The 56,087-nt window shown below is 68.2% G+C and carries 53 protein-coding genes and 1 tRNA gene (1 of these 54 running past the window's edge); 18 read left to right on the forward strand and 36 right to left on the reverse strand.

Annotated features, from left to right (window positions below; translation table 11 throughout):
- Window positions 1–358: 358 nt before the first annotated feature.
- The 9 genes from ACU6RU_RS08650 to ACU6RU_RS08690 form a co-directional block, all read right to left on the reverse strand.
- Window positions 359–1,138 (reverse strand): ABC transporter ATP-binding protein, encoded by a 780-nt coding sequence (locus tag ACU6RU_RS08650; protein WP_446726323.1) that lies wholly within the window; start codon window positions 1,136–1,138, stop codon window positions 359–361.
- Window positions 1,135–1,950: an ATP-binding cassette domain-containing protein gene (locus ACU6RU_RS08655; protein WP_120265141.1), complete on the reverse strand. Its 816-nt coding sequence runs from the start codon at window positions 1,948–1,950 to the stop codon at window positions 1,135–1,137. The genes ACU6RU_RS08650 and ACU6RU_RS08655 overlap by 4 nt, the downstream gene beginning before the upstream one ends.
- Entirely contained in the window at window positions 1,947–2,822 is an 876-nt protein-coding gene (locus tag ACU6RU_RS08660) for an ABC transporter permease (protein ID WP_446726324.1), read from the reverse strand. The genes ACU6RU_RS08655 and ACU6RU_RS08660 overlap by 4 nt, the downstream gene beginning before the upstream one ends.
- Window positions 2,819–3,805, reverse strand: coding sequence for an ABC transporter permease (locus ACU6RU_RS08665; RefSeq protein WP_446726629.1), 987 nt, complete (start codon window positions 3,803–3,805; stop codon window positions 2,819–2,821). The genes ACU6RU_RS08660 and ACU6RU_RS08665 overlap by 4 nt, the downstream gene beginning before the upstream one ends.
- Window positions 3,802–5,316, reverse strand: a complete 1,515-nt coding sequence (locus tag ACU6RU_RS08670) for an ABC transporter substrate-binding protein (RefSeq protein WP_446726325.1) — start codon at window positions 5,314–5,316, stop codon at window positions 3,802–3,804. The genes ACU6RU_RS08665 and ACU6RU_RS08670 overlap by 4 nt, the downstream gene beginning before the upstream one ends.
- Window positions 5,317–5,394: 78 nt before the next feature.
- Window positions 5,395–6,156 carry a DUF1684 domain-containing protein gene (locus ACU6RU_RS08675; protein ID WP_446726326.1) on the reverse strand — a complete coding sequence of 254 codons (762 nt, stop codon included), beginning with the start codon at window positions 6,154–6,156 and terminating at the stop codon, window positions 5,395–5,397.
- A gap of 60 nt (window positions 6,157–6,216) precedes the next feature.
- Window positions 6,217–6,627, reverse strand: a complete 411-nt coding sequence (locus tag ACU6RU_RS08680; protein WP_120265137.1) for a DoxX family protein — start codon at window positions 6,625–6,627, stop codon at window positions 6,217–6,219.
- Window positions 6,628–6,636: 9 nt separating this feature from the next.
- Window positions 6,637–7,098 (reverse strand): DUF3817 domain-containing protein, encoded by a 462-nt coding sequence (locus tag ACU6RU_RS08685; RefSeq protein WP_120265136.1) that lies wholly within the window; start codon window positions 7,096–7,098, stop codon window positions 6,637–6,639.
- A 22-nt stretch (window positions 7,099–7,120) separates the two neighbouring features.
- Window positions 7,121–7,546, reverse strand: coding sequence for a MarR family winged helix-turn-helix transcriptional regulator (locus ACU6RU_RS08690; RefSeq protein ID WP_112617533.1), 426 nt, complete (start codon window positions 7,544–7,546; stop codon window positions 7,121–7,123).
- 384 nt (window positions 7,547–7,930) lie between these two features.
- Between ACU6RU_RS08690 and ACU6RU_RS08695 the strand changes: the two genes are divergently transcribed.
- Entirely contained in the window at window positions 7,931–8,359 is a 429-nt protein-coding gene (locus ACU6RU_RS08695; RefSeq protein ID WP_446726327.1) for a MarR family winged helix-turn-helix transcriptional regulator, read from the forward strand.
- Between the two features lie 44 nt (window positions 8,360–8,403).
- Window positions 8,404–9,711 (forward strand): MFS transporter, encoded by a 1,308-nt coding sequence (locus ACU6RU_RS08700; protein ID WP_446726630.1) that lies wholly within the window; start codon window positions 8,404–8,406, stop codon window positions 9,709–9,711.
- A 317-nt stretch (window positions 9,712–10,028) separates the two neighbouring features.
- On the opposite strand, the gene ACU6RU_RS08705 is transcribed toward ACU6RU_RS08700, so the two are convergent.
- From ACU6RU_RS08705 to nrdH, 8 genes are all read right to left on the reverse strand, one after another.
- Window positions 10,029–10,406 (reverse strand): hypothetical protein, encoded by a 378-nt coding sequence (locus ACU6RU_RS08705; protein WP_446726328.1) that lies wholly within the window; start codon window positions 10,404–10,406, stop codon window positions 10,029–10,031.
- Window positions 10,407–10,527: 121 nt separating this feature from the next.
- Entirely contained in the window at window positions 10,528–11,697 is a 1,170-nt protein-coding gene (locus ACU6RU_RS08710) for an RtcB family protein (protein ID WP_446726329.1), read from the reverse strand.
- A gap of 418 nt (window positions 11,698–12,115) precedes the next feature.
- On the reverse strand, window positions 12,116–14,155 hold the full coding sequence (gene drt3b / locus ACU6RU_RS08715; RefSeq protein ID WP_446726330.1) for an antiviral reverse transcriptase Drt3b: 2,040 nt from the start codon (window positions 14,153–14,155) through the stop codon (window positions 12,116–12,118).
- Window positions 14,152–15,522, reverse strand: coding sequence for an antiviral reverse transcriptase Drt3a (gene drt3a / locus ACU6RU_RS08720; RefSeq protein ID WP_446726331.1), 1,371 nt, complete (start codon window positions 15,520–15,522; stop codon window positions 14,152–14,154). Before drt3a ends, drt3b begins: the two co-directional genes overlap by 4 nt.
- 145 nt (window positions 15,523–15,667) lie before the next feature.
- The gene (gene nrdF, locus ACU6RU_RS08725) at window positions 15,668–16,645 is read right to left on the reverse strand and encodes a class 1b ribonucleoside-diphosphate reductase subunit beta (RefSeq protein ID WP_120265132.1); all 978 of its coding nucleotides are present in this window, start codon (window positions 16,643–16,645) and stop codon (window positions 15,668–15,670) included.
- 35 nt (window positions 16,646–16,680) lie between these two features.
- Window positions 16,681–18,849 carry a class 1b ribonucleoside-diphosphate reductase subunit alpha gene (gene nrdE, locus ACU6RU_RS08730; RefSeq protein WP_289329736.1) on the reverse strand — a complete coding sequence of 723 codons (2,169 nt, stop codon included), beginning with the start codon at window positions 18,847–18,849 and terminating at the stop codon, window positions 16,681–16,683.
- On the reverse strand, window positions 18,819–19,268 hold the full coding sequence (gene nrdI / locus ACU6RU_RS08735) for a class Ib ribonucleoside-diphosphate reductase assembly flavoprotein NrdI (RefSeq protein WP_023954602.1): 450 nt from the start codon (window positions 19,266–19,268) through the stop codon (window positions 18,819–18,821). The genes nrdE and nrdI overlap by 31 nt, the downstream gene beginning before the upstream one ends.
- A 3-nt stretch (window positions 19,269–19,271) precedes the next feature.
- Window positions 19,272–19,505, reverse strand: coding sequence for a glutaredoxin-like protein NrdH (gene nrdH, locus ACU6RU_RS08740; RefSeq protein ID WP_023954603.1), 234 nt, complete (start codon window positions 19,503–19,505; stop codon window positions 19,272–19,274).
- Between the two features lie 383 nt (window positions 19,506–19,888).
- Here nrdH and ACU6RU_RS08745 point away from each other — a divergent pair, with 383 nt between their 5' ends.
- On the forward strand, window positions 19,889–21,094 hold the full coding sequence (locus ACU6RU_RS08745; protein WP_446726332.1) for an MFS transporter: 1,206 nt from the start codon (window positions 19,889–19,891) through the stop codon (window positions 21,092–21,094).
- A gap of 24 nt (window positions 21,095–21,118) precedes the next feature.
- Here ACU6RU_RS08745 and ACU6RU_RS08750 read toward each other — a convergent pair whose 3' ends face one another.
- Window positions 21,119–21,526: a pilus assembly protein CpaE gene (locus tag ACU6RU_RS08750; protein WP_289329738.1), complete on the reverse strand. Its 408-nt coding sequence runs from the start codon at window positions 21,524–21,526 to the stop codon at window positions 21,119–21,121.
- Between the two features lie 47 nt (window positions 21,527–21,573).
- Between ACU6RU_RS08750 and ACU6RU_RS08755 the strand changes: the two genes are divergently transcribed.
- A complete protein-coding gene (locus ACU6RU_RS08755; protein ID WP_446726333.1) occupies window positions 21,574–22,743 on the forward strand; it encodes an acyl-CoA dehydrogenase family protein in 1,170 nt (389 codons plus the stop codon).
- A gap of 123 nt (window positions 22,744–22,866) precedes the next feature.
- Here the strand turns inward: ACU6RU_RS08755 and ACU6RU_RS08760 are convergent, their stop codons facing one another.
- Window positions 22,867–23,139, reverse strand: a complete 273-nt coding sequence (locus ACU6RU_RS08760; RefSeq protein ID WP_120265194.1) for a metal-sensitive transcriptional regulator — start codon at window positions 23,137–23,139, stop codon at window positions 22,867–22,869.
- 59 nt (window positions 23,140–23,198) lie between these two features.
- On the opposite strand from ACU6RU_RS08760, the gene ACU6RU_RS08765 reads away from it, so the two are divergent.
- Together ACU6RU_RS08765 and ACU6RU_RS08770 are read left to right on the forward strand one after the other, a co-directional pair.
- Window positions 23,199–24,479, forward strand: a complete 1,281-nt coding sequence (locus ACU6RU_RS08765) for a DUF445 domain-containing protein (protein WP_289329740.1) — start codon at window positions 23,199–23,201, stop codon at window positions 24,477–24,479.
- 4 nt (window positions 24,480–24,483) lie between these two features.
- Entirely contained in the window at window positions 24,484–24,957 is a 474-nt protein-coding gene (locus tag ACU6RU_RS08770; protein ID WP_289329741.1) for a SixA phosphatase family protein, read from the forward strand.
- 35 nt (window positions 24,958–24,992) lie between these two features.
- Here the strand turns inward: ACU6RU_RS08770 and ACU6RU_RS08775 are convergent, their stop codons facing one another.
- Window positions 24,993–25,469 carry a YbaK/EbsC family protein gene (locus ACU6RU_RS08775; protein WP_289329742.1) on the reverse strand — a complete coding sequence of 159 codons (477 nt, stop codon included), beginning with the start codon at window positions 25,467–25,469 and terminating at the stop codon, window positions 24,993–24,995.
- Window positions 25,470–25,563: 94 nt separating this feature from the next.
- Here ACU6RU_RS08775 and ACU6RU_RS08780 point away from each other — a divergent pair, with 94 nt between their 5' ends.
- Complete coding sequence (locus ACU6RU_RS08780) at window positions 25,564–26,634, forward strand: Glu/Leu/Phe/Val dehydrogenase family protein (RefSeq protein ID WP_120265124.1); 1,071 nt, start codon at window positions 25,564–25,566, stop codon at window positions 26,632–26,634.
- 398 nt (window positions 26,635–27,032) lie between these two features.
- On the opposite strand, the gene mgtE is transcribed toward ACU6RU_RS08780, so the two are convergent.
- Both mgtE and ACU6RU_RS08790 read right to left on the reverse strand, forming a co-directional pair.
- A complete protein-coding gene (gene mgtE, locus ACU6RU_RS08785) occupies window positions 27,033–28,391 on the reverse strand; it encodes a magnesium transporter (protein ID WP_120265123.1) in 1,359 nt (452 codons plus the stop codon).
- 411 nt (window positions 28,392–28,802) lie between these two features.
- Window positions 28,803–29,369 carry an NADPH-dependent FMN reductase gene (locus tag ACU6RU_RS08790; RefSeq protein WP_289329744.1) on the reverse strand — a complete coding sequence of 189 codons (567 nt, stop codon included), beginning with the start codon at window positions 29,367–29,369 and terminating at the stop codon, window positions 28,803–28,805.
- A 158-nt stretch (window positions 29,370–29,527) separates the two neighbouring features.
- Between ACU6RU_RS08790 and secA2 the strand changes: the two genes are divergently transcribed.
- Window positions 29,528–31,897, forward strand: a complete 2,370-nt coding sequence (gene secA2 / locus ACU6RU_RS08795) for an accessory Sec system translocase SecA2 (RefSeq protein WP_446726334.1) — start codon at window positions 29,528–29,530, stop codon at window positions 31,895–31,897.
- 54 nt (window positions 31,898–31,951) lie between these two features.
- Here secA2 and ACU6RU_RS08800 read toward each other — a convergent pair whose 3' ends face one another.
- Both ACU6RU_RS08800 and ACU6RU_RS08805 read right to left on the reverse strand, forming a co-directional pair.
- Window positions 31,952–33,310: an SLC13 family permease gene (locus ACU6RU_RS08800; RefSeq protein ID WP_120265120.1), complete on the reverse strand. Its 1,359-nt coding sequence runs from the start codon at window positions 33,308–33,310 to the stop codon at window positions 31,952–31,954.
- A 65-nt stretch (window positions 33,311–33,375) separates the two neighbouring features.
- Window positions 33,376–34,488: a PrpF domain-containing protein gene (locus ACU6RU_RS08805; protein ID WP_446726335.1), complete on the reverse strand. Its 1,113-nt coding sequence runs from the start codon at window positions 34,486–34,488 to the stop codon at window positions 33,376–33,378.
- Window positions 34,489–34,726: 238 nt separating this feature from the next.
- Between ACU6RU_RS08805 and ACU6RU_RS08810 the strand changes: the two genes are divergently transcribed.
- Window positions 34,727–35,638, forward strand: a complete 912-nt coding sequence (locus ACU6RU_RS08810; RefSeq protein WP_446726336.1) for a LysR family transcriptional regulator — start codon at window positions 34,727–34,729, stop codon at window positions 35,636–35,638.
- A gap of 53 nt (window positions 35,639–35,691) precedes the next feature.
- On the opposite strand, the gene ACU6RU_RS08815 is transcribed toward ACU6RU_RS08810, so the two are convergent.
- Window positions 35,692–35,764 (reverse strand) — tRNA-Ala (locus ACU6RU_RS08815).
- 57 nt (window positions 35,765–35,821) lie between these two features.
- On the opposite strand from ACU6RU_RS08815, the gene ACU6RU_RS08820 reads away from it, so the two are divergent.
- Entirely contained in the window at window positions 35,822–37,021 is a 1,200-nt protein-coding gene (locus ACU6RU_RS08820) for an amidohydrolase family protein (protein WP_446726337.1), read from the forward strand.
- Window positions 37,022–37,029: 8 nt separating this feature from the next.
- On the opposite strand, the gene ACU6RU_RS08825 is transcribed toward ACU6RU_RS08820, so the two are convergent.
- From ACU6RU_RS08825 to galU, 3 genes are all read right to left on the reverse strand, one after another.
- On the reverse strand, window positions 37,030–37,932 hold the full coding sequence (locus ACU6RU_RS08825; RefSeq protein WP_446726338.1) for a large exoprotein: 903 nt from the start codon (window positions 37,930–37,932) through the stop codon (window positions 37,030–37,032).
- A 72-nt stretch (window positions 37,933–38,004) separates the two neighbouring features.
- Window positions 38,005–38,646 carry a GNAT family N-acetyltransferase gene (locus ACU6RU_RS08830; protein ID WP_120265115.1) on the reverse strand — a complete coding sequence of 214 codons (642 nt, stop codon included), beginning with the start codon at window positions 38,644–38,646 and terminating at the stop codon, window positions 38,005–38,007.
- Window positions 38,647–38,665: 19 nt separating this feature from the next.
- Window positions 38,666–39,544, reverse strand: a complete 879-nt coding sequence (galU, locus tag ACU6RU_RS08835; protein WP_289329751.1) for a UTP--glucose-1-phosphate uridylyltransferase GalU — start codon at window positions 39,542–39,544, stop codon at window positions 38,666–38,668.
- Between the two features lie 65 nt (window positions 39,545–39,609).
- Between galU and ACU6RU_RS08840 the strand changes: the two genes are divergently transcribed.
- The 3 genes from ACU6RU_RS08840 to mscL are packed head-to-tail and all read left to right on the forward strand — an operon-like array spanning window position 39,610 to window position 41,042.
- Complete coding sequence (locus ACU6RU_RS08840) at window positions 39,610–40,206, forward strand: 5-formyltetrahydrofolate cyclo-ligase (protein ID WP_289329752.1); 597 nt, start codon at window positions 39,610–39,612, stop codon at window positions 40,204–40,206.
- 13 nt (window positions 40,207–40,219) lie between these two features.
- Window positions 40,220–40,510, forward strand: a complete 291-nt coding sequence (locus ACU6RU_RS08845) for an FmdB family zinc ribbon protein (protein WP_289329753.1) — start codon at window positions 40,220–40,222, stop codon at window positions 40,508–40,510.
- Window positions 40,511–40,541: 31 nt separating this feature from the next.
- Entirely contained in the window at window positions 40,542–41,042 is a 501-nt protein-coding gene (gene mscL / locus ACU6RU_RS08850) for a large conductance mechanosensitive channel protein MscL (protein ID WP_446726339.1), read from the forward strand.
- Between the two features lie 186 nt (window positions 41,043–41,228).
- Here mscL and ACU6RU_RS08855 read toward each other — a convergent pair whose 3' ends face one another.
- Complete coding sequence (locus ACU6RU_RS08855; RefSeq protein ID WP_446726340.1) at window positions 41,229–44,948, reverse strand: AAA family ATPase; 3,720 nt, start codon at window positions 44,946–44,948, stop codon at window positions 41,229–41,231.
- A 174-nt stretch (window positions 44,949–45,122) separates the two neighbouring features.
- On the opposite strand from ACU6RU_RS08855, the gene ACU6RU_RS08860 reads away from it, so the two are divergent.
- On the forward strand, window positions 45,123–45,644 hold the full coding sequence (locus ACU6RU_RS08860) for a methylated-DNA--[protein]-cysteine S-methyltransferase (RefSeq protein WP_120265108.1): 522 nt from the start codon (window positions 45,123–45,125) through the stop codon (window positions 45,642–45,644).
- Window positions 45,645–45,718: 74 nt separating this feature from the next.
- Here ACU6RU_RS08860 and ACU6RU_RS08865 read toward each other — a convergent pair whose 3' ends face one another.
- On the reverse strand, window positions 45,719–47,335 hold the full coding sequence (locus ACU6RU_RS08865; protein WP_446726631.1) for a solute symporter family protein: 1,617 nt from the start codon (window positions 47,333–47,335) through the stop codon (window positions 45,719–45,721).
- Between the two features lie 17 nt (window positions 47,336–47,352).
- On the reverse strand, window positions 47,353–47,703 hold the full coding sequence (locus ACU6RU_RS08870; RefSeq protein WP_289329756.1) for a DUF485 domain-containing protein: 351 nt from the start codon (window positions 47,701–47,703) through the stop codon (window positions 47,353–47,355).
- A gap of 122 nt (window positions 47,704–47,825) precedes the next feature.
- Between ACU6RU_RS08870 and ACU6RU_RS08875 the strand changes: the two genes are divergently transcribed.
- Window positions 47,826–48,683 carry a LuxR C-terminal-related transcriptional regulator gene (locus tag ACU6RU_RS08875; protein WP_446726341.1) on the forward strand — a complete coding sequence of 286 codons (858 nt, stop codon included), beginning with the start codon at window positions 47,826–47,828 and terminating at the stop codon, window positions 48,681–48,683.
- Between the two features lie 58 nt (window positions 48,684–48,741).
- Here the strand turns inward: ACU6RU_RS08875 and ACU6RU_RS08880 are convergent, their stop codons facing one another.
- From ACU6RU_RS08880 to ACU6RU_RS08890, 3 genes are all read right to left on the reverse strand, one after another.
- On the reverse strand, window positions 48,742–49,926 hold the full coding sequence (locus ACU6RU_RS08880) for a glycosyltransferase (protein ID WP_289329757.1): 1,185 nt from the start codon (window positions 49,924–49,926) through the stop codon (window positions 48,742–48,744).
- Between the two features lie 125 nt (window positions 49,927–50,051).
- On the reverse strand, window positions 50,052–50,891 hold the full coding sequence (locus ACU6RU_RS08885; RefSeq protein ID WP_446726342.1) for an SDR family oxidoreductase: 840 nt from the start codon (window positions 50,889–50,891) through the stop codon (window positions 50,052–50,054).
- Window positions 50,892–50,980: 89 nt separating this feature from the next.
- Window positions 50,981–51,742: an MBL fold metallo-hydrolase gene (locus tag ACU6RU_RS08890; protein WP_289329759.1), complete on the reverse strand. Its 762-nt coding sequence runs from the start codon at window positions 51,740–51,742 to the stop codon at window positions 50,981–50,983.
- Window positions 51,743–51,948: 206 nt separating this feature from the next.
- On the opposite strand from ACU6RU_RS08890, the gene ACU6RU_RS08895 reads away from it, so the two are divergent.
- The 3 genes from ACU6RU_RS08895 (at window position 51,949) to ACU6RU_RS08905 (ending at window position 54,732) form a co-directional block, all read left to right on the forward strand.
- Entirely contained in the window at window positions 51,949–52,821 is an 873-nt protein-coding gene (locus ACU6RU_RS08895) for a manganese catalase family protein (RefSeq protein ID WP_289329760.1), read from the forward strand.
- A gap of 168 nt (window positions 52,822–52,989) precedes the next feature.
- A complete protein-coding gene (locus ACU6RU_RS08900) occupies window positions 52,990–54,138 on the forward strand; it encodes a zinc-dependent alcohol dehydrogenase (RefSeq protein WP_446726343.1) in 1,149 nt (382 codons plus the stop codon).
- 3 nt (window positions 54,139–54,141) lie between these two features.
- Complete coding sequence (locus ACU6RU_RS08905) at window positions 54,142–54,732, forward strand: hypothetical protein (RefSeq protein ID WP_446726344.1); 591 nt, start codon at window positions 54,142–54,144, stop codon at window positions 54,730–54,732.
- On the opposite strand, the gene ACU6RU_RS08910 is transcribed toward ACU6RU_RS08905, so the two are convergent.
- Both ACU6RU_RS08910 and ACU6RU_RS08915 read right to left on the reverse strand, forming a co-directional pair.
- Window positions 54,729–55,643, reverse strand: a complete 915-nt coding sequence (locus ACU6RU_RS08910; protein WP_446726345.1) for an SDR family NAD(P)-dependent oxidoreductase — start codon at window positions 55,641–55,643, stop codon at window positions 54,729–54,731. The two genes, ACU6RU_RS08905 and ACU6RU_RS08910, sit on opposite strands and share 4 nt — an antisense overlap.
- Before the next feature lie 81 nt (window positions 55,644–55,724).
- On the reverse strand, window positions 55,725–56,087 hold the 3' portion of the coding sequence (locus ACU6RU_RS08915) for a DUF1349 domain-containing protein (RefSeq protein ID WP_446726346.1). 264 nt of this gene lie beyond the right edge of the window; 363 of the gene's 627 nt are visible here — the last part of the coding sequence; its start codon lies off the right edge, out of view; it ends in the stop codon at window positions 55,725–55,727.

Raw genomic sequence — 56,087 nt, forward strand, 5'->3', positions numbered from 1 at the left:
GAGGTTATTTGGCATTTGACAAGTGCACGCTGTTGAGTTCTCAAGGATCGGACGCTCCCCCAACTGACCTCACAGCCAGCCCAGAGGGCAACTTCACAACCATACCCCACCACGGCCTGTTCCAGAACCAGACCCGGAGACCGAGTGTGGTGTGGAGGTGTGATGGGGACCCTGTGGCAGGTCATCGACCTGCGACGCTCGGAAGCGTCTGTTTCGGGTTGTTCTCCGCTTGAGGGAGGCGGGACCTTCCGGCCCTCTCGCTCTTCCCTGTGGGGCGAACAAGTAATAAGTTACGCGGCTCCCGGCATCGTGGCAAAGCGGCGCGACATCCCGGGCGTGTCGCGGCCGCGGATCCGCGTCATTCCGGGGGTAGACGCGGCACGGCGTCGACGAGCTGCGCGGTGTAGCGGTCGGCCGGTGCGGTGAGCAGTCGCGATGTCGGGCCCTCTTCGACGACGCGACCGGCCCGGAGAACCGTCATCCGCTCGCACAGCGCCGACACGATCGTGAGGTCGTGCGAGACCAGCAGCATGCCGATGCCCTGCTCTGCCGCGAGGCGCTGGAACAGTTCGATGACGTGCATGCGCACCGACGTGTCGAGAGCACTCACCGGCTCATCGGCGAGGAGCAACCGTGGTCGCGGCGCGAGCGCGCGGGCGATCGCGATCCGCTGGCGCTGTCCACCGGAGAACGCGTCGGGGTAGCGGCCGGCGGCGTCATCGTCGAGGTCCACGGCCGCGAGCAGCTCGGCGACCCGCGCGTCGATCCGACGCCGATCTCGCGTGATGCCCAGCGAGCGCAGCGGCTCGGCGATCGACTGCCCCACCGTCATCCGAGGATCGAGAGACGAGAACGGGTCCTGGTACACCGGCTGCACCGCCCGGCGCAGCGAGCGCATCTGGGCCCGGTCGCCCGGCCGGATCGGAGCTCCCTCGAACAGCGCGCGCCCCGCCGTCGGCGAGGCCAGACCCAACAGCACCCGCAGCACGGAGGTCTTGCCTGCACCCGACTCCCCCACGAGACCGACCGTCTGGCCGGGAGCGAGTGACAGCGAAACGTCATGGAGGACCGCGTCTCGACGCCCGTAGGCGAAGTCGACGTTCTCGAGCGCGAGCGTCGCGTTGCCCTCGGCGGTCATCGGTCCTCCTTCGCCGGCAGGAAATCGTCGAGTGCGCGCGAGGCGGCGACCAGCTGCGCGGTGTACTCGTGCTGGGGAGACCGCAGCAACTGCGCAGTCTCACCGAGCTCGACCTGACGCCCGTGGCGCATCACGAGCACGCGATCGGCGATCCGTGAGACGACCGGCAGGTCGTGACTGATGAAGATCAGGGTCATCCCCCGCTCGGTGACCTCGCGCTGGAGCAGGTCGAGGATGCCGGCCTGGACCGTCACGTCGAGCGCAGTCGTCGGCTCGTCCGCGATGAGGATGTTCGGTCCCGCCGCCAGCGCCAGCGCGATCGCGACCCGCTGCCGCTGACCACCCGAGATCTCGTGGATGAACGACCGCGCGATGCGCTCCGGATCGGGCAGCTGTACATCCGCGAGGGCGTCGAGCACTCCGCGCCGGAGCTCGTCGCCCGACAGGCCGCGGTGCTTCGCCAGAGGCCACGCCAGCTGCTTGCCCACCCGCATGAGCGGATCGAGCGAGGCGAGCGGCTCTTGGAAGACGGCAGAGATGGTGCGACCGCGGACGCGGTCGAGCCGGCGCGACGGGGTTCCGACGACCTCGACGGTGCCGTCGGCGCTCGCGATCGTCGCCGAACCGAACGAGGTGAGCGGATAGGCGAGCAAGCCGAGCATCGCGAGCGCGGTCAGCGACTTGCCCGAGCCGGACTCGCCGATGATGCCGAGGCGCTCACCGGGCTCGAGCGCCACGTCGACGCCGTGCACGAGCGTGCGATCATCGCCGATCCGGATGCCGAGGCCCGATGCGGTCAGCGCGGCGGTCATCCGATGCTCCTCGTCGTCGGGTCGGCGATGTCGCGGAGGCCGTCGGCCAGCAGGTTCGCGCCGATGATGAAGGCGACCAGCAGAACCCCCGGAAGGATCGCCGCCGTGGGCGAGACGAGCACCGTGCTCTGGGCCTCCTCGAGCATCCGACCCCACGAGGCGTTGGGCGGCGGCGAGCCGAGCCCGAGGTACGACAACGACGCCTCGGCGCCGACCGCTCCGCCGAACTGCAGGGCGAGCGGCACGATGAGGGTGGGCCAGACGTTGCGCAGCACGTGCCGGAACACGATTCCGGCCCTTCCCGTTCCCGATGTCCGCGCCGCCGTGACGTAGTCCATCGCGAGAACGCGCGTCGCCGCGATGCGGGTGAGCCGTGCGATCACCGCGGAGCCCGCCAGGCCGATCGCGAGGATCGCCGACTCGACCGACGCGCCGCGCCAGGCGACGATCAGCATCGCCAGCAACAGGGTCGGGAACGCGATCGCGATGTCGAGCAGGCTCGTCAGGGCGTCGTCCACCCATCGGCGGGCGACTGCCGCGGTGAGCCCCACAGCGATGCCGATGATCGCCGCGATCAGCACCGACCCGAAGCCGACGGTCAGGGCGAGCCGCGCCCCGATCATGAGCTGCGTGAAAAGATCGCGCCCCAGCCGGTCGGTTCCGGCCCAGTGCTCGGCGGACGGCGGCTGCAGCCGGCCGCCGCTGGTGTCGTCGAAGGTGAACGGGGTCCAGAACAACGAGATCAGGCCGATCACGGCGATGGCACCGAACAGGATGCCGCCGACGGCCAGGTTCACCGAGCGCCGGCGTCGAGGGCGTCTGCGCTCGGGAACCGCGACGGTACCCGTATCGGGAAGGGTCGTCGCCGTCACGCCGCAGCCCTCGCTCTGCGATTGCCCGAGATCGTGTCGCGCAGCCGCGGGTCGATGAGGCGCTGCGCGATGTCGGCCGCGAACCCGAGCAGCAGCACCAGGGCGGTCGAGAACAGCAGCACCCCCTGCACGCTCGGGAAGTCCTGCTCCTTGATGCCGACGAGCAGCATGTCGCCGAGACCAGGGAGGGCGAAGACCCGCTCGATGATGACGGCGCCGACGAACGTCGTCGACAACTGGATCGCCAGGATCGAGATCAGCGGAACGACCCCGTTGCGCACGCCGTGGCGCCAGATCGCGGTGGCGAAACTCTGTCCCGTCGCGCGCGCCGCGCGCAGGTACTGCTGGCCGAGCACGTCGAGCGTCGCGCTTCGGACGTAGCGTGCCAGGTCGCTGCCCGCCACGAGCGCGATGGTCAGCACCGGGAGTGTCAGCGATACGAGCGCGGCACCGGGGTCTTCCCAGTCGCGGCGCGGGAAGCCACCGGCCGGCAACAGCCGCCAGTTCAGCGCGAAGACCGCGACCAGCAGGATGCCGACCCAGAACACCGGAACGGCTCCGCCCAATTGCGACACGGCCGAGAAGGCGGTTCCGTACCAGGTGCGCGCCTTCCACGCGGCGATGAAGCCCACGGGGACCGCGATGAGCACCGACAGCGTGAAGGCGATGAGCGTCAGTGGCAGGGTGACGTTCAGCCGCCGCAGGATCTCGTCGCCCACCGGCAGGTTGTTGGTGAACGACCGCCCCAGGTCGAAGCTCGCGAGCTGACCGAGATATGCCAGGAACTGCTCCGGGATCGGCCGGTCGACGCCGAGTCGCGCCGCAGCGGCCGCGATCTCGGCATCCGTCGCCCCGACCGAGATCAGGGCGAACACCGGGTTTCCCAGCACACGCAGCACGACGAACAGGATCACCACCGCCAGCGCGAACGCCAGCAGCAGCAATCCTGTCCGTCGGATCAGATACCGGGTGATGGAGATCAGGCCTTCGTGATGTCGGAGACGTAGAACAGCGAGTTCAGTCCATTCTTGGGCACACCCGACACTCCCTCGGCCGCGATGCGCAGCTGCGGGTTGAGGTAGAGCCAGACGCTCGCGGCGTCGTCCGAGATCTGCTGGTTCGCCTTCTTGATCAGCTCGGTCTGCTCATCGACCGAGGCCGCGGCCTCAGAATCGGCGAGCCAGGTCTGCACGTCGGCGTTGTCGTAGCCCCAGTAGAAGTCGGGGTTCCCGTAGAAGTTGATGTCACGGTCATTGACGTGGCCCTGCAGCGTCGCCTCGAAGTTCTTCTCGGTGTAGACCTTCTGGTGCCACTCGTCATCGGTGATGATGTTGATGTTCAGCGTGATGCCGACCTTCGCCAGCTCCGACTTCAGGAACTCCGCGACCGTCGAGTGGACGCCCGAGTCGGGGGTGTCGACCGTGAAGGTGAAGCCGCCCGCCTGGCCGGCCTCCGCGAGGAGTTTCTCCGACAATGCCGGGTCGTACGGGTTGTTGTCGGCGAGGTCGATGAACCAGGGCTCGGAGGGCGGAACCATCGATCCGATGAGTTCGCCGCGGCCGTCCCAGATGGCGTCGAGCAGCTTCTCGCGGTCGATCGCCGAGTAGATCGCCTTGCGCACGCGCGCGTCATCGAACGGAGCGATGCGGTCGTTGAACGCCAGCAGCTCCTTCGTCGTCGAGGTGCCCTCGATGATCTGGAAGCCGGCAGCCTCGAACTCCGCGATGCTGTCGGGGTTCGACTGGCTCGTCACCAGGTCGACCGCCCCGGTCGTCAGCGCGTTGTTCAGCGCCGTCGGATCGGCGTAGTACTGGTACACCACGCCGCCGTTGGCCGGCGCGTCGCCCCAGTAGGCGTCGTTGACGTCGAGGGTGATCGAGTCGCCCTTGCGGTAATCGCCGAGCTCGTAGGGTCCGGTGCCGTCGGCGGTGGCCGTGAGGTCACCGGCATCCTCGTTGACGATCCAGACGTACCCGAGGTTGTAGGTGAAGCTGATCGACGGCTGCGAGAGGGTCACTTCGACGGTCTTGTCGTCGACCGCGGTGACGGTGTCGATCACGCTCAGCTGGCGCTTGCGCGCCGCGATCGACTCGTCGCCCACGAAGCGCTCGAGGCTGTACTTCACGTCATCGGCGGTCAGTTCCTTGCCCGAGTGGAACGTGGCGTCCTCGAGGGTGAAGGTGTAGACGAGGCCGTCGGGCGACACCGTGGTCTCGGCCGCCAGCAGCGGCTCGACCTGCGCGTCGTCGGTGATGCGGAACAGACCCTCGTAGACGTTGCCCGTGAAGACCTCGGTCACCCCCGACGATCCACCGAAGATCTGGTCGAGGTTGGTCGGCTCGTTCTGCGATCCGACGACGATCTGAGCGCTCGGGTCGGCGGCGCCGGCGGAACCGGCGGGGTCAGCTGATCCGGAGCATCCGGCCAGGACGAGAAGACCGGCCGTCGCTGCCGCGGTGGCGGCGACGATCCGGGAGAAGCCGCGTGAAGTCACGGGTGTTCCTTTGCTGTGTGGAGGGGCGGCGGAGCGAGGTGCGGGCGCTCCGCCGTATCGGGATGGTGCAGGGGGAACTCAGAGGGAGAAGTCGCCGGCGAACCGGACCTTCTTCTCGCCGGCGCGAACCGGGAAGGGCAGGCGGTTCTGAAGCGGCGGGAGGGGGCAGTTCATCTGGTTCGAGAACCCGCACGGCGGCACGACAGCCCGGTTGAAGTCGACCGTCACCGGAATGCTGTCCCCGGGAGCGAGGTCGCCCGTCGCGCCGGGGTGGTCGAGGAAGAGGAACCGGCCGGCTCCATAGGACTCAGCGCCGTTGGTCTGGTCACCGAAGACGAGGTGCAGCTTCGGGCCGCCATAGTTGGTGTCGAACGCGGCGAGTCGGTACTCGGCGCCGCCGATCTCGAAGACGAGGTCGCCCGAGACCGGGAGGCCGCGCGTCGCGCCACCGTCCTTGATGTGCTCGAACGGCACGACGCGGTCTTCGTCGACCAGCTCGAAGCGGCCCTCGATGACCCAGGCCGGGTCGTAGTCCCAGCGCTCGATGTCTTCGAACGCCTCGTTGGCGGGCGAGTCCTGACGCCAGATGCGGTAGCCCTCCTGCGGAAGGCCGGTCTCGATGTCGGTGCGCTGGAGGCGCGTGAGCAGCGCATCGACCGGATGGCCCGCGCGGGCGGCCTCGTCGTCGACGGCGGGCTCGCCCGGAGCCGACCAGTGCGTGAGCACGAGAGCGAGCGATCCCTGCGGAGCCGCGACGGACTCACGACGGAAAGCCGCCCAGGCTCGGTAGTCGGACTCGGCCGACGAGACGGATGCTGCTGCGGATGCGGATGTGCTCACCATGACAGGCAACCAAACGCGCGCCCTCCACGAGAAATTCCGTGTCGGTCTGTTGCGGTCTCAGCGCGGCGACCCGGGCGCGTCCGCTCCGGGGCCGCCCACCCACAGAGCCCACGCGACGAGCACGGGCTGGAGGAACAGGCGACCGAAGCGGCGGGCATCGGTGTCGAGGCCGGGAGCCGACGCTCCGATACGCCACTGGTGGATGTTGCCCGGGAGCACGGCGACGAAGAAGGCGGCGATCGCGGCGGCGACCCGTCGTCGCTCGCGCGGCAGAGCGACGAGCCCCGCGCCGAGCATGATCTCCACCGCGCCGCTGGCGACGACGATCATGTCCTTGTCGGTTCGCAGCAGCCGCGTCGCCCAGTCGGGCACCGCGATGCGGTATCCCCGCCGGAGCACGGTCAGATGAGCGGACCCGGCAACGATCAACAGGGCGGCGAGGGCGAAGCGGGCAACGATGCGCGGCATCCGATCACGCTACGCCCGTCCGGGAGGTCCGATCACCAGCAGCACGATGTACGCGGCGATGATGCCGACGGCGAGGATGACGGCGAGCACCGCCGGGCGCCGCACGAACCACCGCAAGAACCGGTCCAGCACGCGCTGGTCGCGCGGGTCATCGGTCGCCTCTGTGCGCCATTCGCCGTCGAGGAGCCCGCGGCGGCGCAGCACGATCTCCGTCGGAACCGTCGCATAGGGAACCACCGCCGCGGCGACGGCGCAGACCGTCGGCACGATGGACCAGCGGTTGTTCCAGGCGACCAGGACCGCGGTCGCGCCGTAGCAGAGGAACACGAATCCGTGGATGCCACCGCCGATCGTCACGGCGATCGGGAGGTCGAAGGCCGAACGCAGGACGAGACCCAGGATCAGCAGCGTCCACGAGAAGGCCTCGGCGATCGCGAGCGAGCGGAATGCGGTCAGCGGGGTTCGGAACACCCTCGAACCCTATCCAGCGGACTTAGACGATTCCTGCGCGGATGCCGTCCATCGACGAGGCCAGGCCCGGCATGTTGTCGCTCAGCGTGGCGTCGAGCTCGAGCAGCCGCTGGTGGGCCTGCTCCATGACGGCGATGCCCTTCGCCGTGATGCGCAGATCGGATGCCGAGCCGGCGTGCGCCGTCGCGTCGGCGACCAGCCCTTCGTCGACGAGCGTGCGCACGGCGGTGTGCGCGGACTGCACCGTGATGTGAGAGCGGCGGGCGAGCTCGGAGAATGAGATCCCGGGCTCGGAGCCGATGTGTCCGAGCAGGCCGAACTTGCGGGTGGAGAGGCCGAGGTCGCGCAGGGCTGCGGAGAGCCGGCCTTCCCACGACGCCGAGACGGCGATGAGCGCGATGACCGGGCTGAAGCGCGGCTCGCGCGTGAGGGCAGGAGTTTCCGACACGGTCACGATTGTAGGAGGCGCGGGCTGTGTCGTGCGGTGATGGCGACCGAGAAAAGCTGTGTCGTGCGCCTAACGCCCCGAACGCGGTTCGTCAAGGACCGCGCATCTGTGCGATCGGATGTTCATGATGAGTTCCACGGAAGAAGCGGGGAGGTCACCATGATCACGGACGAAGAGCAGAACGAGCAGCACACCGACATCCGCGGCGAGAAGCCGTTCGGTCAATGGCTCGGACTGATCAACGGCGGCCGCTGACGCCACGCGAAGCCCCCGGCATCCTCTCTCGCGAGGAGGATGCCGGGGGCTTCGTCATGTCCGGTCGTCTCGTCCGGCCGAGGTGGTGCCATTTACATAGCTTGCCTATGCATGTTGTATAGTCAAGCTATGCAGTTCCCTGACTCTCCCATCCGGCTGATGTCGGCGTCGAGCAGGTTCAACCGCGCCGTGGCCCGTCGCGTCGAGACGTCCGCCGCCGCGGGAACGTGGCGTGCGCTGGCCGCCCTCGACGAGCTCGGCCCCACGCGGGTGAGCGACCTGGCCGAGTGGCAGCGCGTCAGCCAGCCCACCATGACGACGCTCGTTCGCCGCCTGGAGCAGGACGGGCTCGTGCAGCGCGCGCCCGACCCCGAGGACGGCCGGGCCTCGCTCGTGTCGATCACGGCGGAAGGGCGGCGACAGTTCGAGGCGTTCCGCTCGCAGGCGCTCGATGTCACGGGCCCCGCCTGGACGCGGCTGAGCGCCGCCGACCGGTCGACCCTCGCGCGCGCCGCCGAGCTTCTCGCGGCACTGCTCGAGGAACCGGAACTGCGATGACCCCGACAGACCCCGACGAGAGGAAGGTGCGCGTGACGAGCGCGATGAACACAGAACTGTCGACGACCGGCGAGCAGACGAAGGCGACGGCCGAGACCGCGAAGGCGTCGATCTGGCGACAGCCCGTCGCCGTTTGGGCGATCGCCTTCGCCTGCACCGTGTCGTTCATGGGCATCGGCCTGGTCGACCCGATCCTCCCGGCGATCAGCCGGGAGCTCGACGCCACCCCTTCCGAGACGATGCTGCTGTTCACCAGCTACCTCTTCATCACCGGAATCGTCATGCTGTTCGCCAGCTGGGTGTCGTCGAGGCTCGGGGTCAAGAAGACGCTGCTGCTCGGTCTCGCCCTCATCGTCGTGTTCGCCGCCGCGGCAGGGTTGTCGGGCGGAGTGGTCGAGATCATCGGCTTCCGCGCTGGCTGGGGAATCGGCAACGCGCTCTTCATCGCGACGGCGCTGGCCGCGATCGTCGGGGCCGCGAGCGGCGGGAGCCGTCAGGCGATCGTGCTCTACGAGGCATCCCTCGGCATCGGCCTCGCCGTCGGACCGCTCCTCGGCGGCGCGCTCGGCGAGGTGTCGTGGCGCGGTCCGTTCTTCGGCACCGCCGCGCTCATGGCCGTCGCACTCCTCGCGATCCTCGGGGTGTTCCGCTCCCCCGCGCCTGCGGCCGGGGCCGCCGCTCCGGCCAAGGTCTCGTTCCTCGCGTCGTTCCGCGCGTTGCGCAACCCGGCACTGCTGACACTGTCGCTCACGGCCTTCTTCTACAACGTGGCCTTCTTCGTGCTGCTGGCATACAGCCCGTACCCCATCGAATCCGCCGCGGCGAAAGCCGGAATGACATTCGGGGCCCACGAGCTCGGGCTCGTCTTCTTCGGGTGGGGACTCGCCGTCGCACTGACGTCGGTGCTCGCAGCTCCCGTGCTGACCCGTCGGCTGAGCCTTCGGCCCGTGCTGTTCACCATGCTCGGGCTGCTCGCCGTCGCCGAAGCCGTGCTCGCGATCGGCATCGACAGCGCCACCGTGCTGATCGTCACCGTCATCGTCGCGGGGCTCTTCCTCGGTGTGCTCAACACGGCGCTCACCGAGGCCGTCATGGAGGCGACCGACCTGCCCCGGAACGTCGCGAGCGGCACCTACTCCGGCGTCCGATTCATCGGCGGCGCGATCGCTCCCGCCGTCGCCGGTCCACTCGCCGCTGCACTCACCCCGAGCGCGCCGTACTGGCTCGGCGTCGCCGCGCTCGTCGTCGCGATCGCGATCCTCGCCGCCGCCGGACGGACGCTCGGCCACCTCGGCCGCCCGCACGAGACAGCTGTCGCCGAGGCTGCCGACATCGGCCAGGGCGACGCCTGACCGGAGGGCGTCTGAACGTCGGAGGGCGGTTTCCCGGGGAGCCGCCCTCCGACGTGCAGGTTTGCTCCGCGGAATTCGCCGCCTACGGAATGCAGAAGGGGATGCGGCCGCAGTGGCTGACCGCCCTCGAGGAGATCTCCGACGGCGACATCCTGCCGAAGCAGTCGCCTCGCTGGACCGCATAGCCGATCTCGCCGCGGAGTGGGTGCTGCCTGGACACGGACCGGAGTTCCACGGGTCACCGGCCGAGGCTGTCGCAGCGGTTCGTGCGGTCATCTCGTAGAAGACGCGCGGTGATCGAGGCGGCGACGAAGGGCTCACCCCATGCCGGACATCCGGTCCCACTCGATCGACCGGAACTGCAGGTACGCGCACAGATCGCTCGCGACGCGCAATTCGGCTGCGAAGCCGGCCAGCTGCTGCGCAGAGATCGTCAGGTCGTCGTCGCGCCCGGTGAGCGTGATGACCCACTCCGCGCGGTCGGGTCCTGCAGGTTGCATGTAGACCTCTGCCGGCGTCCCGACCGGAACCATGATCACCAGACCGGTGTCCTTGCCGAGGCTCTCGTCCTGCACCGCGACTTTGAAGGACGATGACGTGCGTGGTCCCGTCGCGAGGTAGTCGGCCAGCCACTGCTCGAGGAGAGCCTTCGAACGCACGGGGTACCCGGGGCGGTCGCGGGTCTCGGAATCCATGTCGTCAGCGTAGGCCACGGTCCGCGCGCCGGAGTGCTCCCGCGGCGTCAGCACGTCGGAGGGCGGGCTCCCGAGAGCCGCCACCCTCCGACGTGCGGATCTCCACCGCCGACAGTACGGTTCAATCGCCCTTCACGTTGACCAGCTGACGCAGCGTGTGCCGCACCTCGACGAGGTCGGCGGCGTCCTCCATCACCCGGTCGATCGGCTTGTACGCCTGCGGGATCTCGTCGATGAAGGCATCCGTGTCGCGGAACTCGATCCCCGCCATCGCCGCACGCAGCTGATCGTGCGTGAAGGTTCGGCGCGCGGCCGACCGCGAGTATTCCCGCCCCGCGCCGTGCGGCGACGAGTTGAGCGACAGCGGGTTCCCGAGCCCGGAGACGACGTACGACGCCGTGCCCATCGATCCCGGGATGAGGCCGGGCCGGCCGGCATCCGCCTGGATCGCGCCCTTGCGCGACACCCACACCTGCTTGCCGAAGTGCTTCTCGCTCTCGGTGAAGTTGTGGTGGCAGTTGATGCGCTCGAGCTCCTCGACCTCGCCGCCCATCGTCTCGGACAGCTGACGAGCGACGCGGTCCATCATCTCCTCGCGGTTGAGGAGCGCGAAGTGCTGCGCCCACCGGAGCTCGCGGATGTAGCGGCGGAACTCCTCCGTTCCCTCGACGAGGTACGCCAGGTCGGGGTCGGGCAGGTCGATCCACCATTGCTTGGCGAGCCGCTGCGCGACTCCGATGTGGTGCGTCGCAACCTTGTTGCCCACTCCCCGCGAACCGGAGTGCAGGAACATCCAGACCGCGTCGGTCTCGTCGACCGAGACCTCGATGAAGTGGTTGCCCGACCCGAGCGACCCGAGCTGGTTACGCCAATGTCCGGCATAGCGAGCCGGGTCGAACTCGTTCTTGTCGGCGAGCTCCTCCAGCTCGGCGATGCGCGGCTCGGCTGTCGCGACGATCTTGCGGTTGTCGCGACCGGCCGACAGCGGGATCGCCCGTTCGATCTGCTCGCGGAGCGCGCCGAGGTCGCGGCCGAGCAGCTGCGACTTCGTGAACTGCGTGCGGACGGCGATCATGCCGCACCCGATGTCGACGCCGACGGCTGCCGGCATGATCGCGCCGAGCGTCGGGATGACCGATCCGACGGTCGCCCCCTTGCCGAGGTGCGCATCGGGCATGAGCGCCAGATGCGGGTGGATGAACGGCATGCCCGAGGCGGTGCGAGCCTGATCGAGAGTCTTCTCGTCGATGATGCTCGCCCACGACAGCAGCCTGTTCGAGAGCTTCTCCATGGTTCCTTTCCTTGTGACGACGGTCCGGAACGGGCGCATGGAGAGGAACACACGAACGCCCCGGACCTGTGCGGTGCGGGGCGTTCTGACAGTGGCGGTGTCAGACGTCTCGCACCGGAGGGTACGACTCATTGCGGAGCTGGAACTGGTCCAGGTCCGCTGCGATCAGGCGCTCGTTGCGCGTGGTCATGTCGTTCCTCCGGTGATGCCGTGCCTCGTGGCGCAGCCTCGCAACCCTACGTGTGGGCGTGGCACGGCGTCAATTTACACTGGCGGACAAGCTGATGTAGGCCGCTGGCCTAGGGAGAACAGATCTCAGCCACGATTTCGAGTGGAGGCAGCGCGCGAGGCGGCCCCGGTAGCCGATGTAGGGGCCATGCGCAAGTGTGTGGCGTTGCCGCCGTGTCGGCGCGCAACCCTAATATACATGCTGACTCCGCTTCAGCAGCAACTCGGAATGAAGGTCGTGAATCTCCCACGGGGTGAACCATTGACTCGACACGTCCACAACGCTGTCAACACTGGACTTCACTTTGTGCGCTCTGAGAATCGCGAGCTTGTCCGCTCGAGCTATGTGGGGCGAGGCGACGAGATCGAGGACAAGGAATGCGCGCTCAGCGTGATCATCCTCCTGTTCCAACAGCCAATGAACTCGCTCGACCGCCCATTTTGCCAGCGCTCGTTTCATCGGTTCCAGTTCGGGGTGACCTCCGACATTCCGAAGCAAGGCTAGCGCCACCATCGAGTGCATCCAGTCCGGGAGCAAGATCGCACCTTTTCTCGTCGCCGCGTCGGCAAACACGACAATCTCGTCGAGCGAAAGCCGAAAAGGAGATCCCAGCTCAGATATCACGTCGAAGAGATATAGCGATTCGACCGAACCACCCGCCGTCAACGGATACCGCGCCATGACGCGTCGCACCTCGGAGAAGATCACTTGCTTGAGATGCTCCGTGCGGTCGCTACTCAGTTCGAAGCTGCGCGCCGCCCGCAGAACAAGAGCACATATGCGGGCCGCCTTGACCGCAGCACTTGCGCGGCCCGAGCCCGAGTAGACAAAGAGCGCCAGCTCTACACAGGTGCCCATGTACGAGCACACCGCATCCCCCAGCGCCGCTTTGTCATCGACGCCTACCACGGCAGTGAGCTGGTCGGCAGTCGACGTGATTCCCGATTCGAGCCGCTCCTCGATTAGGACCAAGAAGTAGTTCGCGATCTCTTCAGGGTCGACATTGGTCTCAGCCAGGAGGAGCTTATACCCCGAGATCAGACGCCTCAGATTTGGTAGATCAGAAGGCCCGGGAGCCACCGCACCCGAATCCTTTTGCGGGAAGGAAAGCGTGAAATAATCCGCCATCGTCCGCGCGCGAGACTTTGCGATACTGACCGGAGACAGATAGGGCGTTCGCACGAGCGCAGTTTTTGCATCGTTCAGATGCAGACCGTATATATGGAGTTGCGATCGCAGTGACGTCTGGAACGCGTCCGCAACTCGCGCGCTATTCGAGAAGACGTAGAAGTCGTCGACGTATCTATATGCGCGATAGGCCGAGCCGAGGGAGAACCCTAAGCCGACCATCTCTCGCTCCACCTCGCGATCGATGCGCTGCATGACGAGTTCGGCGAAAACCCGCGAAATTTCAGGACCAATCAAGATCCCATTGGTCTCGTCCTCTTTTGCCGCCCTCATCAACTTGTCAAACTCACTCGGAAAGGAGTCAGCAAACAACTTCCTGCTCGACTTGATTGTTGCGCGGCCATAGATGGCCCACTCAATAGAGTGCGAGTATATGGACTCAAAGCACTTTGATACGTCAAGCTTCAGCATTTGCGAGAACGACTGCTCCGCCTCGATGTAGTCGCGTGACTCGAAAAACTCATTGATGCTCGCATACTTGCTATATGTGAAGTACGAACGCAGTATGTCGGTTTCTGTGGTCACAGTCTCAATCGACTGCCCCGCATCCGCGCGCCGCATCTCGAAGATATCGTCGCGCACAACGGTCATTCGAGCGACCGCGGCCGGCTTGCGAACGGAGAAATTGCTCAACCCCCCGAAATACGTAACGAGTTCTGCGTAACGATGGTAAAATCTTGCGAACGCCAACTGATTACCAGGGTGGGGAATCGCAAGCTCCCTGAAGCCTCCAAGTCCGTGCGAGATTCGAAACTTGTAGGGAACTGTTTTCTCTGAAAGGTACTTCCATCGAACGCCGATTCGCGGCCCGTCCGAACCGACCTCGTCGACAGGCTGGAAAGACGGACCGAAAAGCAACCTCAGCACTGCTTCGATTCCGGGCTCACGGCGGAGCGAGAAGGTTTCTGGGTTCAACTTGGCGCGAGCGGAAATCAGGAGCTTGTACAGACTTCTATTCGAGAAACCTGCAGGCAACTCGAATGGGAGGAAATCCGACAGCAATGCCCTCAGCGGCTGATTACGCATCTTGATGGATCTCACGTCGACACCTTCCACGCGGAGACGATTTGCCTCCGGCGACGTGGGCTGATTTGAATCATCCGCGAATTCTCGAAGCCTTCGCAGAAGGAGTAGCTCATGAGTCGAGACGCTAGATCGGGGCGACTCTGACAATGCAATCGTGCACGTTCAGCAAGATAGTTGTCAAGCAGCTCGAATTTTCGCCCGGCTGCATCCATGGCACGATGCGATAGGAGCACGCCGTTAGCGCGCGACCCGCCGGGGTAGGACGAGCGATGGTTCGAGGTGAGAAACTTCACCCGATGCACTAGCGCAGTTTCGGAAGCCACGCTCGGAGCGCTAGCATAGCGATCAAATGCGACATCGATACGCCGCTTATATTCGCGGAATCTCTCATCGGATATATCCAGCTTTACTTTCCCGCTTGACATGACGACAGAGATGGCGTAACCCAGTACTGATATCCGCCGCTCTCCAGCACGGTCAGTGGTTGATATGAGTCGCTCCTTACTCCTGTTTCTGGACAGGCCACGGACCCTCAGTTCCTGGGTGAGCTTTTCTCGGATCGATCGAACACGCTGCTCATGATCGGAACCTGTCACGATGATCAGGATGTCATCCACGTAACGCGCATAGAACGTAACGTTTCGTTCGGTCGATATCTCCCTATCAACGTTCTTCAGGAAGGCTTCAGCGAGGTAGGAGCTGAGTCCAACACCGCGCGGGAGACCTGTGGGGTTTCCCGACAGCGCTGCATAGTCATCCAACAGTCTGCTGATGAATTCGCGCGTAGTCTGACTAAGTAGGGGCTGGTCGGTGATCATTCGCCTCAGCTCCGAGTGTGAGATACTTTCGAAGCACGCGGAGATGTCGGCACGCAGTAATGACTTTGGGGAACGGTCCGACAGGAGGGCCGCCGCGCGCCGCACGATAGTGTGGCGATCCCGCATTGATACATCGAACGCATCGCGCACGTTCCGCTCTAGCTGCTTTATGAGGAAGTAGCCAGCGCCGTCGTCGAGGGCATTCAGGCGATACACGAGCTTGCCGTTCCTCTCGAAGTTTCGCACGAGGCCAAGGGAAAACGCATTGTTCATAATTCGCAATGCGGCCGCCTGGGCGAATGTCGCTAGCGTATTGTGAATGGCAGCCTTGCGCTCAGCCAAAATTTCGGCAAGCTCAACCCTTTGTGCCACGCGAAGGGCGTCTCGGCTTGGCTCCGGCTCGGCCCGCAGTTTCGTTCGATGCTCTGCTCGAAGGGCACGAAGGCGCACATCGATTGGCGCAAGGGGTGCGAGGAGGCCCGATAGATCGCGGCCACGTCGGGCCTGTTCGAGCCAGGTTCGGTAATAGTTGGCGGCGGAGAACGTGCCATCCAGATTTTTCATGCGTAACCCCCGCTCTCAATATAGCGTCTCGTGTTGCACCAGGCCCGCCTGTATTTTAGGTGTCCAGCTTGCGCGCCCTGTCGACAGCATCGCCCGAAAAAGAAGGGGCGGACGCCGCAGCATCCGCCCCTTCGATTCGTTGGAATCAGAAGTCCCAGTCCTCGTCTTCGGTGGCCTCGGCCTTGCCGATGACGTACGACGAGCCCGACCCCGAGAAGAAGTCGTGGTTCTCGTCGGCGTTCGGCGACAGGGCCGACAGGATCGCCGGGTTCACATTGGTGACCGTCGCAGGGAACATCGCCTCGAAGCCGAGGTTCATCAGCGCCTTGTTGGCGTTGTAGTGCAGGAACTTCTTGACGTCCTCGGTCAGACCGACGGCGTCGTAGAGGTCTTGCGTGTACTGCACCTCGTTGTCGTAGAGCTCGTAGAGCAGCGAGAACGTGTAGTCCTTGATCTCGTCGCGCTCGGGCTGCGAGAGCTGCTCGTAGCCCTTCTGGAACTTGTAGCCGATGTAGTAGCCATGCACGGCCTCGTCACGGATGATGAGGCGGATGATGTCGGCGGTGTTGGTCAGCTTGGCCTTCGCCGACCAGTGCAGCGGCAGGTAGAACCCCGAGTAGAAGAGGAACGACTCGAGCAGGGTCGAGGCGACCTTGCGCTTGAGCGGCTCGTCGCCACGGTAGTAGTCCATGACGATCGAGGCCTTCTTCTGAAGGTTCGGGTTCTCGACCGACCAACGGAACGCGTCGTCGATCTCGGGCGTCGAGGCGAGCGTCGAGAAGATCGACGAGTAGCTCTTCGCGTGCACCGACTCCATGAACGCGATGTTCGTGTAGACGGCCTCCTCGTGCGGGGTGATCGCATCGGGGATGAGCGAGACGGCGCCGACGGTGCCCTGGATCGTGTCGAGGAGCGTCAGCCCCGTGAACACGCGCATCGTGAGGGTCTGCTCGTCGGGCGTCAGCGTGTTCCACGACTGGATGTCGTTCGACAGCGGCACCTTCTCGGGCAGCCAGAAGTTGTTCACCAGACGGTTCCAGACCTCGAGGTCCTTGTCGTCCTGGATGCGGTTCCAGTTGATCGCCTGCACGTGGTCGACGAGCTTGAGCGGTTCGGGAGTCATATCGCTTCAGTTCCTGGTTCGGGTTCCGGCATCCGTCACAGCATGCAGCTGACGCACTCGGACATGTCGGTGCCCTCGAGCGCCATCTGCCGCAGGCGGATGTAGTAGATCGTCTTGATGCCCTTGCGCCAGGCGTAGATCTGGGCCCGGTTGATGTCGCGCGTGGTCGCGGTGTCCTTGAAGAACAGCGTCAGCGACAGGCCCTGGTCGACGTGCTGGGTAGCGGCGGCGTACGTGTCGATGACCTTCTCGTAGCCGATCTCGTACGCGTCTTCGTAGTACTCGAGGTTGTCGTTCGTCATGAACGGCGCCGGGTAGTAGACGCGGCCGAGCTTGCCTTCCTTGCGGATCTCGATCTTCGACGCGATCGGGTGGATCGACGACGTCGAGTTGTTGATGTACGAGATCGAGCCGGTCGGGGGCACCGCCTGCAGGTTCTGGTTGTAGATGCCGTGCTGCTGGATCGATGCCTTCAGCTCGCGCCAGTCATCCTGCGTCGGGATGTGGATGCCCTCGAACAGACCCTTCACCTTGTCGGTCTGCGGCGCCCACTCCTGCTCGACGTACTTGTCGAAGAACTCGCCCGACGCGTAGGTCGAGTCGGGGAAGCCCTCGAAGTACGTGCCGCGCTCGATCGCGATCTTGTTCGATGCCCGCAGGGCGTGGAACAGCACGGTGTAGAAGTAGATGTTCGTGAAGTCGAGGCCTTCTTCCGACCCGTAGAACACGTGCTCACGCGCCAGGTAGCCGTGCAGGTTCATCTGCCCGAGGCCGATCGCGTGCGAACGGTCGTTGCCGTCCTCGATCGAGCGGACCGAGGCGATGTGGCTCTGGTCGCTGACCGCCGTGAGGGCGCGGATGCTGGTCTCGACCGTCTGGGCGAGGTCCTTGCCGTCCATCGCGAGGGCGATGTTCATCGACCCGAGGTTGCAGGAGATGTCCTTACCGATCTGGGCGTACGAGAGGTCTTCGTTGTACGTCGTCGGGGTGTTGACCTGGAGGATCTCCGAGCACAGGTTCGACATGTTGATCCGGCCCTTGATCGGGTTGGCCTTGTTCACCGTGTCCTCGAACATGATGTACGGGTAGCCCGACTCGAACTGGATCTCGGCGAGGGTCTGGAAGAACTCGCGCGCATTGATCTTCGTCTTCTTGATGCGCGCGTCGTCGACCATCTCGCGGTACTTCTCGGTGACCGAGATGTCGCCGAACGGCACGCCGTAGACCTTCTCGACGTCGTAGGGCGAGAACAGGTACATGTCCTCGCCGTTCTTGGCGAGCTCGAAGGTGATGTCGGGGATGACGACACCCAGCGACAGCGTCTTGATGCGGATCTTCTCGTCGGCGTTCTCACGCTTGGTGTCGAGGAACTTGAGGATGTCGGGGTGGTGGGCCGACAGGTACACGGCGCCGGCACCCTGGCGCGCGCCGAGCTGGTTGGCGTAGCTGAAGCTGTCTTCGAGCAGCTTCATGACGGGGATGATGCCCGACGACTGGTTCTCGATCTGCTTGATCGGAGCACCGGCCTCGCGGATGTTCGACAGCAGCAGCGCCACACCGCCGCCGCGCTTCGAGAGCTGCAGGGCGGAGTTGATGCCGCGGGCGATCGACTCCATGTTGTCTTCGATGCGGAGCAGGAAGCACGACACGAGCTCGCCGCGCTGGGCCTTGCCCGTGTTCAGGAACGTCGGGGTGGCGGGCTGGAATCGACCCGAGATGATCTCGTCGACGAGCTGCATCGCGAGGTTCTCGTCGCCGTCGGCGAGGCCGAGGGCGGTCATGACGACGCGGTCCTCGAAGCGCTCAAGGTAACGCTTGCCGTCGAAGGTCTTCAGCGTGTAGCTCGTGTAGTACTTGAACGCGCCGAGGAAGGTCTCGAAGCGGAACTTCTTGCCGTACGCGAAGTCGTTGAGCTTCTGGATGAACTCGAGCGAGTACTTCTCGATGACCTTGGGCTCGTAGTACTCCTTCTCGACGAGGTAGTCGAGGCGCTCCTTGAGGGAGTGGAAGAAGACCGTGTTCTGGTTGACGTGCTGGAGGAAGTACTCCCGCGCCGCGCGCTTGTCGGCGTCGAACTGGATCTTGCCGTCCGCGCCGTAGAGGTTGAGCATCGCGTTGAGGGCGTGGTAGTCGAGCCCGTCGAAGCGTGTGTCGACCTTGAAGCCGTTATCGGTCAAGGCTGTTTCCAGTGCTGATTCCACCATCGTTCCAATCCTGCGCTCACGCGCTCGACGTCTTCGGGCGTGCCGAACAGTTCCACCTTGTCCAAGTGCGGCACGGAGCACTTGCGGCTGATGATGTCGCCGGCGAGGCAGTACGACTCGCCGAAATTCGTGTTGCCGGTGGAGATGACTCCACGCAGCAGGGTGCGGTTCCGCACGTCGTTCAAGAATCGGACGACCTGCTTGGGCACCGCACCCTTCTCCTCACCGCGCCCCTGTCCCCCGCCGTAGGTGGGAGTGACGAGCACGAAAGGCTCGGTCATGACGAGGGGCGTCGGTGAGGAGTGAAGGGGGATGCGGAGCGCCGGCAGTCCGAGTTTGTCGATGAATCGCGCGGTGTTGCCGGAGACGCTCGAGAAGTACACGAGCAGAGGCGCCCGCGTCGCGACCGCCGTGCTCATGGCTCAGGCGAAGCGAGCGGCCAGCTCGTCGATCTTGTCGGGACGGAAGCCCGACCAGTGGTCCTCGTCGGTGATGACGACGGGGGCCTGCAGGTAGCCGAGCGACTTGACGCGCTCGAGTGCCGCCGGGTCCTCGGAGAGGTCGAGGACGTCGTATTCGATGCCCTTCGAGTCCAGCGCACGGTACGTCGCGTTGCACTGCACGCAGGAGGGCTTGGTGTAGACCGTGATCGCCATGTCGAGTGTGGTTTCCCTTCGCTTCTTACGCATCTCCGGCTGAGAACCTGCCGGAGCCTCAATACTACATATGGGTGCCGACATCGGGGGGCACCACAAGGGGTAGTAGTTACAAGTCTGTAGTTTTGCACCGCTCTCCCCAGGTACAACACATCTTGTCCACCGTTTCATCCACAGATCCGCGACTCGATCGAGGCCCGGTTCGACGCGTGATTACGCGCTTCCGACGCGTGGCGACCGAGTCTGTCCACAGGTCGGACGGTAGACGGGCCCATCGACATCCGATTCCGACGGATCTCGTCGCGTCGGCGTGTCGCGGGCGTGTCGCGACGGCACCCGCCCGGGCGTCGCCGAGACGCCCCGGGAATCGCTACCGTTGAGGGGTGGCGGGATACGGAGAACTGCTGCGCACACCAGGTGTCGCGCGCATCATCGCCGCACAGTTGACCGCGCGCTTTCCGAGCGGGATGACGAGCCTCGCCATCCTTCTCCACATCGAGCACGTGACCGGCTCCTACGGGTCCGCCGGTCTGGTCCTGGCGGCCACCTCAGTCGGACAGGCGATCGCCGGCCCGGTGACGAGCCGATGGATGGGCGTCTGGGGCATGCGGCGCGTGCTCACACTGACGCTCGTCGTGTGCGCGGCCGCGATCGGGCTGCTCGCGGTGCTCGACGTGCCCCTGTGGATCTACATGGCGCTCGGTCTCATCGCGGGGTTGTCGACCCCGCCCGTGCAATCGGCCGTGCGCACTATCTATCCCAAGATGGTGACCTCGCGTCAGCTGACGCCGTTGTTCTCGCTCGATGCCTCGCTGCAGGAGATCATCTGGATCATCGCGCCGGTGCTCATCACCTTCGTGGCGCTGCAGGCCGGCACCGTTCCGGGCCTCCTGCTCGTGGTCGTCGTCCTCATCGGCGGCGGCGCGTGGTTCATCTCCTCGCCCGAGCTCGGCCGCGTGCGCATCCCGCGCAGCCGCCGCAGCCTCGGCCGCGTGCTCCTCAAGCCCCCCGTCCTGCTCGCGACGGCGACCGGCTTCCTCCTCATCGGCGCGTGCTCGGCCGTCGAAGCGGGCGTCGTCGCCTCATTCGGTCACGGCGGACTCGAGTCCGGTCTCGTGCTCGCGGTCTTCGCCGTCGGGAGCCTGGCCGGCGGCCTGTCGTTCGGCCACATCCCGATCGGCCGCTGGGCCATGGCCCGCCGCTTCCTCATCGTCACCGTGGGGCTAGCGGCGACGATCTTCTCGCTCAACGCATGGTGGCTCGGCGGGTCGCTGCTGGTCGCCGGCATCGGCATCGCTCCGGCACTCGCGGTCATGTTCGCCATCACCTCGGCGAGCGTGAAGTTCAGCGAGACGGCCGAGGCATACGGCTGGATCGGCACCGGACAGCTCATCGGAGCTGCCGCAGGGTCGGCCATCGCGGGCTTCCTCATCGACGGCGTCGGTCCCCAGGGCGCCTACGTCGCCGCCACGCTATTTGCGGCAGCCGGTCTCATCGTCGCGGCGAGCTGCGTGCGGTGGTTCCCCGATCTGCGGGGACGCGACGCATCGCCCATTCCCGACACCGCGCCGGTCCACACCATCACCTGAGGCGGCACGCGCCGCGCCGGTCGCTCAGTCGTTGACGCGCCGCAGCATCGCGAGCACGGCCGCCGCGTAGGCGTCTTCGGGCTGCGGGTGCTCGAACGCCAGCTCCTCGCCGGCGAACTCGATCTCGACGCGGTGCGTGTCGGCCAGTCGGCGCAGGCTGCGGAATCCGCCGCGGAGCATCTCGCGCAGCTGATCCTCACGCGGAAGCCACAGCGCCTCGTCGAGCGCGACGGAGTCGAGCGCCCATTCCGTCGTGCCGTTGAACGCGAGGATCGTGCCGCTCGGATAGCGGCGCGGTTCGATCGTCATCTCGCTGACGGTGAAGATGTCGGCCTCGAACTCCGGCTCGTTCAACTGGAATCGGTCGCCGGATGCCGGATGCCAGACGAGCCCGGCCTCGCGCAGGGCGAGTGCGGCGTCGGTCGAGATCATGTCCCCATCCTGCACCAGGCGACCGGGCGAGGAGCGGCGGGAGCAGAATGGATGCCGTGAGCGACTTCGACCCGGCCCGCTACCTCTCCGACCGCCTCCTCGAGCGCATCCGCGGGCGTGCCGCCGCCGTCGATGCCGAGAACGTCTTCCCCGACGACGACCTCGCGGAACTGCGCGAGGCCGGCTACCTCGGCATCCTGGTGCCCGAGAAGCTCGGCGGTGCGGGACTCTCGCTCGCCCAGGCATCCGTCCTGCAGCAGCGGCTCGCCGGAGCCGCGCCCGCGACGGCGCTCGCGATCAACATGCACCTCGTCTGGACTGGCGTCGCCAAGGTGCTCTCCGATCGGGGCGATGACGCGTTGCGTTTCGTGCAGGAGGGGGCAGCGGCGGGCGAGGTCTTCGCGTTCGGGATCAGCGAGGCGGGCAACGACCTCGTCCTGTTCGGCAGCGACACCGCCGCCGAACCGCAGCCCGACGGCGGGTACGCCTTCACCGGCACCAAGATCTTCACCTCGCTCGCGCCGGTGTGGGATCACCTCGGGCTGCACGGACTCGACACGACGAGCCCCGACGCCCCGCAGCTGGTGTTCGCCTTCGTCGACCGCAGCGATGCCGTGCGCACACGCGACGACTGGGACACCGTGGGCATGCGCGGAACGCAGTCGCGCACCACCGAGCTGCACGGGGCCGTCGCCCCGGCCGAACGCATCGTGCGTCGCCTCTCCCCCGGCCCCAGCCCCGACCCGCTCGTCTTCGGCATCTTCTCGGTCTTCGAGCTGCTGCTGGCATCGGTGTACACCGGCATCGCCCGACGTGCCCTCGACCTCGCCGTCATCGCCGCTCAGTCGCGCACGTCGAAGAAGACGGGACTGGCGTACAGCCAGGATCCCGACATCCGCTGGCGCATCGCCGAGATGGCGCTGACGTACGACGGGATGCTGCCGCAGCTCGAGGCGATCGCGCGCGACATCGATGCGCAGGCCGACCACGGCGGACTGTGGTTCGCGAAGCTGAGCGGCCTGAAGCACCGCGCCGTCGGCGCGGCGAAGACGGTCGTCGACGAGGCGATGCTCGTGGCGGGCGGATCGTCGTACTTCTCGCGGTCCGAGCTCGGCCGCCTCTACCGCGACGTCATCGCGGGGATGTTCCACCCCTCCGACCCCGAGTCGGCTCACAGCACGGTCGCCGCGGCCTGGCTCGGCCCCGTCTCCCCCTGACCCGCCCCGGCTCGCCGTCGGCAAGTCGACTCGCCACAAACCGCGGGTCCTGGGGTCGCTGCATCCGCATTCCCTGGCGACCCGACAAGGACAGCAGAGCTGAACAAGACGGGCGGGATGCCGTCAGCGGGTCTCGAGGTCGTACGCCTTGAGCAGCTCGGCGACGGCTTGCTCGCGCTCGGCGCCGCCGCTCTCGAACATGTGCGTCACGTGGGTGCGGAGGTGGTTCTCGATGAGGAGCTTGTCGAGCGACGCGAGCGCCTTCTGGATGGCACGCGACTGGGCGATGATGTCCATGCAGTAGTCCTCGTTCTCGATCATCCGGGCGAGCCCGCGGACCTGGCCTTCGAGGATGCTCGTGCGGCGCAGGGCGCGCTTCTGGATGTCGTCGATCACGCGGTCAGGATACGCCGTGACCGGCCCCGGCTGGCGAACCACCGTGGGAGGATGACCGGATGGCACGCACGCCGACCTCCCTGCTCTCCCCCGCCGACCAGGCTCGTCGCCAGGGGTTGCGGCGGATGAAGGCCGTCGCTCTCGGCGCGCTGGTGTTCATGGCGATCGTCTTCGCGGTCTCGTTCCCGTTGCAGCAGACGGTGCCCGCATTCGGGTACGTCCGAGCGGCCGCGGAAGGCGGCATGGTGGGTGCGCTGGCCGACTGGTTCGCCGTCACCGCGCTGTTCCGGCATCCGCTCGGTCTGCCCATCCCGCACACCGCGATCATCCCGAAGCGCAAGGACGAGATCGGCCGCACCCTCGGCGAGTTCGTCGAGACGAACTTCCTCGAGGCCGGCGTGATCCGCGGCAAGCTCGAGTCGATGGGCATCGCGACGCGGCTCGGCGCGTGGCTGCGCCGGCCCGAGAACGCCGAGCGCGTCTCGGCCGAGGCGTCGGCGGCGGCATCGGGCATCCTCACCGCGCTGAGCGACGACGAGGTGCAGGATCTGCTCGAAGACCTGGCGCGCGAGCATCTGCTCGCCCCGTCATGGGGTCCGTCGATCGGCGGGTGGCTCGAACGCGTCGTCGGCGCGGGCGCGCACCACGGAGCGGTCGACCTGGCGATCGACAACATCGAGACCTGGCTCATCGCCAACCGCTCGGTGTTCACCGGACTGGTCTCCCGCCGACTGCCGTCGTGGGTGCCATCGGTGGCGACCCGTCTCGTCGACGACACCGTCTATCGCGAAGCGCTGACGTTCGTCGCGGCCGTGCGGAGCGATCCCGACCACCCGGCACGCAAGGCCATCGACGGCTACCTCGGTCGTCTCGCCGGGGATCTGCAGGGCGAGACCGAGACGGCGGCGCGGCTGGAGTCGGCCAAGGCGGCGGTGTTCGACAGTCCCCGCGTTCGCGCTCTCGCCGCCGAGGCCTGGGGCACCGCGAAGGCCGGGCTCGTCCGATCGCTCGGCGATGCCGGGAGTCCCCTCCGCCGGCGTATCGCGGCGGCGCTCACCGAGGTCGGCGAACGCCTCGCGACCGAGCCCGCTTTGCAGCAACGCATCGATGCACGCGTCATCGACGCCGCCGCGACGCTCGTGGCCCGCCACCGCGCCGACATCGCGTCGGTCATCACCGAGACGGTCGAACGCTGGGACGCGCAGGAGACGACCGAGAAGATCGAGCTCATGGTCGGCCGCGACCTGCAGTACATCCGGCTCAACGGCACGATCGTCGGATCGCTCGCCGGACTCGTCATCTACACGATCGCCCACGCGGTCTTCGGCGCGGGAGGATGAATCCATGACGACGCTCATCCTCGTGCGACATGCCAAAAGCGATTGGGGCACGGCCGCACTCGACGATCACGCCCGTCCGCTGAACGACCGCGGCATGCGCGACGCTCCCGTGATGGCTGAGCGCCTGGCGTCCACGGACGTCGCCGTCGAGCGCATCCTCGCCTCCACAGCGCTCCGCGCTCGGACGACGGCCGCGGCATTCGGCGCCGCGCTCGGACTCGAACCGGACCTGCGCGACGAGCTCTATGGCGCTTCGGCGCGCGTGCTCCTCGACGCGGCGAGCGGCAGCGGGGTGCAGTCCGTGCTCGTCGTCGCGCACGACCCGGGGATGACGGTGCTCGCCGAGCGACTGTCGAACGGGGGCATCGGCGGGATGCCGACGTGCGCGGTCGCCACCTTCACGTGGCGGACCGATGACTGGGACGTCGCGACCGCGACCGATCCGGACGCGTGGAGCTTCGACAGCCCGAAGAGCTGAGCGCCGGGGTGCGCAGACCCGCGGGCTGATCCGGGTCAGGCGACGGCCACGACCGTTCCGCCCGTCAGTCGGACGAGCTCGTCGAACGTCAGCGGGAAGACCGTGTGCGGTGTGCCGCCGGCCGCCCAGATCTCGTCGTACTGCTCGAGATCTTCGTCGATGAACGTCGTGAGGGGCGCGGGATGTCCCGTCGGTGCGACGCCGCCGATCGCCTGCCCCGTCGCACTGCGGACCTGATCGACGCTGGCTCGTTTGATCTCGGTGCGTCCGGTGCGCTCGGCCAGAGCCGCCGTGTCGACGCGGTGCGCGCCGCTGGTCATGACCAGCAGCGGCTCACCGTCCGACCAGAAGACCAGGCTGTTGGCGATCGCCCCCACCTCCACGCCGAGCGCCGCCGCGGCCAGGGCGGCCGTGGAAGCGGCATCCGGCAGCACGACGATGTCGCCGGCGATGCCGGCGGCACGCAGGGACTCGTGAACGATACGGCTTCGCGAAGGCAGATCGGTGGTCACGCTGACACTCTAGAAGAGGCACAATGGGCTGGATGCCGCAACGCCGCGGCACGGAGAGCATGAGCCCACAAGGCTCCGCCGAAAGAGGATCGCGATGACCCACGCCCTGCCCCTGCCCGATTTCACGCACGAGCGCGTGGAGGTGATGACCGGACGGCGGAGCGGCCTCTTCATCGCCGCCGCGTTGCACTCCTCCGTCCTCGGCCCCGCTCTCGGCGGCGCCCGGGTGTGGACGTACCCGCACTGGAGCGACGCACTCGGCGACGCCCTCCGCCTGTCTGCGGCGATGACGTTGAAGAACGCGGCGGCGGGGCTGGATGCCGGCGGCGGGAAGGCCGTCATCGGCTTGCCCCCGGGAACGGTGCTGGATGCCGAGCGGCGGCGTGCGGCGTTCCTCGATCTCGGTGACGCCGTCGAGTCGCTGGGCGGCCTGTACCGCACGGCCGAAGACGTGGGGTCGACCACCGACGACATGCTCACCGTCAGCGAACGCACCGCGCACGTCGTCGGCCTCCCCGACCGCGTGGGTGGCTCGGGCGAACCCGCGGGTCCGACGAGCATCGGCGTGCACGCGTCGCTGCTCGCGACCCTCGAGCGCGTGACCGGAGCTCGCGATGTCGCCGGCCGCCGCATCACGATCGCGGGGCTCGGACAGGTGGGCAGCCGCCTCGCCGTGCAGCTCGCCGCCGAAGGCGCAGAGCTCACCGTGACCGATGTGAACCCCGCGAAGCGCGAGCTCGCGACGAGCCTCGGTGCCACGTGGATCGAACCGGCGGAGGCCCACCTCGCCTCGGCCGACGTCTTCGTGCCCGCGGGCATCGGAGGCGTCCTCACCGACGAGGTGATCGACGCGCTCGACGCACGAGCAGTATGCGGACCCGCGAACAACCCGCTGGCACATCGCTCCGGCGCCGACCGTCTGGCCGCGCGCGGCATCCTGTACGCCCCCGACTTCGTCGTGAACGCGGGCGGGGTCATCTACCTCGACCTCGCCGCGAAGCAGCGCGATCGCAGCGAGATCGCCACGCGTGTCGAGGGCATCGGCGACGTGCTGCGGCGCATCTTCGACGAAGCCGCCGCGCGCGACGTCACGCCGCTCGCCGCCGCGGAGTCCCTCGCCGCCGAGCGCCTCGCCGCCGGGGCCGCCCGCGACGCCCTGGTCTGACCCCGGCCGGGGTCGGCGGGGTGCCGGGGTGCGTCTGGGTCTGGGTCCGGGATGCAAGGGATCGTCGACGACACCCCGCCGGAACGGCATCCACCCCGGCGCGCCGCGCCCGATCCCTTGCATCCCCGAACCGAAGCCGGCCGGGGCGGTGGGTGCCGGGTAGGACAGGGGTGGAACGGGGGGCCGGATGCCGCACACCCGAGGCTCCGGCCGAAGGAGCCACGCACTCCCCGACCCCCAAACCGGGATGCAAGGGATCGTCGCCGACACCCCGCCGAAACGGCATCCACCGCGGCGTGCCGCGCCCGATCCCTTGCATCCCGACACCACGACAACCCGCGCACGGGCTCAGCTCTGCAGGATCTGCACTCCGGCACCGCGACAACCCGCGCACAGGCTCAGATCTGCAGGATGGCTCGGGCGATGAGGAAGTACAGGATCAGGCCGCTGGCGTCGACGAACGTCGTGATGAACGGGTTCGAGAACACCGCGGGATCGACACGGATCGCCCTCGCGAGCAGCGGCATGACTCCGCCGACCGTCGCCGCCATCGTGCACACCGCGATCAGAGTCGCCCCGATGACGAGACCGATGCGCGGCTCGTACACGAGCGAGGTCACCCCGAATCCGACGAGCCCCAGGATGCTGCCGAGGAAGAACCCCACCCGCACCTCACGACTCAGCACGCGGACGACGTCGCGGGGTCGCACGTCGCCGAGCGCGAGCGCGCGCGTGACCGTGGTCGCCGCCTGGTTGCCGGTGTTCCCACCGGTTCCGATGAGCAGGGGCACGAACAGCGCGAGCACCGTGATCTGGGCGAGCGTCGCCTCGAACGCCGACAGCACCTGCACGGTAAGCGTCGCGCCGACGGCGAGCACGAGCAGCCAGACGACGCGCGAGCGCACGATCTGAGCGATGGGGGTCGACAGGTAGGGCCGGCGAAGCGGCTCGGCACCGCCCTGGCGCGCGGCATCCTCGCTCTCCTCATGTTCGAGGATGCGGGCGGCGTCGTCGACGGTCAGGATGCCGACGAGTCGCTCCTCGCTGTCGACGATCGGCAGCGCGAGCAGGCCGCGCTCGGTGCAGCGGCGGGCGGCGGTCTCAGCGTCATCGTCCACCCCGGCGGTCTGCGCGGCCTGCATGATGTCGCGCACGGCGTCGGACGGTTCGGCGGCGAGCAGATCGCGCAGGCTGACGACGCCCGCGACGCGACGTCCCGCATCGACCACGGGAAGCGTGTACACCGTCTCGGCGTCGTGCAGGCGGGCCCGCACCCGCTCGAGCGCGCCCGCGACCGTGCTGCCGATCGGAACCGACACGAACTCCGGGCTCATCCGGCGCCCGATGGATCCGCGGCGGTAGCCGAGGACCGCCGCGGTCATCTCGCGCTCGTGAGCGGGAAGCCCGCGCATCAGCCGAGACGCGAGCGAGGCCGGCAGCTCGTCGACGAGCCAGGCGCGGTCGTCGGGGTCGAGGTCGCCGAAGATGTGCGCCACCTCAGCGTCGCGCAGGTCGCCGATCAGCTCCCCCTGCATGTTCGGCGAGAGCGCTTCGAACACCTGCAGAGCGTGGTCTTTCGGCAGCAGCCGGTAGGCGACGGCGCGGCGACGACCGTCGAGTCGCTCGAGCACCTCGGCGAGACGCTCGGGCTCGACAGCGGCGAGAGCAGCCGCAGCAGACGGCAGGTCACCCCGCGACAGGGGTGCGGCGATGCCGTCGACGACGATGGTCAGTTCGTTGATCTGCTCCGGAGTCATGGGAGCCCTCCTCATGTGGACGCGCGCGCATCCGCGGCATCGTCACGACGACGACGGCACGGACCACATCGCGAAGCCTGCTGGTGCGACGCACCGCGGCTCGTCCGCTCAGGAGTCGATCGGGTCGACGTGCGGGCGGGCAGCGGGCATGGCGCTGTCGATCTCGCGATGGCAACTATCACCGCTCATTGAGCACCTCACCTCGCTTCCTTTTTCTCGCAGGTCGACAATCGGCAGAAGAGGATCTGCCGGCGATCAGGGGCGGACCGCGGCGATCGGGTGCCGCGGGCCGATGCCCCGCCGACCATCGTATGCCCTTCGACCTGGGAGGAACCGCCGCACGCCGCCGGCATCACGACGACCGGGCGCCCGACCGTGTGGTCGGGCGCCCGGTCGAGAGGGGTCTGCTGATCAGCTGACGGCGGCGAGGTTCTTCGCGACGTGCGCGTGCACGGCCTTCAGCCACGAGAGCAGGAACTCGGACGTCGACTCGTTGGTCACGGTGCCGTCGTCGTCGATGAGCCCCTCGGTGAGCTGCAGGTAGCCCTCGGGCTGCGAGAGCTCGGGCGACGCGAGGAACGACAGGATCGACCGCAGGTGCTGCTGCGCGACGGCCGTGCCCACCGCACCGATCGAGATGCCGATGACGGCGGACGGCTTACCGGCGAAGCTGTTGTCGCCCCACGGACGGCTCGCGGTGTCGAGAGCGTTCTTCAGGACGCCAGGCACCGACCGGTTGTACTCGGGGGTGACGATGATGACGCCGTCGGCCTTCTCGACCGCAGCCTTGAACTCAGCCGCTTCGGCCGGGATCGACGCGTCGTTGTCGGCCGAGTAGAACGGCAGCGGTGCGATCGGGATCTCGGTGAGCTCGAGGTCGGCCTGCGGGGCGAGCTTGGTGAGCGCCTTCGCCAGACGACGGTTGATCGAGGTCGACGAGATGCTGCCGACGATGACGCCGACGTTGTAGGTGGTCATGGACGAAACCTCCCGGGGGATCGATTCAGTTGCATGCAGTCTACGCGTCGCAACGGCGCGATGCGGCCAGGATCGGCTGAGTGCTTTCGAAGATGCCCCACGAAGTCGTAGGGTCGGGATGACGCGTGTTCGCACTCACGGAGTCCGGGGGTTGACCGATGAAGAACACATCGAGCCCGCCTCTCGCACCCTCCCCTGACACCGCACCTCGTCTCGGATCGTTATGGACACGGCTCGTCGGTCCCGCCCGACGCCTGATCGGGTCTCCTGGATCGCTCGACATCTCCCCGGCGCTGAAAATCGCAGACCGTGTCGAGTTGCGCCGCCAAGCCCTCGAGAAGTTGTCGGATGCCGATTTCGGCTCGGCACTCGCTGAAACGCAGCCGGCTCGGGAGCGACGGGATGTCGACGCGGGAGAGGAACTGCTCGCGCTGATCGCGGAGTCTGCCCGCCGAGAGCTGGGGCTGGTGGCCCATCGCGAGCAGATCGCCGCGGTGTCCAGCCTCTTGAGCGGGCGAGTCGTGGACATGGCGACTGGCGAGGGGAAGACGCTGGTCGGCTTCCTCGCCTCCGCCGCCTGGGCGGCCGACGGGAGGCGTGTCCACGTGCTGTCGGCGAACAGCTACCTCGCGTCGCGCGACGCGTCGGCGGGGCGCGCGTTCTTCGCACGTCTCGGTTTCGACGTCGCTTCGGTGGACGACACGATGAGTGCGGACGAACGCCAGCGCGGGTACCTCTCAGACGTCGTCTACACGACGGCACATCAGGTCGGTTTCGATGTGTTGCGCGACCGCCAGCGCACATCGGACTCCGATCGGCTCCTGTCCGTCGCTGACGTGGCGTTGATCGACGAGATCGACGCCGTCCTCATCGACGACGCCACCGTCCCGCTCGTGCTGGCGGCAGACAGCGCGATGGATGAGCCTGACACCAAGCTCGCCGACGTTCTGCGCCAGATGCAAAACGATGTGCACTACGAGGTCACCGGCGACGGGCGCAGCGCCGCGTTCACCGATGCGGGTTTGGCGATCGTGGAGGAGGCTTACGGCGTAGAGGATCTCTACGCCGGCGACCAGACCGAGCTGCTCACTGCCGCCCATGTCGCCTTGCACGCGCAAACGCTCCTCCATCGGGACGTTCATTACATCGTTTCGGGCGGCCGCCTCAAGCTGATCAGCGAGCCACGCGGCCGGGTCGCGGAGCGTCGGCGATGGCCCGACGGGCTGCAGGCGGCCCTCGAACGCAAAGAAGGTCTGCCTGTTACAGGGCAGGCGCAGATTCGTGACCAAATCCTCATCGAGACCGTCGTGAAGGGGTACGCGACGGTCACCGGCATGAGCGGTTCTGCGCTCGAGGCTGCAGAACGACTGGGCGAGGACTTCGGATTCTCTACGGTCGTGATCCCTCCGCACCGCATTCCCGCCCGAATCGACGAGCCCGATCGCTTGTACCGCTCAGAGCCCGAGCGGGACTCGGCGGCTGCCGAGCGGGTGCTGCACGCTCACCACCGAGGCCAGCCGGTGCTCATCGGTACGCAGAGCGTCGAGGCTTCGGAGGGTTTTGCGGACCTGCTTCGCACCCATGGGGTGGGTGTCCACGTGCTGAACGCGAAGAACGATGCGGCGGAGGCGACCATCATCGCCCAGGCAGGCCAGCCCGGGGCGGTGACCGTCTCCACGCAAATGGCGGGTCGCGGCGTGGACATCGAGGTGCCACCAACCTCGGCCCAGGCCGGTGGGCTTCTCGTCATTGGCCTTGCTCGCCATGACTCGCCTCGGCTCGATCGGCAGCTCCGCGGCCGGTCAGGCAGGCAAGGCGAGCCAGGACGCACGGTTCTCTACGCGAGCCTCGACGACGCAATCGTCAAGAACAACATCCGCATCAACCCGGTTCCACGGAGCATCGGTCCCGACGGCCAGATCGATGATGTTCGCTTTCACCGCCTCTACGAGCACGCCCAGCGCGTCGCGGACGGGAAGGTGCTCCAGTTACATCGAAACACGCGCCGCTATGACTCCATCGTCGACCAGCAACGGGAGACGGTGCTTGGTTTGCGCGAGAGTCTCCTATCCGATGCAGGGCTGGAGCAATTTCTCGCACGCGTGACCGAGGGCTCAGCGAAGCTTGCCGAGCAATGGGCTGCGCGTGATCGTCGCGTCCTCGCACGCGAGGTGGCGCTGCTCCTCGTGGACGACGCATGGTCAGAGCACCTGGCCAGTCTCGCCGAGACACGAGAGGGCATCCACCTCCGCGTTCTCGCCAGGCAGAACCCCTTGGACGAGTTCGCGTTGATCGCGGCCCGCAACCTGCCACGGGTCATCGATGAGTTTCGGGACTCGGTCCGCTCGATCCTCCACGCGGCCCCCTCGAATGCCCAGACTCTCTCAGACCTGAGGCTCTCCAGGCCCGCATCCACGTGGACGTACATGGTCTCCGACAACCCGTTCGGCTCAGAGGCTGACCGCATCGTTTCGTACCTGAACAGCGTCGTGCACGGGAGGCGCCCTCGCGGGGTCGAGTACGTCTGACCGCGCGAGGCGCGCCGCGCCGCGTACGTCGATTCGGGCGCGAGGCAGCCCCTGTCAAAGCGAGAACGGCACGACGAGGGTAGCCCAGGCGAGGAAGGGCCCGATCAGTACGATGACCCCGGAGTAGCGCAGAATCCGCTGGTAGAACGCAGGAGGGTCGACGTTTTGGGCGTTCGCGAGGACGAGCGCGCCATTGGTCGAGAACGGTGAGACGTCGACGACCTTCGCGGCGATCGCGACCGCAGAGATCGCCATCCCGCCGGCGACGGGGCTGTCCTGAATGAGCGGCAGGAGCATCGGGATCGAGATCGCGATGACCGCCGTCGACGAGGCGAACGCCGAGACGACACCGGCCATGACGCAGAGTACGAGCACACCGATGAGGGGCGAACCGAGGCTGCCGATCCCGTTCGCGACCCATTCGATCGCGCCGGCTTCTTCCACGATGCTGATGTAGGTGATCATGCCCGCGACGAGCAGGATGGTCGACCAGCTGATGCCCTCGACGGCCGCCGTGAGGTGCTTCTTCTCGATGAAGGCGATCACGGTGCCGGCGACGAGCGCGAGGATGCCGATGTCGAGGTGGAACACCATGGCCCCGACGGCCAGCCCCAGCAGGGCGAGCAGCGTCAGCACCTGAGCCGGCGTCGTGCGCACGCGAGGGGTCTGGAGTGTCTGCGTGAGCGTGAGGACCGAACCCTGCTCGGCGCCGCCGACGGAGATGTTCCCCGTCGCGGGCACGCGCGGCCCGGGCACCGCGCCGCCATCGCCCGCGCCGCTCGCGTCGCCGCGCCCGGAGTACGCTCCCCCGCGAAGGCGGTTCTTCCACGAGAAGAACAGCTGCGTGAGGATCGCGATCAGCGTCGAGTAGACGAATGCCGTCACGAACAGCACCATGGGCGAGAAGCCGGGGGTGTCGCCCACCATGCCGCTGACGAGCAGGCCGAGCACCGAGATCGGCGAGAGCGAACCCGCCAGCGCCCCGTAGACGACGGTCATTCCCACCGGCAGGGGGTCGAGGCCGTGCTTGGCGGCGAAGCTGAGCGCGACGGGGGCGACCAGGGCGACGGCGGCCGGCGGGAACGTGCCCATGGCCGTCAGGATCGCGGCGACCCCGAAGAGCACCCACGGCACCAGCGCCGTCCGGCCCCGTACGAGGCGGACGCCGCGGTCGACGATCAGGTCGACGGTGCCGTTGAGCTTCGCGACGGCAAACAGATAGGTGACACCGACGATCGTGAGAAAGAGGTCGGCGGGGAAGCCCGCGAGCATCTGCTTCTCGTCGAGGCCGAGCACCAGCGTTCCGACGAGGAAGGTGCCGATGAATCCGAGGATGCCGATGTTGATCGGCCGCACGGTGGCGATGATGACCATCGCGAACAACGCGAGTATCGAGATGAGTTCTGGTGACATCGTTGTCTCCCAACGGGGGTTGGCGGCGACCGGATCCGCCTCAGCGAGATCGGCCGCCTATTTGATCATCGGACGAGGAGGGCTTCCTCGACCAGTCCCGACGCGTGATCGGGCAGTTGCTCCAGCGGCAGAGGGACGGAGGCATCCGCCAGCCGCCGCGCCGAGCGGGTGATTCCGACTGCGGGCAGTGCGCCGTGACGGCCCATGCGGGTGGTGACGACACCCGACGGCGTGCGAAGCGAAGTGACGTCGGCGGCGCCTCGCGCGGCCATCCTCGACACGACGGTGCCGGGAGTCGCCGCCGCCAGCGTCAACGCGACGCTGCCGGTGATCGCAATGGCGGGGTGCGCCTTGCCCATCGACATCATCGTGACCCCGAAGTCGTGATCCTCCGCGCTGCGGGGCGACACCAGGGCGACCTTGGGCACCGCTTTGAGCGCGGCGGCCGCGGTCGCAGCGAGCCCCATGCGGACGGCGCCTTCGCGACGGATGCCGTCGACGCTGGCCAGCAACTCGGGTCGCGCATCGATCTCGGCGGGCGTTTCGAGGCCGGTCAGGCCCAGCGCCGCCGCCTCGGCGATGACGACGGGCGCCCCGCCGTCGATCAGGGTCACCGGAACGCCGTCGATCTCTTCCGATGCGACGCCGGAAGGAAGCAGCCGTCCCGTGGTCCGGCCGGCCGGATCGACGAACCAGAGCACCACTTCGAGGCCTGCGAACGGGACCCCGACGATGTGCGCGTCGCCCGACTCGTCGAACATGCCTCCGGGCGTGGGAACCTCGGCGACGATCAGCTGACCCGTGTTCGTGTTGAAGATGCGCACCGCCGTCCGCTCGCCCTGCGGGGCGAGCCACCCCGCGTGGAGCACGTACGGCGCGATCGCAGCAGAGCAGTTGCCGCAGTTGCTCGACCAGTCGACCCGCCCGTCGGCGAGGCCGACCTGTGCGAACGAGTAGTCGATGTCGGCGTCGTCGCGCTGGCTCGGCGACAGGATGACGGCCTTGCTGGTCGTCGAGGTGCCGCCGCCGAGGCCATCGATCTGCCGCTCGTCGGGACTGCCGTACAGGCGCAGCAGAATGTCGTCGACGGGTGCGCCGACACGCTCCAGCTCGTCGCGGCTGAAGACCCAGCACTTGCTGGTGCCGCCCCGCATGAGTGTCGCCGGAATCTCCAACATGGCCGCCTCCTGAGGTGTCGGCATCCATGCTTGCTGCGGCCATCGTTCAGGAAAACCGCCGGATGCTTAACCCCTGTGAAGGTGCGCTTCAGTCTCGCTTGGGCCTGATTGCGCGCACTCAGCCGCATCCGGAGGCCAGATATGTCACTCAGATGAGCCAGTCGCGTGAAGTTCCGCTTCATGCGCTTTCAGTATCCAGCTTGCCGACTGTACGGTAGGGGCTGAAAGCGAGGCACCGATGCTCGATGTGCGAAGACTGGCCGTGCTGGTGACGATCCTCGATCACGGCTCGCTCACCGCCGCAGCGAAGACACTCGGTTACTCCCCCTCGGCGCTGTCGCAACAGCTTCAGCGCCTCGAGCAAGAGGTCGGACAGCCGCTCGTCCGGCGCCAGCCGCGCGGCGTCGTGGCCACCGAGGCCGGCGCCCTCCTCGCCGGGCATGCCCGCTACATCCTGCGTCGGCTCCGGGCAGCGGAGTCCGAGCTGGGCGAGCTGGCCGGCCTGCGCCGCGGTCGGATCGCGGTCGGCACATTCCCGACGATCGGAACCACCCTCATGCCCGTCGCCATCAGTCGGTTCCGCCGCGACTACCCCGATGTGCGCCTCGACGTGCACAGCGCCCGCTTCGACGAGCTCGTTGCCGCCCTGCAGGAGAACACGATCGGACTGTCACTGCTGTGGGACTACGAGTGGAATCGCATCGACGAGCCCGATCTGTCGATCACTCCCCTGTTCGAGGATCCGACGGTACTGGTGGTGTCGCAGGATCACCGCCTCGGGCGCACCCGACACGTGACGATGTCGATGCTCCGGCACGAGGAATGGATCGTGCGCAAGCGCGACCATCCCGTCGCCGAGGTGCTGGAGCGCAGCTGCCGGGCCGCCGGATTCAGCCCGACGATCGCGTTCGAGGCCAACGACTACCAGGAGGCCCTCGCGATGGTGAGTGTCGGGCTCGGCGTCGCGCTCGCACCGCGCACGGCCGTCACGTCAGCGCGACCCGACGTCCGCATCGTCAGCCTCGGCCAGGAGGCTCCGTCGCGCCGTATCGTCATCGCACACCGCAGCGACCGTGTGCGCCCTCCCGGTGAGCGCGCGATGCACCAGATCCTCGTCGATGTCGCTCGCGAGCAGCTGGTTGCGGGCTAACCGCCGGCATATGCAGAAACCGGCATCCTGATGGATGCCGGTTCTCGTTTCGGTGGACCTGAGGGGATTCGAACCCCTGACCTCTTCATTGCGAACGAAGCGCGCTACCAACTGCGCCACAGGCCCGGAACTCCCCCACACTATCACGCTGTCAGGGTGCACCCGTGCGCGCACAATGGAGGGATGCACCACCCCGCGGCATCCGTCATTCGCAACGTCCGTGTCTCCGACGCCTCCGCCGTCGACATCCGCATCGCCGATGGCGTGATCACCGCCGTCGAGCCGGCAGCGCCGCAGGCGCCGTCGGCAGGCGCGGGCCACACCGGCCTCGAGATCGACGGGCGCGGCATGCTCGCGCTGCCCGGCCTCGTCAACGCGCACGCCCACGTCGACAAGTCGTGGTGGGGCTTGCCCTGGCAGTCGTACGGCGGCGAGGGCGGCACCGACGGCCGCATCCGGCACGAGCGCGCGCGTCGTGACGAACTCGGCATCCCGAGCGTGTCGACAACGGCGCATGTGCTGGAACAGTTCGTCCGCCACGGCACCACCGCCATCCGCACGCACGTCGATGTCGACCTGGGCGTCGCCCAACGCGGAATCGATGCGGTGCGCGAAGCGGTCGCCGCGTACGACGGAGCCCTCCAGGTTCAGATCGTGGCCTTCCCGCAGGATGGCGTCCTGCGTCGCCCGGGCGTCATCGATCTGCTCGATGAAGCGGCCGCAGCGGGTGCGGAGTTCATCGGCGGACTCGACCCCGCGACGATCGATCGCGACCCCGTCGGCCAGCTCGACGCGCTCTTCCGCATCGCCGCCGAACGCGGCGTCGGGATCGACCTGCATCTGCACGACCCCGCCGAGCTCGGCGCCTTCCAGATCGAGCTGATCATCGAGCGCACCGAGCGGTTCGGCCTCGCGGGCCGGGTCAATCTCGCGCACGGGTTCGCGCTCGCGCAGGTCGGCGCGACGCAACGCCGCGACCTTCTCCAAGCGATGTCCGCGCTCGACATCACGTTGACGACGGTGGCACCCCTTCGCCTTCCCCAGCTGCCGCTTCATGAACTGGATGCTGCGGGAGTGCGCTTCGGCTTCGGCACCGACGGCATCCGCGACCTGTGGAGCCCCTACGGCACCGGTGATCTGCTCGGCATCGCCTGGCAGTACGCCCGCGCCTCGAGCCTCGTCCGCGACGACGACCTGCGCCGTGTGGTCGACATCGCGACGGGCGGCTCCGCGCCGTTCGCCGGGCTGCCGGCGGGCCGACTGGAGGCGGGCTCACGCGCTGACATCGTGCTCGTCGATGCCGAGAACCCGATGGACGCCCTCGTTCGCACGCCCGACCGCGAACTCGTCATCGGCAACGGCCGCGTACTGTTCCGGCGCTGAGGCCGGTGTCAGCCGGCTGCGCGCTGAGCGAGGAGCCGCCGGACGTGATCCTCGATCTGCGCATCGTCGACCTGTCCAGTAGGCACGAAGGCAGGTGTGGGTGCCTTCGCGGCCCGGCTGGCGGCGAGGGATGCCGGCGCGCGACGCGCGGCCTCGCGCTGGATCGCCTCGCCCACGGCCGCCTGACGCAGCGCTTCGCGCGCATCGACCTCATCGAGCACGGCGGCGGCACGCGAACCGGCAGAAGCGGTGAGCGGGCGCGGCAGCTCGCGCGGAGTCCAGGTGGCGCGAGCGTCGGCGAACTCGAACTCGGGCACGACGGCGGATGCCGTCTCGACGTGAGCGACGGCGGCGGGAGCGGAGACCGCCGAGCGAGCGGCACGGCGAGCGACCGCGGCCATGCGACTGAGGACGACGGATGCGGCCAGCAGTGTTGTGAGACCCGCGATCAGCACGACCACGGAACCGGACGTCGCCAGAAGCCACCCGCCGGCGCCGGTCGCCCCGACAGCGACGAGGGCGACGATCGTCATTGCCAGGCGGACACCACGACGGATGCGTGCACGGTGTTCGGCCGAAGCGATGCGCGCGGTGCGCGCGGCGCGAACCTCGCGACGCGCCTCGATGAGCTGACGGCGCTCACTCTCGAGCCGCAGCTGTTCCTTTTCGTGCTGCACCTGACGCGCGAGCTTCTGCTGAGCCAGTGCCGTGCGCGTGGAGAGCTCGACCCGCACTTCTTCGGGCGTCTCCGCGGTTTCGGCGAGCACACGCAGGGCCTGATTGAGGCGCACGGCGTTGCGTTCGGCAGCGTCATAACGGTAGCGACTGTGCCAGGACGGCAGCAGATAGACCATCCACAACGCGACCGCGACGAGGACGATCACGCCACCGCCGAGAACCTGCCCACCCATGGGGACAACCGTACGTGGCATCCCGCGTGGTGGCACGCCAGAAACCCGCGTGTCTGAAGTTCTTGTTCAGGTTTAAGGTTCGAGACCCGCGGCACGGCGGTCGGAGAGCGGGATGGCCGCCGCATCGGGGGGAACGGCACCCTCGAGCCAGCGCCCGAGAACGCCTCGCGGCACCTCGTCCGCGACGAGCGCGAACGAGAAGTGATCGCGCCAGTCACCGTCGATGTGGATGTAGCGACGTCGCAGTCCCTCGTAGCGGAATCCGAGCTTCTCGACCACCCGCAGGCTCGCTCGGTTCTCGGGTCGGATGCAGATCTCCATCCGGTGCAGCCGCAGCTCCTCGAAGCACAGGTCCGTCGCCAGGGCGACGGCGGTCGGAGTGATGCCCTTACCCGCGAACCGCTCGCTCACCCAGTAGCCGATCGTCGCCGACGACAACGAGCCGCGCGCGATGCCCCAGACGTTCAGCTGGCCCGCGATCTGCCCCTCGTGCTCCATGACGAAGGGCACGCCGGCCCCGTCGCGGTACTGCTGGAGCAGCCGCCGGATGCCGAGCCGCATGTCGAACGACACCGGCCCGTCCGGACTCGTCGCCTCCCACCGTTGCAGCCACGACCGGTTCGCCAGAAGCTCCGATTGCAACGTGCGGGCATCGCGCGGCCTGATCAGCCGAATAGCCACCGGTCCGTGGTGGCGGGGTGCGCTGGCATCCACGCGCGTTCCCGTTCTCGTGTCAGAGGGTCCCGACGAAGTCCTTCAGCCACGGCCGCAGCTCGGGGCCGAGGTCGTCGCGGTCGGAGGCGAGCTGGACGATCGCCTTGATGTAGTCGAGACGGTCGCCCGTGTCGTAGCGCCGTCCGCGGAAGACGACGCCCAGCACACCCTCGGTCGTCGCGAGCTCCTGCAGCGCGTCGGTCAACTGGATCTCGCCGCCCTTGCCCGGCTCCGTGCGCTCGAGGATCTCGTACACATTGGGCTTGAGGACGTAGCGGCCGATGATCGCGTAGTTGGAGGGTGCGTCCTCCTTCTTCGGCTTCTCGACGAGTCCGGTGACCTTCACGACATCCGGATCGTCGGTCGGCTCGACGGCTGCAGCGCCGTAGAGGTGTATCTGGTCGGGGTCGACCTCCATGAGCGCGATGACCGTCAGTCCCGAGCGCTCCTGTTCGGCGAGCATCTTGGGCAGCAGGGGGTCGCGCTCGTCGATGAGGTCGTCGCCGAGCATGACGGCGAATGTCGAGTCGCCGACGTGCGCGCGCGAACGCAGCACCGCGTGTCCGAGGCCCTTCGGCTCGCCCTGGCGGACGAAGTGGATGTCGGCGAGGTCGGACGACTCCTGCACCTTGCGCAGCTTCACCTCGTCGCCCTTGCGGGTGAGGTTGTGCTCGAGCTCGGGAACGGAGTCGAAGTGGTTCGAGAGGTTGTTCTTGTTGCGTCCGATGATGATCAGGACGTCATCGATGCCGGCCTGCGTCGCCTCTTCGACGACGTACTGGATGGCCGGCTTGTCGACGACAGGCAGCATCTCCTTGGGCATCGCCTTCGTGGCGGGAAGGAAACGGGTGCCGAGGCCTGCGGCGGGGATGACCGCCTTGATGCGCTGCTGAGACATGGATCAACCATATCTATCGAGTACGGCCGACGAGCCGTAACGCGCACACCCTTTACAATCGGGGCATGTCCGACGCGATCGACAACGCCAAGCGCGCGCTGCGGGCGGACCTTCGTGAACGCCGGTACGGGATGTCGGATGCCGCACGCGAGAGTGCCGCCGACGGCATCCGCGAACAGCTGCGCGAACTGGTCGCCACGACCGGTGCCCGCTCGATCTCGTGCTACCTCTCGTCGCCGACCGAACCGGGCACGCGGGCCTTCATCGACGAAGCCGTCGCTGCCGGCGTGAAGGTGCTCCTGCCGGTCAGCCGCAACGACGGCCTGCTCGACTGGGTCGTCGCCGAGCCGGGCGCGGCCGTCGCAGACGGGCTCTTCGGCGTCCCGGAGCCCATCGGCGAGGTCCTCAGCCCCATCGCCGTCGGAGACGTCGACCTGCTCGTCATCCCCGCCGCGGCCGTCGACGCCGCGGGCATGCGGCTCGGCTGGGGCCGCGGCTACTTCGACAAGACCCTCGGTTCGATGGAGAACCGCCCGCCGGTATACGCCGTGCTCTTCGACTCCGAACTCGTCGATGAGGTGCCGCGCGATCTACACGATCAGCCGGTCACCGGCGTCGTCACGCCCACCCGAACCGTCGTCCTCGCACCCGAGGCACGCTGAACACCGAGGAACCATGCCCACCTACGCCTATGCCTGCAAGTCATGCGGGCACCGCTTCGACGCGGTCCAGTCCTTCGCCGACCCCGCGCTCACGGTCTGCCCCGAGTGCTCGGGCGAGCTCCGCAAGCAGTACGGAACGATCGGCGTGACCTTCAACGGAGGCGGCTTCTACCGCACCGACTCCCGCGCGAGCGGGTCAGGATCGGGCTCGGAATCGAGCACGTCAACCGGTAGCGGCGACTCGTCGACTTCGGCATCATCGAAGTCCGAGGCGAAGTCCTCTCCCGCCGCGGCGGGTTCCTGACACCCGGCGCGTCCGGAGAAAGAGGAGAGCCATGATCAAGGGCTTCCGCGATTTCATCATGCGCGGCAACGTCATCGACCTGGCTGTCGCCGTGGTCATCGGCGGTGCGTTCACCGCCGTCGTCAACGCGATCGTCGCCAGCATCATCAACCCCCTCGTCGCGCTCGTGTGGCAGGCAGACGAGAACGGGAATGCCGGCTTCCCCGTCGAGGGCCTGCACGGCACCGTCATCTTCCCGGTGGGTGCCCTCCTCACCGCGATCATCAGCTTCTTCGCGGTGGCGATCGTCGTGTACTTCGTGTTCGTCGTACCGATGAACAAGTGGAAGGAACGGCAGGCAGCGAAAGCCGGCGTCGTCGAAGAGACCGCGAAGCTCCCGACCGAGCAGGAGCTGCTCATCCAGATCCGCGACCTGCTGGAGCAGAGCAACGCCGCCTCGGCTGCGCCCGCGCCCGCCGCCGCATCTGCACCGGCTGCCGATGCGCCCCTGCGCCGCTCGCAGAGCACTCCCCCGGCGGCCCCGCCCGCCTGACGGATTCAATAGTGCGGCGGAACCTCGTTCCGCATCCGCACATCGTTCGGACCGGATGCCCCGGCCGCGCCCTCGGAGCCGGCCGGGGCATCCGTCGTCTCATCGGCCGACGTCGGCTCGGCGGTCGTCCCCGGGGCCGCGGTCAGTCGCGCTCGCCGGCGACCGACCCGCTCGACCCGCTGCCGGTCACTCGATGACATCGAGCGGCTCGGTGCTCGCATCTGCGGTGGGCGCCTCGGGCTCGACGCCCAGGATCGCCGCAACGCGCGCGGCCACGCCGGCGGGGTCGCTGTAGAGGTCGAACGAGTGCACGCGGATGTAATGCCATCCCAGGCGGCGCAGGATCTGCGGCCGCAACCGCAGCGACTCGCGGAGCGACTGGCCGATGGTCTCGGGATCACCCTCGACCACGACCGCCTTGCCGTCACGCTGGGCCACCAGCGGCAGCAGCCCTCGGTACGCGACGTCGACCGCCACGCCGAGACGCCGGAGGTTCTGCGCGAGAGCGAGGGTCAGCGGATCGGCGAGGTCTTCGAGGCGTGCTTCCCTCGCGCGGGCCGCGATGCCGCCGAGGATCGACATGAGTGTGGCAGCGCCGTTCTCGAGGCGGCCGTCGTCGAAGGCCGAGGGCCGGATCGACGACACGATCACCATCGAGCGGCGGGCACGCGTCATGCCGACGGTCAGCAGGCGTTCGCCGTCCGGCCCCGAGAGCACACCGAAGTCGCTCAGGACGCGGCCGTGGCGAGTGAGGCCGTACCCGAGTGAGAACACCACGCGGTCGCGACTCTCGGCCACCGACTCCTCGAGCCCGAGGACAGCGAACGGCTCGGCCGTCTCGCGACCGACGAACTCCGCGACATCCGATCGACCGGCGAAAGCCGCCTCGACGGCGGCGCGGATGCGCAGCGCATGCTTCGTCGACGCGGTGACGACCATGAGCGATTCGTTGGGCCGGTTGACGGCATGCTCGACGACGAGCGTCACGACACGGGCCACCTCGGCGTCGGGGCTCTCGACGGCACCGGAATCCGGGTCGGGTGCACCGACGCCGCCTTCGACGTAATCGACGCTCAGGCTGCCGCGACCGAGATACGAGCCGGCCCACGGGAACGAGACGATCTCGCCGCCGTAGAAGGCCTCGTTGACGAGCTCCGCGAGATCTTCGCCGCCCGCGCGGTAGCTGCGGGTCAGAGTCTCGACCGGGACGATCTCGGCGAGGCGTTCGAAGACGCTCGGCTCCTCGGGGTCGACGATCGGCTCGTCGGACGGGTCGCGGTCGGCGGCGATCTCGAACGGTGTCGGTCGCTGCGTCACGGGGTCGCCGAACGCGACGACCTGGCGCCCGCGGCGGAGAGCGGCAGCAGACTCGGCGACGCTCAGGGCGCCGGCATCCGCGAGGATCACGACATCGAACGCGGGCCGGGCGGGCAACGCCGCCACCTCGTACGGCGAGGCGATCCACACCGGCGCGAGCGTTCGGAGCAGTTTCGGCGCGACGACGAGCAACTCGGCCGCCGAGGCGGTGCCCTCGCGCAGCGCCGCCTTGAGCGCGGCGGTCTCATCGGCCTCGTCGACGATCGCGATCTTCCATCGGGTCGCGAGCTCGGCGGCCAGCTGCTGGCCGGCCGAGGCGGCGTGGGCCTCGTCGACGAGGCGGAAGTCGCGTTCGAGCCGGTCGACGACGCTGGTGTTCGCGCCGAGCAGCGCACGGTCGCTGCGGAGCATCGCCTCGAGGGCGGACTGCCACCAGGCGAACTCGAACTCCGACGCGACTCGGTCTTCGGGCACGTGACGCACCGAGAGCTCGGTCAGCAGCCCCTCGAGGCCGAGGGCCGCCAGCTCGCCGCGGAGAGTCGCGCGCTCGACGAGGTTGTCGAACACGTCGGAGTCGGCAGCCAAGCCGGCGAGGATCCGCACGAGATCGGGGATCGGCGTCGCGAGCAGGTCGTGCCCGGGGCCGAGCACCCGCGAGAGCTCGCCGAGGTCGGCGTCGACGCGCTGCCACGAGGTCGCGACGGCATCGAGGCCCGCGGGGATCTCGGGCACGACGCCCACCTCGGCCAGACGCTGCCACTGCTCGCGCTGCTTCTGCACCCGCACGAGGGCGTCGTGCATGTCGGTCACGTGCATGCCGGGACGCACGTACTCCTTCGACAGGCGACGCAGTCGGCGCCGCGTGGCGCCGTTCATCTCGGGGGTGTCGCGGCGGGTCGAATGCGCCTCGATGAGGTCGCCCAGCGGACGCTCGAAGACGGTCAGGCTGAAGCGGTCGAGCGAGGCGCGGATGCCCTGGAGCAGACGGATGTAGGCGCCGAGCTCGGCGAGCGTCGTGAACGGCCGCATCCGCGTCTGCCCGATGAGCTCGTAGCCGCGCTCGAGGATCTCGGGGATCTCGCTGCGGTGCAGGCGACCCGCCAGAGCGTGGGCCGCGCGCGCCTGCTCGGTCGTCTCGAACGCGACGCCGTACCACGGCGAGTCGTCGGGACCGAACCGGAACTCCCCCAGCCGCGCCGCGGTCGCGAGCGATGCCGCCGCCTCGGCGCGACGCGTCGAGAGGCGCTGCAGGGTCGCGGCGTCGAAGCGCGTGGCGGCCGACGGCTGCGGCGTCTCGGCCGCGATCGTCGTCAGTTTCTGCAGCACCTCGAGCGGCGAGACGCCGAGCATCGGATGCCGTTGCGTCAGCGAGACGCGATAGTCGCGAAGCACCGTCCGCAGGCGCACCAGCGCGTCGTCGATCTCGCCCATCTTCGGGTGCTGTGCCTTCTCGTTCCGCGCGATGGCGCGGATGAGGTCGCGGTGGACGCCGCGCGGCGAGACCGCGAGGCCCGGCAACCCGATGCCGGCGAGGCGATGGCGCACCCCTTCGAGGGTCGAGCGGCGGGCGCTGACGACGAGGACGCGCTTGCCTCGGCGGACCAGCTCACCGACGGCGTTGATGATCGTCTGCGTTCCACCGGTACCCGGCAGCGTGTGGACCACGAGCGACTGGCCGGCGACGATCCGGTCGAGGACACCCTCCTGCTCTGCGTCGGCGTCGAGCAGGAGCCGGTCGGATGCCGGCGGCCGGTCGTCGGAGGCGACCGCGTCGGGCACCGGATACCGCGTCGCGACGAGCGCGCGGTCATCCTCGTGCCCCGCGAGCGCGTTGAGCACCGGCACGTCGAGGTCTGCGGCGTCGCGCTCCGCGCGGGCGGCGACGTCGGCGAAGGTCGACACGATCAGGCGCGGCTGCACCGTGAACGTGTCGACGTGGGCGGTCAGAGCACGCAGGTGGTCGATGACCGGCTGCGGCTTGAAGACGCCGCCGTCGTAAGCCAGCGCGGCGAGCCCGCGCCGGTCGAGGTCGATGCCGAAATGCGTGCGAGCGATCTCGACGAGCTCGGGATTGACCGCGAAGGAGCCGTGGAGCTTGAGGTCGAAGTCGCCGTGATGGCGGCGGATCGCGAGGGGCCGCAGGAGGACGGGCGCGTTGTAGGTGAGGCCCCCCGCACGCCAGGAGGCGAAGCCGACGCCGAGGTGGACGGTGTCGAGGCCGCGGGTGGTGCGGAGCTCGACGTCCTTCGCGGTGATGCGCCCGGCGGCGAGCCGCGCGGTTCGCAGCGCGACCTCGTCGCGGAAGAGGTTCGACAGCAGCGTCGATCGTCCCGTGATGAACTGCGGCAGGCTGCCGGGGTGGGCCTTGGTGATGTCGATGCCGACATCGTCGGAAGCGATGTAGTGCAGCAGCGTCGACCGGCCGCCGAGCCGGGCGGCCTGTACGCGGATTCGCTCGCGCTCCGGGTCGGCCACGTGGGCGACCGCGACGTTCTCCTCGGCGACGTCGAGCTGCGCCGGGGTCACCGATTCGACCCGAACCTCGTCGGCTGCGTCCGGACGGACGGCTCCTCGATCTCCTCGCCACACAGCACACACCCTAAGCTGCGCCGTGGCATCCGACACTCAGGCGCCACCGAGTTTCGCGCTATTGCCGACACGCCGGACGATCGGCGGTTCCTCCCCCGCGCCTGCAACGGCGGCTCTGTCCCCCGCCCGGTCGCCGCGCACGCCGGGTACGTGGCCTCCCGAGATGATGGAGCCATGACCGACGCAGCCTTCGCGGTGCACCCCACGCCGATCGGCGACGCCCTTCTTGTGATGACCGAGAGCGGACTGGCCAGCCTCGACATCCTCGACCGCCCCGCCGACGTCGTCCTCGCCGATCTGACCCTCGCTCTCGGCGCGCCGCCGGAGCACGATCCCGGCGCGGCCGCCGATGCCACCGTCGAGCTCGACGCCTACTTCGCGGGGCGACTGCGCCGATTCGAGACCCCCATCGACTGGCTCCTCGCCCCCTCCGGCTTCGCCGGCGAGGCGCTGCGTGCCGTCTGCGAGGTTCGGTACGGCGAGGTCGCGACATACGGCGAGATCGCGATCGCCGCCGGTTCGCCGCGCGCGCACCGCGCGGTCGGGTCGGCGTGCGCGCGAACCCCGATCTCGGTGATCGTGCCGGCCCACCGCATCGTCCGGAGCGACGGGTCGATCGGCGAGTACGGCGGTCACCCCGAACGCAAGCGGTTTCTGCTCGACCTCGAGAGCGGTGCAGGCTCCGGCCGCGTGTAGGCCGCGCCGGAACGGCGACGGCCCCGGGCGAAGCGCAGCCGGGGCCGTCGTTTCGATCGGCACTCGCCGGCGGTCTAGTGATCGACCGCCTTCTCGGCGCCGTGGCCGGTGAGCGAGCGCACGTCCATCTCTGCGGCCTTGACCGGGTCCTCCTGCCGACGCTCGGTGACCGAGCCGAGCCAGCCGAGGAAGAAGCCGAGCGGGATCGACACGATGCCGGGGTTGTTCAGCGGCCAGATCGCCGTGCCGACGTTCTTGAACACGCTGGTCTCGGTACCCCAGAACACCGGCGACAGGACGATGAGGATGATGGCTGCCGCCAGGCCGCCGTACATGCTCCACACCGCGCCGCGTGTGGTGAACTTGCGCCAGAAGAGCGAGTAGATGATCGTCGGCAGGTTCGCCGAGGCCGCGACGGCGAATGCCAGCGCGACCAGGAAGGCGACGTTCTGCCCCTGCACCCCGATGCCGCCGACTATCGCGAGGATGCCGATCACGATCACCGTGCGACGGGCGACCTTCACTTCACCGTCGGGCGGCACGTTCCCCTTCTTCAACACGTTCGCGTAGATGTCGTGCGCGAACGAGGCCGCAGCCGTGATGGTGAGTCCCGCGACGACCGCGAGGATCGTCGCGAACGCCACCGCCGAGATGAAGCCCAGCAGCAGCGGTCCGCCCAACTCGAGGGCCAGCAACGGGGCCGCGGAGTTGACACCGCCGGGTGCCGCGGCGATGCGCTCGGGGCCGACGAGTGCGCCTGCACCGTACCCCAGCACGAGGGTCAGGATGTAGAACAGGCCGATGAGCCAGATCGCCCACACCACCGAGCGACGGGCTTCCTTCGCGGTGGGCACCGTGTAGAAGCGCATCAGCACGTGCGGCAGCCCGGCCGTTCCCAGCACGAGCGCCACCGCGAGCGAGATGAAGTCCCACGGGTTCGCGCCGTACTGCAGACCGGGTCCGAGGATGGCCTCGCCCTTCGGCGACGCGGCGACGGCGCTCTCGAGAAGGGTGTTGAGGTTGAATCCGTTGATCGCCAGCACCCAGATCGTCATGACGAGCGCCCCGCCGATGAGGAGGAACGCCTTGACGATCTGCACCCAGGTCGTGCCCTTCATGCCGCCGATCAGCACGTAGACGATCATCAGCACGCCGACGACGGCGACCACGATCGACTGCCCGACCTGCTCGGTGATGCCCAGCAGCAGCGAGACGAGGCCGCCGGCTCCGGCCATCTGCGCGAGCAGATAGAAGAAGCACACCGCGAGCGTCGTGATGGCGGCGGCCATGCGCACCGGCGTCTGCTTCAGCCGGAACGACAGCACGTCGGCCATCGTGAACTTGCCGGTGTTGCGCATGAGCTCGGCGACGAGCAGCAGCGCGACCAGCCAGGCCACGAGGAATCCGATCGAGTAGAGGAAGCCGTCGTAGCCGTTGATCGCGATGGCGCCGCAGATGCCCAGGAAGGATGCCGCCGACAGGTAGTCACCCGCGATCGCGAAGCCGTTCTGCGGCCCGGTGAACGAGCGGCCGGCGGCGTAGTAGTCAGCCGCCGTCTTGTTGTTCCGGCTGGCCCGGATGACGATGAACAGCGTCACGGCGACGAAGGCGCCGAAGATCGAGATGTTCAGCACCGGGTTGTTGTCGACGGTCTCCCCCGCCGCGACGACGGCCGCTCCGAGGCCGTTCATCGCTTCCCAGAATCCGTTCACGAACCCGCCTCCTGTCGCTCGAGGTCGCGGCGGATCGAGGCCGAGATCGGGTCGAGCTTGTGGTTGGCGTACCAGACGTAGCCCATGGTGATCGCGAAGGTCGTCACGAACTGACCGAGCCCGAACAGCAGACCCACCGTGATGTCACCCCAGACGCGCTGCGCCATGAAGTCGGTCGCGAACGACGACAGCAGCACGTACACGAAGTACCAGACGAGGAAGACGATGGTCAGCGGCCACACGAAGCTGCGGTGTTTGCGCTTGAGTTCCTGGAACGGCGCCGAGTGTTCGACGGCGACGTAATCCACTGCGCCGGGCGGCGGCGAGTGGGTGGGCGATGCGTTCATGTGGCCTCCTTGCCTCATGGTGAGCAGCTCTCCGGCGGCCGTCGTCGTCGAGCGACCGCGGTGGTAGGGTCGACGCTACGAAAGGCGGCAACGAGGCCGTCACCCCCGGAAGTAGGTAGTGCGTGACAGCACTGGCGGCACCCGAGAACGACGCTCACCTGGTCTCCCGAGCGGTGGACGACCTCGCGCGCAGCACACGTTTCCCCGTCGTCTTCGGCGGCCTCGAGAGTCAGGGCTCGGTGCACGTCACCGCCATCGCCGGGGCCCGATCGCATTCGATCGACGACCTCGTGGTGAGAATCGGCCGCGGACTCGGCGGCGCCGCGATGGTCGAGAAGCGCCCGCGCCTCGCCCTCGACTACCGCACGGCACGCACCATCACCCACGACTACGACCGGGCGATCCTCGGCGAAGGCATCTCGACGCTCTTCGCCGTGCCGATCGTGACCGACGGGCGAGCGCGCGGAGTGCTGTACTGCGGCTCGTGGTCGCAGGCGCCCGTCGGCGACCTCGTCGCGCGGCCCGCCTTCCGGGCAGCCGATGCGATCAGCACCGAGCTGCGCATCCGCGACGAGGTGCAGCGGCGGCTCGCCCTCGCGCCGGCGCCCGAGGCCGCGGCGGGCCTGTCGGCCGCCGCCCGCGAAGACCTGCGCGAGAGCTTCGCCGAACTGCGCAGCATCGCCGCGACCGTCGACGACGCCGATCTGCGGGCGCGGCTGGCGGCAGTCGAACGCCGCCTGACGACGGTCGCCGGTGATGGGGCGAACCCGGCGAAGGATGCCGACGTGCAGCTCTCACCGCGCGAGCTGGACGTCCTGGCATGCTGCGCCCTCGGCTCGACGAACGCCGAGATCGGAGCCGCATTGAGCCTGAAGGAGGGCACCGTGAAGTCGTACCTCCAAGCCGCGATGGCCAAGCTCGATTCATCGACGCGTCACGCCGCCGTCGCGCGCGCTCGGCGCCTCGGCCTGCTCCCCTGACCCGGGCGGCCCTCCGAGACCCGCTGACTTCGTCGGGACCAGGCCGCGATGCGCAGGATCAGGCCGCGATGCGCAGGCGTCCGCGGTGCTCGGCGATGACCGCGGCGTACTCGGCGATCATCCGATCGCGACCCAACCGGCCGCGGGCCGCGAGCGCGGCCCCGGTGAACACGCGGCGCTCGTCGACGGCGCGACGCCACGCCGCGGCGACCGCGTCGGGGTCACGCGGGGTGACGATGCCGATCCCCGCGACGAGGCGGGCCGCGTCACCGACATCCGTCGTCACGGGAACGGCACCGCTTGCGGCGCCCTCGAGCAGGCACAGCGGAGCCGCCTCACCGAAAGCGCTCGTGAGCGCGACGACGTCGGCGGCGCGGTAGATCGCGGGCATGTCGTCACGGATGCCGAGGGCGTGCACGTGGTCGTCGCCCACCGTGGCGAGCATCTCGAGCAGCCGAGGGTTGTCGCGCGTCATGCCCGCGCCGCACATGACATAGTGCGCATCCGGCACCGCCCGGCGGTGTGCGGCCACCGACCGCAGGAACAACTCGGGGTCCTTCATCGCGTCGAACCGAGCCGCATAGGCGATCACGACCGCGTCATCGGGAATGCCGAGCTCGCGGCGCAGCGGGTCGTCTCCGCGGGTGATCGACGGCCGGAACCGCGACAGGTCGATGCCGTTGTCGACGACGTGGCGCCGGGAATCGCCGAGGACGGGCGCGTAAGCGGCATCCGTCGACCGGGCGCACGACACCGCGGCGGTGACGATGCGGCGACGGACGCCATCGGCGAGCCACGCCACCGCGTCGCCGGAGTGCTCGGGATCGGAGCGGTGCAGGCAGGTCACGACGGGGCGGGCGGGCAGCATCATCGCGTCGTCGAGCGCGAGCAGCAGTCCGAGCGGCTGCTCCTTGAGCGTGAGGACCACGTCGGCCGCGGCGATCGCGCGTGAGGCCGCGCGGAGCTGCCGCGACGAGAACGCGTGCGGTGCGTGCGGGGCCGCGCCCGCGGTCTTGCCCAGCGACGTGATGGCGATGCCGGCGGCGCGTAACGCGCGATAACGGGGATCGGCGGCCATGTGCTGCACGGTGGAGTCGCGCCGTGCCCGCGACGCGATCGCCAGGATGCTGTGGTGCTGCTCACCCCGAGCGTGGAGACCGCCGACGACCTCGCTGTGCAGGATGCGCGCCCCGCCCGCGAAGAAGCCCTCGGTGAGGGTGAGGACGCGAAGCGGAACGCTCATGGAGGACCTTCGGGATCGACGCAGCCGGTGCGATCCATCGTGCGGCAACGCCCGCCCGTGATGAATGAACCACGGACGAGCGTTGCGTGAACGAACGGCGTCGCCGTCGGTCCCGAGAGCCGGGGTCAGAGGATGGGCTTGCCTCCCGTGACCGCAAGGCGGGCACCGGAGATGTACGACGCTTCATTCGATGCGAGCAACACGTATGCCGATGCCAACTCCGCGGGCTGACCGGCCCGCCCGAGCGGCGTCTGCTCGCCGAAGGTCTCGACCGCATCGGCGGGCAGGGTCGCCGGGATCAGCGGGGTCCAGATCGGACCGGGTGCGACGCTGTTGGCCCGGATGCCGCGTTCGCCCAGCATCTGCGCGAGCGAGGCCGTGATGCTCGCGATGGCCGCCTTCGTCGCCGCGTACGGCAGGAGGTTGGGCGAAGGCTGGTCGGACTGCACGGAGCTGGAGCCGATGATCGCCGACCCCGGCCCCATGTGCGGCAGCGCCGCCTTGACGAGGTGGAAGTATGCATCGACGTTCGTCGCCCACGTGAAGTCCCACTCGTCGTCGGGGATCTCCTCGACGGTCTCGCGGTTCATCTGGAAAGCGGCGTTGCTGACGAGGATGTCGATCCCGCCGAGCTCCTCGACGGTGCGGCGGACGACCTCGCGGCAGTGCGCGGGGTCGGAGATGTCACCCGGGATGAGCACGGCGCGTCGGCCCGCCTCCTCGACGAAGCGCTTGGCCTCTTCGGCATCCTCGTGCTCGTCGAGGTAGCTGATGGCGACATCCGCCCCCTCACGGGCGTAGGCGAGCGCCACCGCCTTGCCGATGCCGCTGTCGCCGCCGGTGATCAGAGCGCGCTTGCCGGTGAGCTTTCCCGACCCGCGGTAGGTCTCTTCGCCATAGTCGGGCTTCGGCACCATCTGCTGGTCGGTCCCCGGGACGCTCTGCTGCTGGGGTTCCATGGTCATCCCTCTCTGTCGTCGAACGTTGCGTCTACCCGACCCCGACTGCGCCTCGGATTCACGGGGCTTGACACGCGGTGGCCTCATCCGTCATCTCAGTCGACGCCGCGGGAGCGGGCGGTCGCCACGGCGGCGGCGACCCCGCCGTCATCCCAGACCGGGCCGTGGCCGGGCAGCACGAGTCGGGCCGCCGTGTCGGCGAGCAGATCCAGCGAGCGAAGGGCCTCGCTGCTGTGGGCGGTCGCGGCGCGGGCGACGACGCGCGGGCCGGTCCGCCCCGTGTACGGATCGAGGGTGACGAGGGCGTCGCCGGTCAGCAGGATGCCGTGGGCCTCGAGGAGGAACGCGCAATGTCCGTCGGTGTGACCGGGCGTCGCGATCGGGAGGATGCCGCCCGCCAGGGGAATCGAATGGCCCGCGACGATGGTCGGGTTGGCGGGAACACCCGAGACCTCCAGCGCTCCTCCCGCGATCATGCGGGCGAGCACCGGCAGAGCTCCGGGGTAGCGCACGGGGTAGGGCCACCGCGCGGACTCGTGCGCGTAGCGATACGGATGCCGCGTCAGCTCCTCGTCGCCCGGATGCACGTTCGCCACGAGATGGTGCTCCTCGCGCAGCCGCTCGCACATCCCGACGTGGTCGAAGTGTCCATGGGTCAACAGCACGGTGTCGATGTCGGCGATACGCGCGCCGACGGCAGCGAGCGCCTGTTCGAGCAGCGGCCAAGTGCGCGGGAGTCCGGCGTCGACGAGGACGAGCCCATCGTGCGAGGCGATGAGGTAGGCGTTGACCCCGCCGCGCGCGAGCTGGAACACGCCCTCCGCGACCTCGGACACACGCGGCCGGAGTACGGACATCGCTCCTCCTTCGGTCGCGATCGATGATGCGGATCCCCACCGGCGAGCGCTCGGGGGTTGACAGGCCGGTCGGCAGCCACCCGCCACGCGGGCGCGATGGTCGCACCCGACTCGAGACGAGTCAAGGCCCGTGGCATCCCGTCTGGCGCGGACCTACGTTCGCCGCGCCGGCGCAGTCCGCGCTCGGCCGATCCCCAGGAGGCGAGATGTTCTTTCATCGACAGGAACTGCAGTTCGAGGCGCGCCCGGAGAAGCCCGACGCGATCTTCGCGCGGCGCATGCAGGAAGTGCTCGGCGGCCAGTACGGCGAGATCACCGTCGCGATGCAGTACGGGTTCCAGGCGTGGAACGCACACGTTCCCGGCAAGTACCGCGATCTGCTCTACGGCATCGGCGCCGAGGAGTTCGGTCACGTCGAGATGCTCGCGATCATGATCGCGCAGCTGCTCGAGAAGGCTCCGGCCGAGCAGTCCGAGGCCGCAGCGAAATCCGACCCCGTGCTCGGGGCCGTGATCGGCGGCATGGACGTGCAGGCCGCGATCGTCGCCGGTGCGGGTGTGCGCCCCGTCGACTCGAACGGCAACCCGTGGCAGGGCTCCTACGTGACGGCGAGCGGCAACCTGCTCGCCGACTTCACGGCCAACGCGAACGCCGAGATGCAGGGGCGGCTGCAGGTCGCGCGGATCTACCACATGACCGATGACAAGGGTGTCCGGGACATGCTCTCGTTCCTCCTTGCGCGCGACACGATGCACCAGAACCAGTGGATCCGGGCGGCCCAGGAGCTGCGCGAAGAGGGAGTGGAGGACATCCCCGTGCCGTCGAACTTCCCGCTCTCGAACGAGGCGCGCGAGCACGCGTACCAGTACATCAACTTCTCGGACGGCGCCGCGGCCGCCGAGGGTTCGTGGGCGTCGGGCCCGACCCCCGACGGCAAGGGTGAGTTCACCTACCTCGACGGGCCCGACACCTCGGTTCCGATGCCGCCGCCCACGCAGCCGGATCCCCGCTTCTACGGCACCGATGCGAAGCCGAACATCATCGACAAGGCCGAGGGCGTCATCCGCGACAAGCTCTGACGACCCCGGGCGACCCGGCCGTGCCCGGATGCAAGGGATCTCGCCCGACACCCCGACCGGATGCCGTTCCGGCCGGGGTGTCGGCGACGATCCCTTGCATCGGCGCGCGGCACGACGGCACGACGACACGGCACGAGGACAGCACGAACACCTGGAGAAAGGCGATCGATGAAGGCGATGACCTATCGCGGACCATACAAGGTGCGCGTCGAAGACAAACCCGATCCGCGGATCGAACACCCCCACGACGCGATCGTGCGGGTGACGCTCGCCGCCATCTGCGGCTCGGATCTGCACCTTTACCACGGCATGATGCCCGACACCCGGATCGGCCACACGTTCGGCCACGAGTTCATCGGCGTCGTCGAGCAGCTCGGTGGTGCCGTGACGAACCTCGCCGTCGGCGACCGCGTGATGGTGCCCTTCAACATCTTCTGCGGCTCGTGCTACTTCTGCGCACGCGGGCTGTTCTCGAATTGCCACAACGTCAACGCGAACGCGACCGCCGTCGGCGGCATCTACGGATACTCGCACACGGCGGGCGGCTACGACGGCGGTCAAGCCGAGCTCGTGCGCGTCCCCTTCGCCGACGTGGGTCCGACCGTCATCCCCGACTGGATGTCGGACGAGGATGCTCTCATGCTCACCGACGCCTACGCGACGGGCTACTTCGGAGCCCAGCTGGGCAGCATCGTCGAAGGCGACACCGTCATGGTGCTCGGAGCCGGGCCCGTGGGCCTCGCCGCGGCGCAATCGGCCTGGCTCATGGGGGCGGGACGGGTGATCTCGTTCGATCACCTCGACTACCGTCTGACGAAAGCTCGCGATTTCGCCCATGCCGAGACGGTGAACATCTCGGAGCACCGCGACGTCGTCGTGGAGATGAAGCGCATGACCGACTACCTCGGTGCCGATGTCGTCATCGATGCCGTCGGCGCGGAGGCGGACGGCAACGTCACCCAGCACGTCACCTCGGCCAAGCTCAAGCTCCAGGGCGGCTCGCCTGTCGCTCTGAACTGGGCGATCGACGGAACACGCAAAGGCGGATCGGTGTCGGTGATCGGCGCGTACGGTCCGCTGTTCAGCGCGGTCAAGTTCGGCGACGCCCTCAACAAGGGACTGACGCTGCGCATGAACCAGGCACCGGTCAAACGGCAGTGGCCGCGGCTGTTCGAGCACATCCGCGCGGGCTACATCTCACCGAGCGACATGATCACGCACCGCATCCCTCTCGAGCACATCGCCGAGGGATACCACATGTTCTCGTCCAAGCTCGATGACTGCGTGAAGACCGTCGTCGTCCCCTCGGAAGGCTGACCCATGAGCACGAACTCCGCTGAGATCCCGACCCCGTACACCGCGAGCGTGCCCCGACCGGCACCCGACCGCGCGGCGCTGCGCGCGCGCATTCCGGGCTGGGGCGTCGACCTCGACCCTGCGGATCGCCCGTCGGACACCGTCGAGAGGATCGACCCGGCTGCCGCCGACCGCGGGATGCCGCCACGGCAGGCGGACGACCCCGGCCGGGAGCGCTCGATCGAGCACGCGTTCCTCACGCCCGTGTACGGCACGGCGCAGCCGCTCCACGGCCTGTCGGGACGCATCCGCCGGCTGGCGTATGCACGCTTCAGCGAGGGCCGCGCCGCGCACTGGCTGCTGCTCGTGGCGGGCGACCGGGTCGAGGCCGTCGGCGCTCACGTGCGATCGTTCGCGACGACGCGGCCCGACAACCCGATCACCGAGACCGGGGTCCTGAGCGAAACGCGACGGCATCCGATCCGGTCGCGGTTCGGGCGCGGACGCATCGACCAGCGTCACACATGGCTCGACCCCATCCTCGTCGCGGGTCCGTGGGTGCTCGCGGGATGGATCGTCATCCGCGGCGCGCGCCGCGCATTCGGGCGCGGCTAGGGCGATCGAGGCGACCGCGGCGTCTCGGCAGCGGTCGCGGGATCGTCGAGGCTCCGGTGGACCGCGCCCGAGCTCGGTGCCGCCTCGGCACCATGTCGCAGGCAGGCCTGGACGAGGTCGGCGGCCGATCGCGTCGTCAGGCGCGGCGCGATGCGGTACCCCGCGAGGGCCGCGCGCGCCTTCCACCCGACCGCGACCCGCTCGCGCGGAACGACCGCGGCCCGCAGGATCGCGTCTGCGACGACCTCGGGCTCGTCCATCAGCGGCAGTCGCAGCGCTCGGCCGGCGTGGTTGCCCGCATGGCGCCAGAACGGTGTGCGGACGGCCCAGGGCAGCACCGCCGTCACCGCGACGCCGTCGACCCCCGCGAGCCGCAACTCCTGGCGCACTGCGCGGGTGAGCGAGAGAACGCCGGCCTTCGTCGCGGCATACGACGCCTGGGACGCCAGCGGGACGACGCTCTCGACCGACGCGGTATTGACGATGACGCCGCTTCCTCGCGCGACGAACCGGCGGAGTGCGACATGCATCCCGCGCATCACCCCGGCGAGGTTGGTGTCGACGATGCGGAGGTGCTCGTCGAGGGGTGCCTCCCAGAACGGCCCGATCGTGGCGACCCCGGCATTGCCGACCCAGACATCGATCGGCCCGAACATCCGCCCCGCCTCGCCGGCGAGGCGCTCGAGATCATCGGTGCTGCCGACATCGCCGGGCACGGCGTGCGCCCGACCGCCGCGCTCCCGGATGCGTCGGGCGAGGTCATCCAGCGCGTCCGCGCGGCGCGAGAAGACGACGATGCTCGCCCCGGCCGCGGCCGCCCGCAGCGCGACGGCGCGACCGATCCCGCTGGACGCGCCGACCACGACGATCGTCCGGCCGGCGAGGTGGGGGTGCGAAGTGGTCGCGCTCATCGATGCAGGATCGATCCGCGCGGCACGGATGCCGTACCCCGTTGCGCTCGTCCGCCGCAGCCGCTATTCGCGCGGCGGCTCTCAGGACCCGTCGCGCAGATCGGCCAGCGTGCGCTCGGTGAACAGGATGTCGGAGAACCGCACGTCACAGCCATCGCCCGTGGGGCTCTGCGCTTCGAAGCCGACACGGACCTCGTCGCCGCCTGCATGGGGCAGCGCGAAGGCTCGCACCATCGACCACGTCTCCCCGTCGGTCGACGCGTGGAAGGCGAACACGCGTCCGACGCGCGCGAGGCGCAGCCACACCGCGTCGCCGTCGACGTCGAACGCGTTGGCGTCGTCAGAGACGTCGCGGGTGACGACGGAGACCACCATGGGCGTGCCCGCGGGCGCGGCCTCGAAGCAGAGTTTCGCCCACCGGCGCTCGTCGATCCAGATCAGCAG

It is taken from the genome of Microbacterium sp. F1-18 (assembly GCF_052921305.1).

Bases quoted from the DNA above. Each gene is read 5' to 3' on its own strand.
- drt3a (WP_446726331.1), bottom strand. From the start codon at position 15,522: ATGAAAAATCTGGATGGCACGTTCTCCGCCGCCAACTATTACCGAACC.
- ACU6RU_RS08825 (WP_446726338.1), bottom strand. From the start codon at position 37,932: ATGGGTGGGCAGGTTCTCGGCGGTGGCGTGATCGTCCTCGTCGCGGTC.
- ACU6RU_RS08695 (WP_446726327.1), top strand. From the start codon at position 7,931: ATGCAGTTCCCTGACTCTCCCATCCGGCTGATGTCGGCGTCGAGCAGG.
- secA2 (WP_446726334.1), top strand. From the start codon at position 29,528: ATGAAGAACACATCGAGCCCGCCTCTCGCACCCTCCCCTGACACCGCA.
- mscL (WP_446726339.1), top strand. From the start codon at position 40,542: ATGATCAAGGGCTTCCGCGATTTCATCATGCGCGGCAACGTCATCGAC.
- ACU6RU_RS08860 (WP_120265108.1), top strand. From the start codon at position 45,123: ATGACCGACGCAGCCTTCGCGGTGCACCCCACGCCGATCGGCGACGCC.
- ACU6RU_RS08710 (WP_446726329.1), bottom strand. From the start codon at position 11,697: ATGGAGAAGCTCTCGAACAGGCTGCTGTCGTGGGCGAGCATCATCGAC.
- nrdE (WP_289329736.1), bottom strand. From the start codon at position 18,849: ATGGTGGAATCAGCACTGGAAACAGCCTTGACCGATAACGGCTTCAAG.
- ACU6RU_RS08890 (WP_289329759.1), bottom strand. From the start codon at position 51,742: ATGTCCGTACTCCGGCCGCGTGTGTCCGAGGTCGCGGAGGGCGTGTTC.
- ACU6RU_RS08700 (WP_446726630.1), top strand. From the start codon at position 8,404: ATGAACACAGAACTGTCGACGACCGGCGAGCAGACGAAGGCGACGGCC.
- ACU6RU_RS08870 (WP_289329756.1), bottom strand. From the start codon at position 47,703: ATGAACGCATCGCCCACCCACTCGCCGCCGCCCGGCGCAGTGGATTAC.
- ACU6RU_RS08655 (WP_120265141.1), bottom strand. From the start codon at position 1,950: ATGACCGCCGCGCTGACCGCATCGGGCCTCGGCATCCGGATCGGCGAT.
- ACU6RU_RS08800 (WP_120265120.1), bottom strand. From the start codon at position 33,310: ATGTCACCAGAACTCATCTCGATACTCGCGTTGTTCGCGATGGTCATC.
- ACU6RU_RS08770 (WP_289329741.1), top strand. From the start codon at position 24,484: ATGACGACGCTCATCCTCGTGCGACATGCCAAAAGCGATTGGGGCACG.
- ACU6RU_RS08905 (WP_446726344.1), top strand. From the start codon at position 54,142: ATGAGCACGAACTCCGCTGAGATCCCGACCCCGTACACCGCGAGCGTG.
- ACU6RU_RS08755 (WP_446726333.1), top strand. From the start codon at position 21,574: ATGGATGCCGTGAGCGACTTCGACCCGGCCCGCTACCTCTCCGACCGC.
- ACU6RU_RS08895 (WP_289329760.1), top strand. From the start codon at position 51,949: ATGTTCTTTCATCGACAGGAACTGCAGTTCGAGGCGCGCCCGGAGAAG.
- ACU6RU_RS08885 (WP_446726342.1), bottom strand. From the start codon at position 50,891: ATGACCATGGAACCCCAGCAGCAGAGCGTCCCGGGGACCGACCAGCAG.
- nrdI (WP_023954602.1), bottom strand. From the start codon at position 19,268: ATGAGCACGGCGGTCGCGACGCGGGCGCCTCTGCTCGTGTACTTCTCG.
- ACU6RU_RS08820 (WP_446726337.1), top strand. From the start codon at position 35,822: ATGCACCACCCCGCGGCATCCGTCATTCGCAACGTCCGTGTCTCCGAC.
- ACU6RU_RS08805 (WP_446726335.1), bottom strand. From the start codon at position 34,488: ATGTTGGAGATTCCGGCGACACTCATGCGGGGCGGCACCAGCAAGTGC.
- nrdF (WP_120265132.1), bottom strand. From the start codon at position 16,645: ATGACTCCCGAACCGCTCAAGCTCGTCGACCACGTGCAGGCGATCAAC.
- ACU6RU_RS08810 (WP_446726336.1), top strand. From the start codon at position 34,727: ATGCTCGATGTGCGAAGACTGGCCGTGCTGGTGACGATCCTCGATCAC.
- ACU6RU_RS08910 (WP_446726345.1), bottom strand. From the start codon at position 55,643: ATGAGCGCGACCACTTCGCACCCCCACCTCGCCGGCCGGACGATCGTC.
- galU (WP_289329751.1), bottom strand. From the start codon at position 39,544: ATGTCTCAGCAGCGCATCAAGGCGGTCATCCCCGCCGCAGGCCTCGGC.
- mgtE (WP_120265123.1), bottom strand. From the start codon at position 28,391: ATGACTCCGGAGCAGATCAACGAACTGACCATCGTCGTCGACGGCATC.
- nrdH (WP_023954603.1), bottom strand. From the start codon at position 19,505: ATGGCGATCACGGTCTACACCAAGCCCTCCTGCGTGCAGTGCAACGCG.
- ACU6RU_RS08780 (WP_120265124.1), top strand. From the start codon at position 25,564: ATGACCCACGCCCTGCCCCTGCCCGATTTCACGCACGAGCGCGTGGAG.
- ACU6RU_RS08650 (WP_446726323.1), bottom strand. From the start codon at position 1,138: ATGACCGCCGAGGGCAACGCGACGCTCGCGCTCGAGAACGTCGACTTC.
- ACU6RU_RS08865 (WP_446726631.1), bottom strand. From the start codon at position 47,335: ATGAACGGCCTCGGAGCGGCCGTCGTCGCGGCGGGGGAGACCGTCGAC.
- ACU6RU_RS08750 (WP_289329738.1), bottom strand. From the start codon at position 21,526: ATGATCTCGACCGACGCCGCACTCGCCCTGCGCGAGGCCGGGCTCGTC.
- ACU6RU_RS08880 (WP_289329757.1), bottom strand. From the start codon at position 49,926: ATGAGCGTTCCGCTTCGCGTCCTCACCCTCACCGAGGGCTTCTTCGCG.
- ACU6RU_RS08790 (WP_289329744.1), bottom strand. From the start codon at position 29,369: ATGACCACCTACAACGTCGGCGTCATCGTCGGCAGCATCTCGTCGACC.
- ACU6RU_RS08765 (WP_289329740.1), top strand. From the start codon at position 23,199: ATGGCACGCACGCCGACCTCCCTGCTCTCCCCCGCCGACCAGGCTCGT.
- ACU6RU_RS08680 (WP_120265137.1), bottom strand. From the start codon at position 6,627: ATGCCGCGCATCGTTGCCCGCTTCGCCCTCGCCGCCCTGTTGATCGTT.
- ACU6RU_RS08845 (WP_289329753.1), top strand. From the start codon at position 40,220: ATGCCCACCTACGCCTATGCCTGCAAGTCATGCGGGCACCGCTTCGAC.
- ACU6RU_RS08840 (WP_289329752.1), top strand. From the start codon at position 39,610: ATGTCCGACGCGATCGACAACGCCAAGCGCGCGCTGCGGGCGGACCTT.
- ACU6RU_RS08705 (WP_446726328.1), bottom strand. From the start codon at position 10,406: ATGGATTCCGAGACCCGCGACCGCCCCGGGTACCCCGTGCGTTCGAAG.
- ACU6RU_RS08900 (WP_446726343.1), top strand. From the start codon at position 52,990: ATGAAGGCGATGACCTATCGCGGACCATACAAGGTGCGCGTCGAAGAC.